This is a genomic window from Pseudomonas sp. LBUM920 (assembly GCF_003852315.1).
GTDB lineage: Bacteria > Pseudomonadota > Gammaproteobacteria > Pseudomonadales > Pseudomonadaceae > Aquipseudomonas.
The window spans coordinates 1,071,155-1,128,825 of sequence record NZ_CP027762.1 but is presented as its reverse complement, the minus strand read 5'-3'; the positions used below and the strand labels follow the sequence as shown (position 1 = coordinate 1,128,825).

The 57,671-nt window shown below is 61.5% G+C and carries 50 protein-coding genes, 1 other RNA gene and 1 pseudogene (2 of these 52 running past the window's edge); 20 read left to right on the top strand and 32 right to left on the bottom strand.

Annotated features, from left to right (window positions below; all coding sequences use genetic code 11):
• Window positions 1-405 carry the 3' portion of a multidrug transporter gene (locus tag C4J83_RS05075; protein WP_106579538.1) on the top strand. It extends 60 nt beyond the left edge of the window, so the window shows 405 of its 465 coding nt (coding positions 61-465); its start codon lies off the left edge, out of view; its stop codon occupies window positions 403-405.
• A 14-nt stretch (window positions 406-419) separates the two neighbouring features.
• Window positions 420-1,232: an SDR family oxidoreductase gene (locus C4J83_RS05070; RefSeq protein WP_124416476.1), complete on the top strand. Its 813-nt coding sequence runs from the start codon at window positions 420-422 to the stop codon at window positions 1,230-1,232.
• Here C4J83_RS05070 and C4J83_RS05065 read toward each other — a convergent pair.
• Complete coding sequence (locus tag C4J83_RS05065) at window positions 1,229-2,086, bottom strand: LysR family transcriptional regulator (protein WP_124416475.1); 858 nt, start codon at window positions 2,084-2,086, stop codon at window positions 1,229-1,231. The genes C4J83_RS05070 and C4J83_RS05065 overlap by 4 nt on opposite strands.
• Before the next feature lie 111 nt (window positions 2,087-2,197).
• Here C4J83_RS05065 and C4J83_RS05060 point away from each other — a divergent pair, with 111 nt between their 5' ends.
• Both C4J83_RS05060 and C4J83_RS05055 read left to right on the top strand, forming a co-directional pair.
• Window positions 2,198-3,385 carry an MFS transporter gene (locus C4J83_RS05060; protein ID WP_124416474.1) on the top strand — a complete coding sequence of 396 codons (1,188 nt, stop codon included), beginning with the start codon at window positions 2,198-2,200 and terminating at the stop codon, window positions 3,383-3,385.
• Window positions 3,378-3,779 (top strand): nuclear transport factor 2 family protein, encoded by a 402-nt coding sequence (locus C4J83_RS05055; protein ID WP_119738417.1) that lies wholly within the window; start codon window positions 3,378-3,380, stop codon window positions 3,777-3,779. The genes C4J83_RS05060 and C4J83_RS05055 overlap by 8 nt, the downstream gene beginning before the upstream one ends.
• Before the next feature lie 119 nt (window positions 3,780-3,898).
• On the opposite strand, the gene C4J83_RS05045 is transcribed toward C4J83_RS05055, so the two are convergent.
• The 4 genes from C4J83_RS05045 to C4J83_RS05030 are packed head-to-tail and all read right to left on the bottom strand — an operon-like array spanning window position 3,899 to window position 8,659.
• Window positions 3,899-4,759: an efflux RND transporter periplasmic adaptor subunit gene (locus C4J83_RS05045; RefSeq protein ID WP_124416473.1), complete on the bottom strand. Its 861-nt coding sequence runs from the start codon at window positions 4,757-4,759 to the stop codon at window positions 3,899-3,901.
• A 10-nt stretch (window positions 4,760-4,769) separates the two neighbouring features.
• Window positions 4,770-4,970: a DUF1656 domain-containing protein gene (locus C4J83_RS05040; RefSeq protein ID WP_119738415.1), complete on the bottom strand. Its 201-nt coding sequence runs from the start codon at window positions 4,968-4,970 to the stop codon at window positions 4,770-4,772.
• Window positions 4,960-7,137 (bottom strand): FUSC family protein, encoded by a 2,178-nt coding sequence (locus tag C4J83_RS05035; RefSeq protein ID WP_124416472.1) that lies wholly within the window; start codon window positions 7,135-7,137, stop codon window positions 4,960-4,962. Before C4J83_RS05035 ends, C4J83_RS05040 begins: the two co-directional genes overlap by 11 nt.
• Window positions 7,138-7,147: 10 nt before the next feature.
• On the bottom strand, window positions 7,148-8,659 hold the full coding sequence (locus tag C4J83_RS05030) for an efflux transporter outer membrane subunit (RefSeq protein ID WP_124416471.1): 1,512 nt from the start codon (window positions 8,657-8,659) through the stop codon (window positions 7,148-7,150).
• Window positions 8,660-8,841: 182 nt separating this feature from the next.
• Between C4J83_RS05030 and C4J83_RS05025 the strand changes: the two genes are divergently transcribed.
• The 5 genes from C4J83_RS05025 (at window position 8,842) to C4J83_RS05000 (ending at window position 14,229) form a co-directional block, all read left to right on the top strand.
• Window positions 8,842-9,810 (top strand): LysR family transcriptional regulator, encoded by a 969-nt coding sequence (locus C4J83_RS05025; protein WP_010213008.1) that lies wholly within the window; start codon window positions 8,842-8,844, stop codon window positions 9,808-9,810.
• 1,072 nt (window positions 9,811-10,882) lie between these two features.
• Entirely contained in the window at window positions 10,883-11,857 is a 975-nt protein-coding gene (locus C4J83_RS05015) for a 2-hydroxyacid dehydrogenase (RefSeq protein WP_124416470.1), read from the top strand.
• A 131-nt stretch (window positions 11,858-11,988) separates the two neighbouring features.
• Window positions 11,989-12,891, top strand: coding sequence for a chemotaxis protein CheV (locus tag C4J83_RS05010; protein WP_106579548.1), 903 nt, complete (start codon window positions 11,989-11,991; stop codon window positions 12,889-12,891).
• A gap of 3 nt (window positions 12,892-12,894) precedes the next feature.
• Window positions 12,895-13,377, top strand: a complete 483-nt coding sequence (locus C4J83_RS05005; protein WP_124416469.1) for a GNAT family N-acetyltransferase — start codon at window positions 12,895-12,897, stop codon at window positions 13,375-13,377.
• Window positions 13,378-13,485: 108 nt separating this feature from the next.
• Window positions 13,486-14,229 carry a YkgJ family cysteine cluster protein gene (locus C4J83_RS05000; RefSeq protein WP_124416468.1) on the top strand — a complete coding sequence of 248 codons (744 nt, stop codon included), beginning with the start codon at window positions 13,486-13,488 and terminating at the stop codon, window positions 14,227-14,229.
• Between the two features lie 19 nt (window positions 14,230-14,248).
• Here the strand turns inward: C4J83_RS05000 and C4J83_RS04995 are convergent, their stop codons facing one another.
• From C4J83_RS04995 to C4J83_RS04980, 5 genes and pseudogenes are all read right to left on the bottom strand, one after another.
• The gene (locus tag C4J83_RS04995; RefSeq protein ID WP_256660646.1) at window positions 14,249-15,412 is read right to left on the bottom strand and encodes a transporter substrate-binding domain-containing protein; all 1,164 of its coding nucleotides are present in this window, start codon (window positions 15,410-15,412) and stop codon (window positions 14,249-14,251) included.
• 159 nt (window positions 15,413-15,571) lie between these two features.
• Window positions 15,572-16,630, bottom strand: a complete 1,059-nt coding sequence (locus C4J83_RS04990) for a methyl-accepting chemotaxis protein (RefSeq protein WP_372239321.1) — start codon at window positions 16,628-16,630, stop codon at window positions 15,572-15,574.
• Between the two features lie 234 nt (window positions 16,631-16,864).
• Window positions 16,865-17,059 (bottom strand): annotated as a pseudogene (locus tag C4J83_RS31030) (PAS domain-containing protein); the annotation flags it as partial.
• Between the two features lie 194 nt (window positions 17,060-17,253).
• A complete protein-coding gene (locus tag C4J83_RS04985) occupies window positions 17,254-18,045 on the bottom strand; it encodes a transporter substrate-binding domain-containing protein (RefSeq protein WP_124416466.1) in 792 nt (263 codons plus the stop codon).
• Between the two features lie 165 nt (window positions 18,046-18,210).
• Window positions 18,211-18,444 (bottom strand): hypothetical protein, encoded by a 234-nt coding sequence (locus C4J83_RS04980; protein ID WP_106579552.1) that lies wholly within the window; start codon window positions 18,442-18,444, stop codon window positions 18,211-18,213.
• 218 nt (window positions 18,445-18,662) lie between these two features.
• Between C4J83_RS04980 and C4J83_RS04975 the strand changes: the two genes are divergently transcribed.
• From C4J83_RS04975 to C4J83_RS04940, 7 genes are all read left to right on the top strand, one after another.
• Window positions 18,663-19,829: an efflux RND transporter periplasmic adaptor subunit gene (locus C4J83_RS04975; protein WP_106579553.1), complete on the top strand. Its 1,167-nt coding sequence runs from the start codon at window positions 18,663-18,665 to the stop codon at window positions 19,827-19,829.
• Window positions 19,826-22,921 (top strand): multidrug efflux RND transporter permease subunit, encoded by a 3,096-nt coding sequence (locus C4J83_RS04970; RefSeq protein WP_119735568.1) that lies wholly within the window; start codon window positions 19,826-19,828, stop codon window positions 22,919-22,921. Before C4J83_RS04975 ends, C4J83_RS04970 begins: the two co-directional genes overlap by 4 nt.
• 10 nt (window positions 22,922-22,931) lie before the next feature.
• Window positions 22,932-23,609, top strand: a complete 678-nt coding sequence (locus C4J83_RS04965; protein ID WP_053254480.1) for a heavy metal response regulator transcription factor — start codon at window positions 22,932-22,934, stop codon at window positions 23,607-23,609.
• Window positions 23,599-24,963, top strand: a complete 1,365-nt coding sequence (locus tag C4J83_RS04960; protein ID WP_119735567.1) for a heavy metal sensor histidine kinase — start codon at window positions 23,599-23,601, stop codon at window positions 24,961-24,963. Before C4J83_RS04965 ends, C4J83_RS04960 begins: the two co-directional genes overlap by 11 nt.
• A gap of 1,235 nt (window positions 24,964-26,198) precedes the next feature.
• Window positions 26,199-27,521: an OprD family porin gene (locus C4J83_RS04950; RefSeq protein WP_124416465.1), complete on the top strand. Its 1,323-nt coding sequence runs from the start codon at window positions 26,199-26,201 to the stop codon at window positions 27,519-27,521.
• 86 nt (window positions 27,522-27,607) lie between these two features.
• Window positions 27,608-29,101, top strand: a complete 1,494-nt coding sequence (locus C4J83_RS04945; RefSeq protein WP_124416464.1) for a GGDEF domain-containing protein — start codon at window positions 27,608-27,610, stop codon at window positions 29,099-29,101.
• Between the two features lie 60 nt (window positions 29,102-29,161).
• Window positions 29,162-30,655 carry a sensor domain-containing diguanylate cyclase gene (locus tag C4J83_RS04940; protein ID WP_106579559.1) on the top strand — a complete coding sequence of 498 codons (1,494 nt, stop codon included), beginning with the start codon at window positions 29,162-29,164 and terminating at the stop codon, window positions 30,653-30,655.
• Window positions 30,656-30,794: 139 nt separating this feature from the next.
• Here C4J83_RS04940 and C4J83_RS04935 read toward each other — a convergent pair whose 3' ends face one another.
• The 19 genes from C4J83_RS04935 to rsmI form a co-directional block, all read right to left on the bottom strand.
• Entirely contained in the window at window positions 30,795-31,793 is a 999-nt protein-coding gene (locus tag C4J83_RS04935; protein ID WP_124416463.1) for a hypothetical protein, read from the bottom strand.
• Window positions 31,794-32,053: 260 nt separating this feature from the next.
• A complete protein-coding gene (gene lpxC / locus C4J83_RS04930) occupies window positions 32,054-32,965 on the bottom strand; it encodes a UDP-3-O-acyl-N-acetylglucosamine deacetylase (RefSeq protein ID WP_003216227.1) in 912 nt (303 codons plus the stop codon).
• A gap of 112 nt (window positions 32,966-33,077) precedes the next feature.
• The gene (ftsZ, locus tag C4J83_RS04925) at window positions 33,078-34,283 is read right to left on the bottom strand and encodes a cell division protein FtsZ (RefSeq protein ID WP_124416462.1); all 1,206 of its coding nucleotides are present in this window, start codon (window positions 34,281-34,283) and stop codon (window positions 33,078-33,080) included.
• A 66-nt stretch (window positions 34,284-34,349) separates the two neighbouring features.
• A complete protein-coding gene (gene ftsA, locus C4J83_RS04920) occupies window positions 34,350-35,615 on the bottom strand; it encodes a cell division protein FtsA (protein ID WP_017138181.1) in 1,266 nt (421 codons plus the stop codon).
• A 15-nt stretch (window positions 35,616-35,630) separates the two neighbouring features.
• Window positions 35,631-36,500, bottom strand: coding sequence for a cell division protein FtsQ/DivIB (locus tag C4J83_RS04915; protein WP_124416461.1), 870 nt, complete (start codon window positions 36,498-36,500; stop codon window positions 35,631-35,633).
• A gap of 4 nt (window positions 36,501-36,504) precedes the next feature.
• Window positions 36,505-37,461, bottom strand: a complete 957-nt coding sequence (locus C4J83_RS04910) for a D-alanine--D-alanine ligase (RefSeq protein WP_119735335.1) — start codon at window positions 37,459-37,461, stop codon at window positions 36,505-36,507.
• Window positions 37,458-38,903: a UDP-N-acetylmuramate--L-alanine ligase gene (gene murC, locus C4J83_RS04905; RefSeq protein ID WP_106579563.1), complete on the bottom strand. Its 1,446-nt coding sequence runs from the start codon at window positions 38,901-38,903 to the stop codon at window positions 37,458-37,460. Before murC ends, C4J83_RS04910 begins: the two co-directional genes overlap by 4 nt.
• Window positions 38,896-39,966, bottom strand: coding sequence for an undecaprenyldiphospho-muramoylpentapeptide beta-N-acetylglucosaminyltransferase (gene murG, locus C4J83_RS04900; RefSeq protein ID WP_124416460.1), 1,071 nt, complete (start codon window positions 39,964-39,966; stop codon window positions 38,896-38,898). Before murG ends, murC begins: the two co-directional genes overlap by 8 nt.
• Window positions 39,956-41,173 carry a putative lipid II flippase FtsW gene (ftsW, locus tag C4J83_RS04895; RefSeq protein ID WP_106579565.1) on the bottom strand — a complete coding sequence of 406 codons (1,218 nt, stop codon included), beginning with the start codon at window positions 41,171-41,173 and terminating at the stop codon, window positions 39,956-39,958. Before ftsW ends, murG begins: the two co-directional genes overlap by 11 nt.
• Window positions 41,170-42,516 (bottom strand): UDP-N-acetylmuramoyl-L-alanine--D-glutamate ligase, encoded by a 1,347-nt coding sequence (gene murD, locus C4J83_RS04890; RefSeq protein WP_124416459.1) that lies wholly within the window; start codon window positions 42,514-42,516, stop codon window positions 41,170-41,172. Before murD ends, ftsW begins: the two co-directional genes overlap by 4 nt.
• Window positions 42,517-42,522: 6 nt before the next feature.
• Complete coding sequence (gene mraY / locus C4J83_RS04885; protein ID WP_003171875.1) at window positions 42,523-43,605, bottom strand: phospho-N-acetylmuramoyl-pentapeptide-transferase; 1,083 nt, start codon at window positions 43,603-43,605, stop codon at window positions 42,523-42,525.
• Window positions 43,605-44,975, bottom strand: coding sequence for a UDP-N-acetylmuramoyl-tripeptide--D-alanyl-D-alanine ligase (locus C4J83_RS04880; protein WP_124416458.1), 1,371 nt, complete (start codon window positions 44,973-44,975; stop codon window positions 43,605-43,607). Before C4J83_RS04880 ends, mraY begins: the two co-directional genes overlap by 1 nt.
• Entirely contained in the window at window positions 44,968-46,431 is a 1,464-nt protein-coding gene (locus C4J83_RS04875) for a UDP-N-acetylmuramoyl-L-alanyl-D-glutamate--2,6-diaminopimelate ligase (RefSeq protein WP_124416457.1), read from the bottom strand. Before C4J83_RS04875 ends, C4J83_RS04880 begins: the two co-directional genes overlap by 8 nt.
• Window positions 46,431-48,173, bottom strand: coding sequence for a peptidoglycan D,D-transpeptidase FtsI family protein (locus C4J83_RS04870; protein WP_164487968.1), 1,743 nt, complete (start codon window positions 48,171-48,173; stop codon window positions 46,431-46,433). The genes C4J83_RS04875 and C4J83_RS04870 overlap by 1 nt, the downstream gene beginning before the upstream one ends.
• The gene (gene ftsL / locus C4J83_RS04865; protein WP_016974244.1) at window positions 48,173-48,466 is read right to left on the bottom strand and encodes a cell division protein FtsL; all 294 of its coding nucleotides are present in this window, start codon (window positions 48,464-48,466) and stop codon (window positions 48,173-48,175) included. Before ftsL ends, C4J83_RS04870 begins: the two co-directional genes overlap by 1 nt.
• The gene (gene rsmH, locus C4J83_RS04860) at window positions 48,463-49,410 is read right to left on the bottom strand and encodes a 16S rRNA (cytosine(1402)-N(4))-methyltransferase RsmH (RefSeq protein WP_012722289.1); all 948 of its coding nucleotides are present in this window, start codon (window positions 49,408-49,410) and stop codon (window positions 48,463-48,465) included. Before rsmH ends, ftsL begins: the two co-directional genes overlap by 4 nt.
• Window positions 49,407-49,862, bottom strand: coding sequence for a division/cell wall cluster transcriptional repressor MraZ (mraZ, locus tag C4J83_RS04855; RefSeq protein WP_003171868.1), 456 nt, complete (start codon window positions 49,860-49,862; stop codon window positions 49,407-49,409). The genes rsmH and mraZ overlap by 4 nt, the downstream gene beginning before the upstream one ends.
• A gap of 355 nt (window positions 49,863-50,217) precedes the next feature.
• An RNA gene (gene rnpB / locus C4J83_RS04850) (RNase P RNA component class A) lies at window positions 50,218-50,571 on the bottom strand.
• A gap of 96 nt (window positions 50,572-50,667) precedes the next feature.
• Window positions 50,668-51,573, bottom strand: coding sequence for a 16S rRNA (cytidine(1402)-2'-O)-methyltransferase (gene rsmI, locus C4J83_RS04845; protein ID WP_164487909.1), 906 nt, complete (start codon window positions 51,571-51,573; stop codon window positions 50,668-50,670).
• Window positions 51,574-51,738: 165 nt separating this feature from the next.
• Between rsmI and C4J83_RS04840 the strand changes: the two genes are divergently transcribed.
• From C4J83_RS04840 to C4J83_RS04825, 4 genes are all read left to right on the top strand, one after another.
• Complete coding sequence (locus tag C4J83_RS04840; protein WP_124416456.1) at window positions 51,739-53,550, top strand: penicillin-binding protein activator; 1,812 nt, start codon at window positions 51,739-51,741, stop codon at window positions 53,548-53,550.
• Window positions 53,550-53,921, top strand: coding sequence for a YraN family protein (locus C4J83_RS04835; RefSeq protein WP_124416455.1), 372 nt, complete (start codon window positions 53,550-53,552; stop codon window positions 53,919-53,921). The genes C4J83_RS04840 and C4J83_RS04835 overlap by 1 nt, the downstream gene beginning before the upstream one ends.
• Window positions 53,922-54,013: 92 nt before the next feature.
• Window positions 54,014-54,607: a phosphoheptose isomerase gene (locus C4J83_RS04830; protein ID WP_003216190.1), complete on the top strand. Its 594-nt coding sequence runs from the start codon at window positions 54,014-54,016 to the stop codon at window positions 54,605-54,607.
• Window positions 54,604-55,185 (top strand): BON domain-containing protein, encoded by a 582-nt coding sequence (locus C4J83_RS04825; protein WP_106579572.1) that lies wholly within the window; start codon window positions 54,604-54,606, stop codon window positions 55,183-55,185. Before C4J83_RS04830 ends, C4J83_RS04825 begins: the two co-directional genes overlap by 4 nt.
• A gap of 68 nt (window positions 55,186-55,253) precedes the next feature.
• Here the strand turns inward: C4J83_RS04825 and C4J83_RS04820 are convergent, their stop codons facing one another.
• The 3 genes from C4J83_RS04820 to C4J83_RS04810 form a co-directional block, all read right to left on the bottom strand.
• Window positions 55,254-56,036 (bottom strand): YiaD family glycine zipper/OmpA-like lipoprotein, encoded by a 783-nt coding sequence (locus tag C4J83_RS04820; protein WP_106579573.1) that lies wholly within the window; start codon window positions 56,034-56,036, stop codon window positions 55,254-55,256.
• A gap of 222 nt (window positions 56,037-56,258) precedes the next feature.
• Window positions 56,259-56,900 carry an MBL fold metallo-hydrolase gene (locus C4J83_RS04815; protein ID WP_106579585.1) on the bottom strand — a complete coding sequence of 214 codons (642 nt, stop codon included), beginning with the start codon at window positions 56,898-56,900 and terminating at the stop codon, window positions 56,259-56,261.
• A gap of 55 nt (window positions 56,901-56,955) precedes the next feature.
• Window positions 56,956-57,671, bottom strand: partial view of a winged helix-turn-helix domain-containing protein gene (locus tag C4J83_RS04810; protein WP_119735344.1) — the end only. The gene runs 2,014 nt beyond the window's last position; the window shows 716 of its 2,730 coding nt (coding positions 2,015-2,730); its start codon lies beyond the right edge, outside the window; the stop codon is at window positions 56,956-56,958.

Here is a 57,671-nt window from a genome sequence, read left to right as displayed (position 1 = left end):
AAGGCGTTGCCGGTGTCGCTGGCGGCCGCCGTCGGCCTGGGCTGTGTGGCGATTTGGGTGGTGTGGCTGGACAGCCGCGAAGCCTCGCAACTGTCGCGCCTGGAACTGCGCATCAGCTATGCGCCGCAGGAATGCCCGCCAGACCGGCCGCTCAAACTGGTCCTGAGCAACGGCAACGACGTACCGCTGACCGAACTGCGCTGGCGCGTTGCAGCCTATGCACCGGGCGACTCCGTCAACCTGGCCGACAATGTCTACGCCGCCCCACGCTATCGCGGCCCCGGCGAGTTGCAGGCCGGCGCCACCTGGGACGACTGCCTGCCCACACCACCGCTGCGCCCCGGCTACCGCCCACAAACCCTGGAATTTCGCGCCGAGCACCTGCAAGGCAGTTTCTCGGACTGACAAAGGATTGATTCATGCCCACTGTACTGATCACCGGCTGCTCCAGCGGCATCGGCCGCGCCCTGGCCAATGCCTTCAAAACCGCAGGCTATGAAGTGTGGGCCAGCGCCCGCCAGCCTGATGATGTCAGCGCCCTGGCTGCCGCCGGTTTCAAGGCCGTGCAACTGGACGTCAACGACGCTGTGGCGCTCAAGGCGCTCGCCGAACAGATCGGCGGGCTGGACGTGCTGATCAACAACGCCGGTTATGGCGCCATGGGCCCGCTGCTCGACGGCGGCACCGAGGCCATGCAACGCCAGTTCGAAACCAATGTGTTTTCCATCGTCGGCGTGACCCAGGCGCTGTTTCCTGCGCTGCGTCGCGCCAAAGGCCTGGTGGTGAACATCGGCAGTGTCTCCGGCGTCTTGGTGACACCGTTTGCCGGTGCCTACTGCGCCTCGAAAGCGGCAGTGCACGCGCTGAGCGACGCACTGCGCATGGAGCTGGCGCCCTTTGGTGTGCGCGTGATGGAAGTGCAGCCGGGCGCTATCGACACGCACTTTGCGAAAAACGCCGGCGCCCAGGCCGAGCTGTTGATCAACGAAAAATCGCCATGGTGGCCGTTGCGCGAAGGCATTCGTGCGCGCTCCCAGGCCTCGCAGAACAACCCGACCTCAGCCGAGCAATTCGCGGCGCACGTGTTAAAGGCGGTGCAACAGCCAACGCCGCCACGCCTGCTGCGCGCGGGCAATGGCTGCCGGGCGCTGCCACTGATGGCGGCCTTGGTGCCCAAGGCCCTGTTGGAAAAAGTGTTGAAGAAGCGCTTCGGCCTGTCGGGCTCGCTCTAGCCTTTCATGAAATCGATAAACGCCCGCACCTTGAGCGGCAAATGCCGGGTGTCCGGGTACATCGCGTAGATCCCCTGTGGCGCAAAGCGATGGTCCGCCAACAAGCGCACCAAGCGCCCCGCCGCCAGGTCATCCTGCACCAACCATTGCGGCAGCACCGCCACGCCGTGGCCGCGCACGGCAAACGCCTGAAGCACGGCCGCACTGTCGGCCACCAGCGCAGTCGGCCCGGCGCGGTATTGATGCTCGCTGCCGGCCGGGTCGGTCAGGCTCAGTTCGGTCAAACGGCCATGGCCCAGCTTGGGCACCTGTTCCAACGCATCCAGCGTTTGCACCTCGGCAAACTCGGGCGCCGCCACTGCAAACACCTCAAAGGTCGACAACTGCACCGCACGGTGGTTGGAGTCGAGCAGGCGACCCAGTCGAATCGCCACATCAAAGCGTTCGGAGATCAAATCGGCGTGGGTCGAGGAAGTGGATAAGTGAATGTTCAGGTCCGGGTGCAAGCGGCGAAAGGCTTCCACCGCCGGAGCAACCACTGCCAGCGCGTATTCCACCGTGGTGGTGATGCGCAACGTGCCTTTGAGCTGGGCATGCTCGGAGCGCGCCTCCTCCACCGCCAGGCGCGCTTCTTCAAGCATGCGTGTGCAGCGCAGGTAAAAGCGCTCGCCGGCATCGGTCAGCGCCAGTTGGCGGGTGTTGCGGGTCAGCAGGGTCACGCCCAGCTCCGCCTCCAGGCGCTTGAGGTTGAAGCTGACCACGGCGCGGGTCTGGCCCAGCAAATCGGCCGCTGCGGTAAGCGAACCGGCCTCTACTACAGCCTTGAAGGTGTCAAATCGGTCCAGGCTGACCATCGGCCACGCCCTCCTTTGTCAAAATATTTTTGACAAACTAACAGGCAAACCGGCGTAGCCCAAACCCTGCCGGCGGCCTACCCTGCGCGCTTCATTCGCAGGATCGCGTCCATGACCTACCGCTCGAAAGTCGCCTGGATCTTTTTATTCGGCTTTGCCCTGGACCTGGTGAACATGTTTGTCGCCACGGTCGCCTACCCGGACATCGCCCGCGAACTGCACGCCTCGGTCACGCAATTGGCCTGGATCAGCAACGCCTACATGCTTGGGTTGACCGTGATCATTCCCCTGAGCGTGTGGCTGGCGGCACTGATGGGCGAGCGAACGCTGATCGCGGCGAGCCTGCTGTTATTCGCGGGGGCTTCACTGATGGTCGGCCAGGCGAGTTCAATCCAAACCCTGATTGGCTGGCGGGCGCTGCAAGGCTTGGGCGGCGGACTGCTGATTCCCGTGGGCCAGGCCATGGCCTACCGGCACTTTCCAGCGGCAGAACGCAGCCAGTTGACGGCGTGGGTGATGTCGGTGGCGCTGCTGGTGCCGGCGCTGTCGCCGGCCCTGGGCGGGTTGATTGTCGACAGCCTGTCGTGGCGCTGGATCTTCTATGCCAACCTGCCGCTGGCGTTGATCACTTTGCTGCTGGCACTGCTGTGGATAAAACCTGACGCGCCTGCCACGGTGCGCCCAGCCCTGGACGTGGGCAGCATCTTCAAGCAGATCCGTAGCCCGATGCTGCGCGTGGCGATGTTGGTCTATCTGTTCATCCCCGGCGTCTTTATCGGTACCAGCCTGATCGCCATCCTCTACCTGCGCGGCCTCGGCTATGACGCCACGCAGACCGGCGCGCTGATGCTGCCGTGGGCACTGGCGTCGGCGCTGGCGATTTTCCTGAGCAAAACACTGTTTAACCGCTGCGGCCCCAAACCCTTGCTGCTGGCGGGCATGGCGTTGCAATGCATCGGCATCCTGTTGCTCAACCAACCCGCCTGGGTGATTGCGGCCTATGCCTTGATGGGCCTGGGTGGCAGCTTGTGCAGCAGCACCGCGCAGACGCTGGCGTTTCTCGACATACCCGCACAACGCATGGGCCATGCCAGCGCCCTTTGGAATATCAATCGGCAAGTGAGCTTTTGCCTCGGCGCGGCGGCGCTCAGTGCGCTGTTGTCGGCCTTGGATTCCTTCGCCATAACCTTCACGATAGCGGCAGCCCTGACACTGCTGCCCCTTTTTGCAGTGCTGCGCCTGGACGCTTCCAGAGTACGGACACTGCTTCACCCAGCCAACGAGCCCAGCCATGATTGATTACAGCGATTTTTTTGAAGAAGTGATCCAGACCCATGTCGAGATCGAGCAATGGTTTGCCGGCGTTGCGCCTGAAGGCACACTGCAAACGTTGCTGGCGCGCTTCTCACCCGACTTCAGCATGATCGCGCCCGCCACCGGTACGCGGGTAAATGCGGCCGGGGTGAAGGCACTGTTTACCCGCCTTGGCGGTATGCGCCCGGGCTTGAAAATCACCTTGAGCGAAATGACCGGGATCGACCGCCATGCACGCGGCGCCACGGTGACCTACCGCGAACACCAGATCGATGACAGCGGCACGCAGACTGATCGACGCGCCACCGTGGTGTTCGAGAAGCAGGCCAGTGGCGCCTTGCTGTGGCGCCATCTGCACGAAACCTTTATCAAGGCTTAACAGGGTCAAAACTGTAGGAGCGGGCTTGCTCGCGAAGGCGGCGGATCAGTCAACACTTGCTTCAACTGACACTCCGTCTTCGCGAGCAAGCCCGCTCCCACATAAGCCTGCTCCCGCCGTTAGTGTTGCGTTGGGTTGACGATGACGGTGCAAGTAATGCCCGCCGCCAACAGCACGCCTTCGGGCACTTCATCAATGCGAATGCGCACCGGCACGCGCTGGGCCAGGCGCACCCAGTTGAAGGTCGGGTTCACATCGGCGATCAGTTCGCGGCTCTCGGGGTTGTCGCGGTCGTAGATGCCGCGCGAGATGCTTTCCACGTGGCCCTTGAGCGTCTCGCCACTCATCAATTGCATATCGGCCTCATCACCAACTTTGACGTGGGGCAGCTTGGTTTCTTCAAAGAAGCCATACACCCAGAACGAATTCATATCGACCACGGCCATTTTTGCTTCGCCAATACGCGCGTAGTCGCCCCGGTGCACGTTGAGGTTGGTGACGTAGCCGTCCACCGCCGCCACCACTTGAGTGCGTTTCAAATTCAGCTCAGCCGCCTCTAACTGCGCCAGCGCGTGTTGGTAATCGGCCAACGCCGAGTCGGCGATGTTGCTCGCGTCGTCGCGGTTTTCCTTGGAGATCACCAGGGCGTCGAGGTCGGCGCGGCGGTGCGCGTTGACCTTGCGCATCTCCCACGTGGCCTTGCGCGAGGCGACCAGCGACTGCGCCTGCTTGACCGCGATGCGGTAATGCTCGGGGTCGATCTGCATCAGCAGGTCGCCCTTCTTCACCAACTGGTTGTCACGCACCGGCACCTCCACCACTTCACCGGTGACGTCGGCCGCCACGTTGATGATGTCGGCGCGCACACGACCGTCGCGGGTCCACGGGGTCTCCATGTAGTGCACCCACAGCGTGCGGCCAATCCAGATCGCCAAAGCCAGTACCAGCAAGGTCGCGAGCAGGCTGAAAAACTTTTTCATCGGGGCATTCTCAACGGTAGACGGTCAGCGCCAGGGCGCCGAACAAGCAGACGAACAGGCTCAGGCGCAGCAACGCCGGGTGCCAGAAAAAACGGTACAGGTCGAACCCGGCCAGGAAGCGGTCCAAGGCCCAGGCCAGCCCTGCGGCGATAAAAAACATCAGGGTCATGGTCGGCATGTAGACGCCGTGGAATGCGATTTCACGAGGCATTCGGGGATCCTTTGAGGGCGGCCAGGGGCGATTGCGGGTCCAGCAACGACGTGCGGATAAAGTGCAGGTAGCTTTTCACCCGGCGCAACGCCGAGGTGTCGAAGTGCGGGGCGAAGGGTTCATCGGTGGCCTGCACGCGGCTGATCGCATGGTCGACGGCAATCAACCCGCGCTCCAGGTTGCTGGCGCTCGGTTGCAGGAACAGCCGCACCAGCGAGCGGCCCATCACGCGGATCGCCTGGCGCCAGGGTTGCGACTCGGCATACGCCGGGTGCACCGGCAATATCGCCTGCTCCTTGCGCAACTCGATGATCGCGTGGCCGACTTCCAGCACCACGAACATCCAGCGCAGCAAGTCGCGTTGCACGTGCGGCTGGCCGACGGCGAGGCCGTAGGCCTGGTGCAGCAGGTCGCGGGTGCGGCTTTCAAAGCTCGACGCCAGGCCCTTGAGCTTGCCGCTGATGGCGTACACCACCTGCTCGCGCAGATCCTGTTCCAGGCGGCGCCATAACCAGCGGCTGTTCGGCGGCAGGATAATCGCGCCAGCTGCCGCGCACACCAGCATGCCAATGACCATGGCGATGTAGTCATTGATAAAGCTGTAAGGGTTGTAGACCGTCAGGTTGTCCGGCACCGAGCCGGTGCTGAAAAAGATCAGCAAGCCCACGCCGACGCCGGCGTATTGCGGGCGTGAGGCGAGGAACGAGCCGAAGATAATCACCGGCGCAAGCATCATGCACAGCAGCGGGAAGCCGTCGATCCACGGGAACACAAAGAACATTTCGACGAAGCCCACCAACGCGCCGATCAAGGTGCCGCAAGCCATCTGGAAGGCCATGCGTTTCGGGTTGGGCGTGGCGGCGGACAGGCCGACGGTGGCGGCGGCGATCAGGGTCATGGTCGCGCCGCTGGGCCAGGCGGTGGCCACCCAGTAACTGCCCAGCACGATCAGGATAAAGGACGCGCGAATCCCTGAAGCGGCGCAGGCCAGCCAGTTGGTTTTCGGCGTGTAGGCTTCGCTCCATCGCTCGCGCTCATGGCTGTGATCGGCCAGTGATGCGTGGGTCTGCGCGTAGTTGTGCAGGTCATCGACAAAGCGGTAAAGCAACTCGTAGGCGGTATGAAAATCCAGCTGCTCGGCTTCGCTCGGATTGCCCTGCTGAAAATTCGCACGCAGGCTGCGCACCTTGGCGGGCAGTCCATCCTTATAGGCGCTTAATTGATTGACCAGGCGCGCCGCGTCGGGGCTGGTGAGCGCACGGCCGGAGAAACCGTCAAGGACTTCGGCCAGGTCTTGCAGGCCGGGCTTGATGGCCGCGGCAACGTGATCGGCTGCATCCGTGCGCAGCCGCTCAAGCAACTGGTGCAAGGCGTTGAAGCGCGTGGTGATGCTCATGAATTCGCTGTTGAGGCGACTCAACCGGCCATTGCGCCGCCGCATGTGCGGGTCTTCAAATACGGTAACGCTGCGCAGCCCTTCCAGGCCCACGGCCTCGGCGATAAAGCGCACATTGCTGGCCTCGAACCCTTCACGCTGGCTGCGCCCACGCAGGCCGTCGGTGACAAACAGCGCGAACACGCCGAAGCGCTGGTACAAGGCGTTGCGCATCGCGGCGCTGCTGGTTTGCGGCAGGATCGCGGCGCTGACCAACGTCGAGCACAGTATTCCCAAAGAGATTTCCAGCACCCGCCACACCGCCGCCATAAAGGCCCCGTCCGGGTGCGCCAGCGCGGGCAAACCCACCATCGCCGCGGTGTAACCCGCCAGCACAAACCCATAGGCGCGAAAGTTGCGATTACGCGTCGCACCTGCCGTGCAAATGCCCACCCAGATCGCCAACGCGCCGAGGAATAATTCGGTGTTCTGCGCAAACAAAGCGATCAACAAGACCATCACCGCCGACCCCGTCAGGGTGCCCAGGAAGCGGTAAAAACTCTTGGCGAAGACCTGGCCGCTCTGCGGTTGCATCACGATAAACACAGTGATCATCGCGGTGCGCGGTTGCGGCAGTTCCAGGCGCATCGCCAGCCACAGCGTGAGGAACGCGGCGATCGGCACCTTGAAGATATAGACCCAGGTCACGCCATCGCTGCGTGCCCAGTCGAAAAAACCACGGCGCCACTCCAGGGAGTGCAACCAGCGCAGCGGTGCAGGCAAGGGCGTCATCAAATCCTACTCAGTGATCAAATACGGCAAGCGCCGCCGGGGTCTTGCTCGGGAGGGTCTTAGTGTCTGGCGGCACATCGTTGCCGGCGCCGAGCCCGCCGCCCAGGGCGGTGACCAGTTCGGCGTGGGCACTCAGGCGTGCGGCCTGCACCTGTTGCTCGATTTGCTGCTGGTGAAACAGCAAGGTCTGGACGTTCAGCACGTTGAGGTAATCGGTGAGGCCGCGCTGGTAGGCGATCATCGCGATGTCGTAGGTTTTCTGCGCAGAGGCCACGGACTGCGCGGCGAAGGACGCCTGCTTGTCCATCGATTCGCGGCGGATCAATTGGTCGCTGATGCCCTTGAGCGCGTTGACCAGCGTCTGGTTGTACTTGGCCACGGCCAGGTCATAACCGGCGCTGGCTTCGCCCAGTTGCCCACGCAAACGACCGCCGTCGAAGATCGGCAAGGTGATCGCCGGGCCGACGTTGTAGTTGAGTTTCTCGCCACTGAGAAACCCCAGCATGGCGCCGCCGGTCGCCATGTAGCCGAGGCTGCCGACCAAGTCGACGTTGGGATAGAACCCGGCATGCGCCACATCGATGCCACGCGCTTGCGCGGCGACTTGCCAGCGGCTGGCAACCACGTCCGGGCGCTGACCGAGCAATTGCGCCGGCAAGCTCGACGGCAATTTCAGCGGCGCGGCGAGGGACAAACTCGGGCGTTGCAGGTGCGCGCCCTCGCCCGGACCTTTGCCCGCCAAGGCAGCCAACTGGTTACGGCTCAGGGCGATTTCCTCGTCCAGCGCGTCGAGCTGGCGATGGGTCTCCGGCAACGGCGTTTCGGCCTGGCTGACGTCGAAGTGCGTGCCGATCCCGGCGTTCAGGCGTTTATTGGCCAGGTCGAGAATCTGCTGTTGCTGGGCCAGGGTGGCGGCGACGATGTCGCGGTTGGCGTAATGCAACGACAACTGGATGTAGGCGCGCACCACGTTGTTCTGCAATTCGAGCTGGGCCTGGCGCGCTTCGGCGGCGCTCATATGCGCCAGGTCGACGGCGCGTTCGCTGGCGTTGCTTTCGCGGCCCCACAGGTCAAGGGCATAGCTCAGGCCCAGGGACGAATTGTTGTCCCAGGTGGTTGTTCCGCTCAACTCGCCGGGGCCGTAGAACTGATCCTTCGGCCAGTTGTGGCGTTTGAGGGTGGTGTCGCTGTTGATCTGCAACGACTCAGCCGACTCGGCAATGCCGGCCATGGCCCGCGCCTCACGCACCCGCGCGGCGGCCATGGCCAGGCTCGGGCTGTTTTGCGTGGCACGTTGCACCCACTGATTGAGTTGCGGATCGCCATAGGCTTGCCACCATTGCGTGGTGGGCCAGTGGGCGTCGTGGGCGGCACTCTGGATGGCTTGGTCGGCGGCCAGGTTATTGACGTCGAGGGCCTGGCCTTGGGGGGCGATTCCTCCGGTTCCGATGCAGCCGCTGATTGCTAACGATAAGGCCCAAACACTGAGAGTCTTCAGCTCTCTGATGATGTGACGCGGCACGGCAAGCGTATTCCTGAGGTGGTGTTGCGCAAGAGGTGGCGCAATTCTAGGGGGCGGCATGGGGAACGATAAGCTGGCATTCCTGTGAATCTTTGTTACCGTTCAGGCGATAATCCGTTGGTAGGGATCACTGGACGGCGTAACTTTCTGTCACAATTTGCTATCTCCCCTGAGAACACTCCATGGACACTTTGCAAAACATGCGCGCTTTCAGTTGCGTGGCCGAAGCCGGCAGCTTCACCGCCGCCGCCGTGCAACTGGACACCACCACGGCCAACGTCTCGCGCGCGGTCTCCAACCTGGAAGCCCATCTGCAAACCCGCTTGCTCAACCGCACCACCCGCCGCATCGCGCTGACCGAAGCCGGTAAACGCTATTTGCTGCGTTGCGAGCAGATCCTGGCCTACGTGGAAGAAGCCGAAGCCGAAGCCAGCGACGCGCACGCGCGGCCGGCCGGGCAGTTGAAAGTGCACACCATGACCGGTATCGGCCAGCATTTCGTGATTGACGCCATTGCCCGCTACCGCCGTACGCATCCCGACGTGACCTTCGACCTGACCCTGGCCAACCGCGTGCCGGACTTGCTCGATGAGGGCTACGACGTGTCGATCGTGCTGGCCAGTGAATTGCCGGACTCGGGGTTTGTGTCCCAGCGACTGGGCATTACCTACAGCATCGCGTGTGCGTCGCCGGATTACGTCAAGGCCAAGGGCTGTGCGCAACGGCCGCAGGATTTGCTCAACCATGCGTGCCTGCGGTTGGTGAGCCCGGTGATCCAGCTGGATAAATGGACCTTCAACGGGCCGGAAGGCCAGGAAAGTGTGGCGATCAATACGTCGCCGTTTCTGGTTAATTCGGCGGACGCGATGAAAACGGCGATTACCAGTGGCATGGGCGTGGGGTTGTTGCCGGTGTATGCGGCTATCGAGGGGTTGCGTAACGGCACGCTGGTGCGGGTGATGCCTAACTACCGTTCGCAAGAGCTGAACTTGTATGCGATCTACCCGTCGCGCCAGTACCTGGATGCGAAGATCAAGACGTGGGTTGAATATCTGCGCGGGTCGTTGCCCGAGATTTTGGCGGCGCATCAGGCGGAGTTGGTGGCGTATGAGTTGAGTGGGAGTCTTAGCGGGGCGCGGTTGGCTAACTGACCGGTTTGGGGTTGGGCTTTGGGGGCATATCCGGTATTTGCGTGATGGCCTCTTTGGGTTCCGCCCTTACGGCGGGTCACTTTGGAAAAGCCCCAAAGTAACCAAAGGGCTCTTGCCCCACCACTCGGCACCTCGCTCGGGCTCGGTGTGCCCTCACTCCGGCTTGAATCCGTGGGCCGCCGTGACGGGCCATCCATGGCCCAACACGGCTAACCCGGCGTCCTGCCGGGTTACCCACGGATTCAAACCTGCGTTCGGCCAGCGTGGTTTAACGGGGCGCCTAAGATCAAGATCAAGATCTACAGCGGACGCGAGGCGGCCTGACAGCCGACCTGATCTTGAAGGCTGAACTCAATCGAATGTGGGAGCTGGCTTGCCTGCGATGGCATCTACTGGTTGTGCCTGATAGACCGAGGTGTCTGCATCGCAGGCAAGCCAGCTCCCACAGAAAAGCAAAAGCACTGCGGTGCTGGCAGCTGAACTCGGTCAACTTGTGGGAGCGGGCTTGCTCGCGAAGGCGGTGGGTCAGTCAGCTCATGTGTAGCTGAAACACCGCCTTCGCGAGCAAGCCCGCTCCCACATTTAGAACTCTGTGCATCAGATAGAAGTGTGTTGCTGTGCTGTTGCTGTGCTTCTGCCCTGCTTTTGCTTCAACCACTCAGGTCGGCTACCAGGCCGCCGTGCTCTGCTCTTGATCTGCTTTTGATCTTGATCTGACAGGCCCCATCAACCACGCTGGCCGAACGCAGGCTTGAATCCGTGGGTAACCCGGCAGGACGCCGGGTTAGCCGTGTTGGGCCATGGATGGCCCGTCGCGGCGGCCCACGGATTCAAGCCGGAGTGAGGGCATGCCGAGCCTAGGCGAGGCACCGAGTGGTGGGGCAAAGACCTTTTGGTTACTTTTGGGGCGTTTGCCAAAAGTGACCCGCTGTAAGAGCGGAACCCTAAGTGGCCGTGACCGCAGCAACGGATATGTACTCAACCGCTCAACCAAACAGCAAAAGGCTCCCCCCAATCCCCCAAGAATGTTAGCGTGCTTAGCATTCTTCCGTAGTCGATGAGCCCGCCTGCAATGAAAAAGACCGTCCTCGCCTTCAGCCGTGTCACCCCGGAAATGATCGAACGCCTGCAACAGGATTTCGACGTCATCGCCCCCAACCCCAAGCTGGGCGACATCAACGCTCAATTCAACGAAGCCCTGCCCCACGCCCACGGTTTGATCGGCGTAGGCCGCAAGCTCGGCCGTGCACAGCTCGAAGGCGCAAGCAACCTGGAGGTGGTCTCCAGCGTGTCAGTAGGCTACGACAACTACGACGTGCCCTACTTCAATGAACGCGGAATCATGCTCACCAACACCCCCGACGTACTCACCGAAAGCACCGCCGACCTGGCCTTCGCCCTGCTGATGAGCAGTGCACGCCGCGTGGCCGAACTGGACGCCTGGACCAAGGCCGGCCAGTGGAAAGCCAGCGTCGGCGCGCCACTGTTCGGTTGCGATGTACACGGCAAAACCCTCGGCATCGTCGGCATGGGCAACATCGGCGCCGCCGTGGCCCGGCGTGGACGCCTGGGCTTCAATATGCCGATCCTGTACAGCGGCAACAGCCGCAAGACCGCGCTGGAACAGGAATTGGGCGCCCAGTTCCGCAGCCTCGACCAATTGCTGGCCGAGTCGGACTTCGTCTGCCTGGTGGTGCCATTGAGCGACAAGACCCGCCACCTGATCAGCACCCGCGAGTTGGGCCTGATGAAATCCAGCGCGATCCTGATCAATATTTCCCGTGGCCCGGTGGTGGACGAGCCGGCGCTGATCGACGCCCTGCAAACCCAGAAGATTCGCGGTGCCGGCCTGGACGTGTATGAACAGGAGCCGCTGGCCGAGTCACCGCTGTTCCAGCTGAGCAACGCCGTAACCCTGCCGCACATCGGCTCGGCCACCCACGAAACCCGTGAAGCCATGGCCAACCGCGCCCTGGACAACCTGCGCAGCGCCTTGCTGGGCCAGCGCCCGCAGGACTTGGTGAACCCACAGGTCTGGAAGGGCTGACACCTCCCCTCGGTGGGAGCGGGCTTGCTCGCTCCCACACACGCCAGCCCTGCATAAATCCGGTTAAAGCCTGGCGCGCCCAAGTCGATAACCCTCTATAGATCGTCATTCCTGATCCTCAGAAGGTTTTTATGTCCACCACCAAAGCCCGCGCAGATTCACTCTCGCTTCTGCTCTTTACCTTGCGCAGCGGCAAGCTGATGGCGATCAACCTGCTGAAAGTCAGCGAAATCATCCCCTGCCCGCCGCTGACCAAGCTGCCGGAGTCTCACCCTCACGTCAAAGGCATCGCCACGCTGCGCGGTGCCTCGCTGTCGGTGATCGACCTGAGCCGCGCGCTGGGCGAAATGCCCCTGGAAGACCCGAACGGCGGCTGCCTGATCGTCACTGACGTCAGCCGCTCCAAGCAGGGCTTGCATGTGCAGGCGGTGAGCAAGATCGTGCATTGCCTGACCACCGACATTCGTCCGCCGCCGTATGGCTCCGGTGGCAACCGCTCGTTTATCACCGGGGTCACCCAGGTCGAAGGCGGGCTGGTGCAGGTGCTGGATATCGAAAAGGTCATCCACGGCATTGCCCCGGCACCGGTTGAAGCGGCGCCCACCGACCTGACCATGGAGGAGGCCGAAGTACTCGGCAACGCGCGGATTCTGGTGGTGGACGACAGCCAGGTCGCCCTGCAGCAATCGGTGCACACCCTGCGCAATCTCGGCTTGACCTGCCACACCGCACGCAGCGCCAAGGAAGCCATTGACGTGCTGCTGGAACTGCAAGGCACGGTCGAGCAGATCAACGTGGTGGTCTCGGACATCGAAATGTCCGAAATGGACGGCTACGCCCTCACCCGTACGCTGCGCGAAACCCCGGATTTCCAGGAGCTGTACGTGCTGCTGCACACTTCTTTGGACAGCGCGATGAACAGTGAAAAGGCTCGCCTGGCCGGTGCCGACGCGGTGCTGACCAAGTTCTCTTCGCCCGAACTGACCAAGTGCCTGGTGGTTGCCGCCCAGACTGTGGCGCAAAAAGGCTTGTAACCGGTGACGCAATACTTCCACCTGTTGCGCCGCGACCTGACCGGCAGCCTGCCCGCTCCGCAGTGGCCGGCCGATATTCGGCTGGGTCATTACCGTGATGAACTGGCCCCGGCGATTCATGCGGTGCTGCGCATGACCCAGGAGCAGGGCGGCGGCCGTGTCGCCAGCCTGGCGCAATGGCGCCAGCAGTTTGTCACCGATGCCGAATTCGATCCGACGCTGTGCCTGGTGGTCAGCAACGCCGAGGGCATCCTCGGTGTAGCCCAGTGCTGGACCAGCGCGTTTATCAAGAACCTCTCCGTGCATCCCTGCGCCCAGGGCCAGGGGCTGGGCCGCGCGTTGTTGCTGCACAGCTTTGAGGTGTTCAAGCAACGCGGCGAACCCTACGTCGACCTCAAGGTGCGCGAAAGCAACCTGCGCGCCCGACAACTGTATGAAAGCGCGGGCATGGTTTTTGTGCTGCGCGACCGGATGCCCGAGGACTGACAGGCACTGGCGCATAACTTGCTTCGCAACAGGCAGAACAGTGCATAGAGGCAAAAACCCGTCACTGTTCAAGAGTGCCCTCTGACCTTGCCTGGTGACAGATCCTCCATGAACACTCACTTTTCCTGCGTGGGTTGCGGCAAATGCTGCACCGACCATCATGTGCCCCTGACCCTCGAAGAAGCGCGGCAGTGGGCGGCTGACGGCGGTAACGTCATCGTTCTGGTGGAGGGTTTTCTCGCCGATGGCCTGGGCTTGCCCCTGCAACAGCGCGAACACGCCGAGCGTCGTTCGGTGGTGGTGCCCAGCGGCAATACCGAGGCGTTTGTGGCGATCACCTTTGCCGCTTACAACGCCGGGCGCTGCCGGAATCTTGACGAAGACAACCGCTGCAACATCTATGAGCGCCGCCCGCTGGTGTGTCGAATCTATCCGATGGAGATCAATCCGCATATCCCGCTCAACCCTGGCGCCAAGGACTGCCCGCCGCAATCCTGGGAACAGGGGCCGGCGCTGATCGTCGGCGGCGAATTGATGGACCTGGAATTGGCGCAGTTGATCCAGCGCTCGCGCCAGGCCGACCGCGATGACGTGCAGACCAAAGAGGCCGTGTGCGCCCTGCTGGGCATTTGCACCACCGCGCTCAAGGGCGATGGGTTTACCGCCTACCTGCCGGACATGAACGCCTTTGCCCAGGCGATGGAGTTGGCGATCGCTCAGCCCGCCGTCGCCAACGAGTGGGTGTTTCATGTGTCCGGGCTGGATATTGCCGAACAGCTGCTGGATGCCGGCGCCAGGATCGCCACCCAGGTGCCGGCCAACTACGCGTTTATTTCCTTGCGGGCGTCATAGGCCCGCCACCTGCGAGGGTTTACAGGCTGGCGATACACTCGATTTCGATCCGCGCATTCAACAGCAGTTTGCCGGCGGCAAAGGTGGTTCGGGCAGGAAGCCGGCCTGCGGGGAAATAACGGGCATACACCTCGTTCATTGCCGGGAAATCTTTGACATCGGCAAGAATCACCGTGCATTTGGCTACCCTGTCCATCGCCAAGCCCTTTGTCTTGAGCGTGCCCCGCAAGTTTTCCAGGGCTTGGGCGGTTTCTGCGCGAATGCCTCCGCGCACCAACTTGCCATTTTCATCCAGGCCCAACACGCCCGCGAGATACAGGGTGTGCCCAACCTGCACCACCTCCGAGTAAGGAAACCCACCCTGCGCCGGTGTGTAAATCATCCGGGCCGATGCGGATTCAGCCGCAGCCGGTGCCAGATAAGGCTGGGTAATGGCCGCGTATTTGCCACTGTCCTTCAAACGCTGCAGGGCCTTGTTCAGCGCCGCGGTCAATTGCGGGTCGGTTTTGCGCACCGCAATGGCCGGGCCGCTGCCCAACAACTCGTCATTGATAACCGGCCCTGCGAAGGCAAACGCTTTGCCTTGAGGGGTGTTCAGCAACGCCTGGGTGATTTCAACCGTGTCTTGCAAGGTCGCGTCCAACTCACCGGCCTTCAAAGCCTTGATCAGCTCGGCATTGAGGTTGAATTGACGTACCTGCACCCCTTTGGGCGCCCACCGTGCCAACGCAAACGCGGCTCGACTGGTGCCCGTCAGTACGCCCACGCGTTTGCCCCTGAGCGAATCGGGCGTGGGTAAAAGACTGGAACCTGTGGGCGCGACCAATCGGCTTTCAAGGGCATAGAGCGGATGGGTGAAGTCGACTGTTTCGCGCCGTGGCGGCGTCGCGGTCATCGGCATGATGGCGTCAAAACGCCCGGCCTGGAGCGCCGCAAGGTTGGTTGCATAAGGCTGATCGACCCACACGCAGCGCGCATTGAGCTCAGCACACAAGGCGTTGCCCAGCTCGATATCCAACCCGACGAGTTCGCCTTGCTCGTTGCGATATTCAAATGGCGGTACATCCGCCTCGACGCCGAAGCGGATTTCGCTCCACGGGTTTACCGGAGGGGGAGCCACCGCGCATCCGCTCCCGGCCAACATCATCAGCGCCAGCGCCAATATTCTTCTTGTCGTAGTCATAGACCTGTCCTGTTCAAAAGTGGTGTGAGACGTCCGTGCTCTATCACTCACGGCCCGAACGCACCCGACGTTCTAACAAGCACTGACTGGTCTTTAACTACGACACGCCTGTTTGTTTCATAGGAGAATTCCCAAATTCAGCCTAGACGCTTTTTAGCCTCAGCGCCGTCGGCTCCAGAACTCCTGCGCAAGCAGACGTAGATCCTCCGCCAGCGCCGCCACGTCACCTGAACTGCACTGGCTCTGCTGCCCGGCGCTGACGGTGGCTTCGCCGGCATTGCGGATGCCGACGATAGTGCGATTGATGTCCTCGCTCACCGCGCTCTGCTCCTCTACCGCCGCGGCAATCTGTTGACTCATCGCGGTGATCTGGGTGACACGCTGGCTGATGCCATCCAGCGCCGCCGCCGCCCGCTGTGCCTGCTCGACACTTGCCTCAACATGCTCGCTGCTGTGTGACATGGCTTGCACGGCATCGCGGGCTCCGCCTTGCAGGGTGCTGATCATGCGCTGGATTTCATTGGTCGATTGCTGGGTGCGCTGAGCCAGGCCGCGCACTTCGTCGGCGACCACGGCAAAACCACGGCCCTGCTCGCCAGCCCGCGCGGCCTCGATGGCCGCATTGAGGGCCAGCAGGTTGGTCTGCTCGGCAATGGTCCGGATGACTTCCAGCACGCCGCTGATTTCACCGCTGTGGCTTTCCAACTGCTGAATCACTTCGGTGGCGCGCGCCAACTCCTGAGATAAACGCAACACCGCATCACGGCTTTCGTCGACGCGCTGATGGCCTTCACGGGTTTCGCTGCCGGCCTGGTCCGCGGCCCGGGAAGCCTGCAGCGCATGGTCGGCAACCTCGGTCACGCTGGCGGCCATCTGATGGATCGCCGCCGCCACCTGATCAGTCTGGGCCTGTTGGCCAAGGCTGCTGGCGTGACTGTTGTGCAGGTGCTTGACCAGGTGCGCAGCATGCCCCGCCAACCGCTGGGACGCATCGCCGATGCGCCCGACCACCGCGCCCACTTGGGCTTCGAGCATTTGCAGGGCGAATTCGATCTGCCCGCACTCATCCCTGCGCCCGGTATAGATCGCCTGGCTCAACGGGTTGTCGGCGATCAATCGCGCGCGTTGATTGAGTTGCGCCAGGGGACGCAGGATCGCTTTGATCCCGATCGCCCCGATCAGACACCCAACCGCCGGCGCCAGCAGTTGCCAGGCCAGCGAATAAGAAGCCAGGCCCCGACTCAACGCCCACGTTACCGCGCAGCTGCCGACCACCCAGGCCGACAACTTGAAGCCCATGCCGAGCGTCGGCAGCCTCTGGCGTTTCCCCGCGCGCAGCTGCGCATAAGCGTGTTCTGCCGCCGCCACCGTGCGCGGGTCCGGCTTGGTGCGCACTGACTGATACTCCACCGTCGCCCCTTCGCGGGTGACCGGCGTGGCATAGGCGCTGACCCAATAGTGGTCGCCGTTCTTGCAGCGGTTTTTCACCATGCCCATCCAGGACCGGCCACTTTTGAGGGTCCGCCACATGTGCGCAAACGCCGCAGGCGGCATATCGGGGTGGCGCAACAGGTTATGTGGCGAGCCAAGTAATTCGTCACGGCTATAGCCGCAGACATCGATGAAATCCTGGTTGGCGTAGGTCATCGCGCTGGTCAGGTCGGTGGTTGAGAGGATATTGGCGTCGGGGGCAAAGTCCACATTCCGACCGGTGACCGGCAGATTGATCTTCATGGATAAGCGCGCTCGTAATTATTGGAGGAGTCGGCAGGGCGTCGACTCTAAGCGCACTCAGGGGGCGAACACTGATCCAGCTCATGTTCCGCGCAATTAATTAGCCATCACTGGTCGGAAGGCGGCTCGTTCAGATTGTAGGGCTGCACGATGCGTTGGTATTCACCGCTCTGGCGCAGTTGTTCAAGCGCGCGGTTGAGGTCCTGGCGCAAGGCGGTGTCCGGTTTGCGCACCGCGATGGCCGCGCCATCACCCAGCAGTTCAGCCGACACAACAGGACCCAGGAAGTCGAAATCCTGACCCTGCGCGGTGTCGAGCAGTGCCTTGCGGATTTCCACCGTGCCTTGCAGCGTCGCATCGATATGGCCGGCCACCAGGCTGCGCGTCAATTCGTCATTGAGCCAGAAACTCTTGATGATGACGCCCGCTGGCGCCCACTTGATTCGAGCAAAGGCTTCGCGGTTGCTCCCCAGCAGCACGCCAACCCGCTTGCCCCTGAGCGACTGCAGCGTCGGCATCAGGCCTGAGGTCTTGCGCCCTACCAGCCGAGTGGTGAACGGGTACAGCGTATCCGTGAAATTGACCCATTGGCGCCGCCTGGAGGTGGGCGCCATGCCCATGATCGCATCGAACCGCCGGCCCTCAAGCGCAGGAAAACTCTCCATCAGGACCTGATCAACCCAGGTACAACGCACACTGAGTTGCTGGCACAACGCGTTTCCCAGGTCGATATTGAGCCCCACCAGTTGATCGTGCTGGTTGCGGCTTTGGAACGGCGGGAATTGCGCGGCGACCGCGAAACGGATCTCGCGCCGTGGTTCGTCAGCTGTTGCAGGCGTGCAGAAAACAGCGGCCAGCAGGGATAAGGCAGGCGCAACACAGACACGTATCGAAACCACAAGGTACGTCCTTTTCCGGAAAGTCCAGCGTCACCACGCCCCGGCGCAATCCACCCGGGGCGAAGCAAATGCTGTGCAAGCTTTCAAGAAACGGTCGTGCACCTGCAATCAGAAACATCAGCGAGTGATGTAAGGCAATGCCGACAAATAGGTGACCGATTACTCTCAGCGTTTACCCATCGAACGGCGAGTGCCCGGCGGTGCCATACCTGGCGACTTGGTATGGCCGTTTTTGGCGCCATTTTTGTACCAAGGCTGGGCAGCATTCTTGGCCCCGGCCAGTTCACCCGGCTTGAACGGAAACTTGAACGCCGGGATCTCGGCTTTTTCAACGCTTTCAGCGCTGGCCGGATCGACGAGGTCGGCCGCTTCAACAGGGGATTGTGTCGGGGAAGTCATGGAAGCTCCGGGCATGCAAAAAATGAGGCGGCGGCCGGCTTGCGGGCCGCGCTGGCGCGCAGTATACCTGCGCGCCCCAGATCTTTAACCACCGCCTGTACGAATGGTCTGACTTTACTGACAGCGCTGTCAGTTAGCAGTCACCGTGCTGACCGGGTTGGCGGGTTATAAAGAAAGCATCTTCATTCTCCCACCCCTTTGCCCCGGCGCCTCACCCCATGCACATTCAACGAAAAACCGCCCTGACCGTGGGTGTCCTCGTGGTAGTGGCGATTGCAGCCTGGGCCGTGACCCGGCCCGCCAAGACCAAACTGGCGGCACCGAGCGCAATTCCGGTGCGGGTGGTGAGCGTCGTGCAACAGGACATTCCCCGTTTTGTCAGCGGCATCGGCTCGGTGCTGTCGTTGCACAGCGTGGTGATCCGCCCGCAAATCGACGGCATCCTCACCCAATTGCTGGTCAAGGAAGGCCAATTGGTCAAAACCGGCGACTTGCTGGCGACCATCGATGACCGCTCGATCCGCGCGAGCCTCGACCAGGCCAAGGCGCAGCTGGGGGAAAGCCAGGCGCAACTGCAAGTCGCGCTGGTCAACCTCAAGCGCTACAAGGAATTGAGCATCGACGACGGCGTGTCGAAGCAGACCTACGACCAGCAACAAGCCTTGGTCAACCAGCTCAAAGCCACGGCGCAAGGCAACCAGGCCGCCATCGACTCCGCTCAAGTACAGCTTTCCTACACCCAGATTCGCTCTCCGGTTACAGGTCGCGTCGGCATTCGCACGGTGGATGAAGGCAACTTCCTGCGCATGAGTGATACCCAGGGCTTGTTCTCCGTGACGCAGATCGACCCCATTGCGGTGGAGTTCTCACTGCCGCAACAAATGCTGCCGACCCTGCAAGGCCTGATCGCATCGCCGACTCAAGCCAGCGTCGACGCCTACATGGGCGCCGACACCGACGGCCAGACTGGCGACTTGCTCGGTGAAGGCCACTTGAGCCTGATCGACAACCAGATCAGCTCCACCACCGGCACCTTGCGCGCCAAGGCCGAGTTCAAGAATGCATCGCAGCGCCTGTGGCCGGGGCAACTGGTGACCATCAAGATCCAGACCGCCCTCGACAAGAATGCCCTGGTGGTGCCGCCGACCGTGGTGCAGCGCGGCCTGGATTCGCATTTCGTGTACCGGGTCAACGGTGACAAGGTCGAAATTGTGCCCGTGCAAATCGCTTACCAGGACAGTGACGTGAACATCATCAAGGGCGTGCAGGCTGGGGATGTATTGGTCAGCGACGGCCAGTCGCGGCTCAAGGCCGGCGCCCAGGTCGAAGTGCTCAAGGAGCCGCCACAAACCATCCAGACGGTAGACGCCAAGGTGCAGCCATGAGCGGCAGCCGCTCGCCGTCCGCCTGGTGCGTCGACCACCCGGTCGCCACCCTGCTGCTGACCTTCGCCTTGGTGCTGCTGGGGTTGATCGCCTTCCCGCGCTTGGCCGTCGCCCCACTGCCGGAAGCGGAATTTCCGACGATCCAGGTCACTGCGCAGTTACCCGGCGCCAGCCCGGACACCATGGCATCGTCGGTGGCCACCCCGCTGGAGGTGCAATTCAGCGCCATCCCCGGCATGACGCAAATGACCTCCAGCAGCGCCTTGGGCTCCAGCCTGCTGACGCTGCAATTCACCCTGAACAAAAGCATCGATACCGCCGCGCAGGAAGTGCAAGCGGCGATCAACACCGCCTCCGGCAAACTGCCCAGCGACATGCCAAGCCTGCCGACCTGGAAAAAGGTCAACCCGGCGGACAGCCCGGTGCTGATCCTCAGCGTCAGTTCCGACAGCATGCCCAGCACCGAGCTGAGCGACTACGTGGAAACCCTGCTGGCTCGTCAGATCAGCCAGATCGACGGCGTCGGCCAGATCAACATCACCGGCCAACAGCGCCCGGCGATTCGCGTACAGGCTTCGCCCGACAAACTCGCAGCGATTGGTCTGACCCTCGCCGACGTGCGTCTGGCCATTCAGCAATCGAGTTTGAACCTGGCCAAGGGCGCGATTTACGGGGAGAACAGCGTGTCGACCCTGTCGACCAACGACCAGCTGTTTCACCCGGATGAATACGGCCAGTTGATTGTTTCCTACAAGAACGGCGCACCGGTTCAACTGCGTGATATCGCCAAAGTCATCAACGGTTCGGAAAACGCCTACGTACAGGCCTGGTCGGGCGACACGCCAGGCGTGAACCTGGTGATTTCGCGCCAGCCCGGCGCCAACATTGTCGAAACCGTGGACCGCATTCAAGCCGAGCTGCCACGCCTGGAAGGCATGTTGCCGGCCTCGGTGCAGGTCAGCGTCTTGACCGACCGCACCAAGACGATTCGCGCCTCGTTGCATGAAGTGGAAGTGACGTTGCTGATTGCGATCTTGCTGGTGGTGGCGGTGATGGCGCTGTTCCTGCGTCAGTTGTCGGCGACGATGATTGTGTCCAGCGTGCTCGGCGTGTCGCTGATCGCCAGTTTTGCGCTGATGTATGTACTGGGTTTCAGCCTGAACAACCTCACGCTGGTGGCGATCGTCATTGCCGTGGGCTTTGTGGTGGACGACGCCATCGTGGTGGTCGAGAACATTCACCGCCATCTGGAGGCGGGCCTCGATAAACGCGAAGCGGCGATCAAGGGTTCCGGCGAGATTGGCTTTACCGTGGTGTCCATCAGCTTCTCGCTGGTGGCGGCGTTTATTCCGCTGCTGTTCATGGGCGGCGTGGTCGGACGGCTGTTCAAGGAGTTTGCGCTGACGGCCACCTCGACCATCCTGATTTCGGTGGTGGTGTCACTGACGCTGGCGCCGACGCTGGCCGCGCTGTTCATGCGCGCGCCAACCCATCACGCCCACGACAAACCCGGCTTCAGCGAACGCCTGCTGGCCGGCTACGCGCGCAACCTGCGCCGCGCGCTGGCTCATCAACGCACGATGGCGGCGATCTTCATGGTGACCCTGGCCCTGGCCGTGGTCGGCTACATCTTTATCCCCAAGGGGTTCTTCCCGGTGCAGGACACCGGTTTCGTGCTCGGCACCAGCGAGGCCGCGGCCGACGTGTCGTACCCGGACATGGTCGCCAAGCACAAAGCCCTGGCCGAGATCGTCAAGGCCGACCCGGCGGTGGAAGCGTTTTCCCACTCGGTGGGCGTGACCGGCAGCAACCAGACCATCGCCAACGGCCGCTTCTGGATCGCCTTGAAAGACCGCGGTGACCGCGATGTATCCGCCAGCCAGTTCATCGACCGCATCCGCCCGAAACTGGCCAAGGTGCCGGGCATCGTGCTGTACCTGCGCGCCGGCCAGGACATCAACTTAAGCTCCGGCCCGAGCCGCGCCCAGTACCAATACGTGCTCAAGAGCAACGACGGCCCGACGCTGAATACCTGGACCCAGCGCCTGACTGAAAAACTGCGCGCCAACCCGGCCTTTCGCGACCTCTCCAACGACCTGCAACTGGGCGGCAGCATCACCCACATCAGCATCGACCGCCAGGCCGCCGCGCGCTTCGGCCTGACCGCCACCGATGTCGACCAGGCGCTGTATGACGCCTTCGGTCAGCGCCAGATCAACGAGTTCCAGACCGAAATCAACCAGTACCAGGTGGTGCTGGAACTCGACACCCAGCAACGTGGCAAGGCCGAGAGCCTGAACTACTTCTACCTGCGCTCGCCGCTGACCAACGAAATGGTGCCACTGTCGGCGCTGGCCAAGGTCGACCCGCCCACCGTGGGGCCCTTGTCGATCAGCCATGACGGCATGTTCCCGGCCGCCAACCTGTCGTTCAACCTCGCGCCTGGCGTGGCGTTGGGCGATGCAGTGATCATGCTTAACCAGGCCAAGAATGAAATCGGCATGCCGTCCACCATGATCGGCACATTCCAGGGCGCGGCCCAGGCGTTCCAGAGTTCGCTGGCCAGCCAGCCCTGGCTGATCCTCGCGGCGCTGGTGGCGGTCTACATTATTCTGGGTGTGCTGTACGAGAGTTTCGTGCACCCGCTGACGATCATCTCGACGTTGCCTTCGGCAGGCTTGGGCGCGCTGATCATGCTGTGGCTGCTGGGCCAGGACTTTTCGATCATGGCCCTGATCGGCCTGGTGTTGCTGATCGGCATCGTCAAGAAAAACGGCATCCTGATGATCGACTTTGCCCTGGACGCCCAGCGCGTGCGCGGGCTGGCGCCCGAGGAGGCGATTTATGAAGCCTGTGTCACGCGGTTCCGGCCGATCATCATGACCACCCTCGCCGCCCTGCTCGGCGCGGTGCCGCTGATGCTCGGCTCCGGCCCGGGCGCGGAGTTGCGCCAACCGCTGGGGATTGCGGTAGTCGGCGGCTTGCTGGTGAGCCAGGCGCTGACGCTGTTCACCACGCCGGTCATATACTTGTACCTTGAGAAGTTTTTCCACAGGCCCAAACCAGCGCTGGCGCTGGCGACCACACACTAAAGGCGGGGTCATGCGCGTCCTGATTATTGAAGATGAAGAAAAAACCGCGGACTACTTGCACCGCGGCCTGACGGAACAGGGCTACACCGTCGATGTGGCGCGTGAAGGCGTCGAGGGCTTGCACCTGGCGCTGGAAAACGATTACGCGGTGATCGTGCTCGACGTGATGCTGCCCGGCCTCGACGGCTTCGGCGTGTTGCGCGCGCTGCGAGCGCGCAAGCAAACGCCGGTGATCATGCTCACCGCCCGTGAGCGCGTGGAAGACCGCATTCGCGGCTTGCGCGAAGGCGCCGACGATTATTTGGGCAAACCGTTTTCGTTCCTCGAACTGGTGGCGCGCCTGCAAGCGCTGACCCGTCGCAGCGGCGGGCATGAGCCGGTACAGGTCACCGTCGCTGACCTGTGGATCGATTTGATCAGCCGCAAGGCCAGCCGCAACGGCCTGCGCCTGGACTTGACCGCCAAGGAGTTCTCGCTGCTCAGCGTGTTGGCACGGCGCCAGGGTGAAATCCTCTCGAAAACGGCGATTGCCGAGATGGTCTGGGACATCAACTTTGACAGCGACGCCAACGTCGTCGAAGTCGCAATCAAGCGCCTGCGCGCCAAGCTCGACGGGCCGTTCGAGCACAAATTGCTGCACACCATTCGTGGCATGGGGTATGTGCTGGAGAACCGCAGTGTCGGCTAACTCCATCGCCCTGCGCCTGAGCGGTATGTTCACGCTGGTGGCGCTGCTGATCTTCGTGTTGATCGGCGGCGCGCTGTACCAGCAAGTGGACCGCGGCCTTGGGTTGTTGCCGGGCGCCGAGCTGGATGCGCGCTACAGCGTGCTTGAATCCTCGGTGAACCGCTTTGGCACACCGGACCACTGGGCGAAAATCACCGCCAAACTGAAATTGCTCGGCGAGGAAGACAAGCGCATCCGCTTCTGGGTGGTGAGCAGCGATCCGAACTATGAATACGGCAACCCGGATGCACAGATCCGCGCGTTCGCCGCAGGGCCGACCGGTAAGCGCGACTTGCGCCTGCCGGGGCGCGAGTACCCGTTCAAGGTGTTGGTGAGCCAATTCGCGGCGAAAGAACAGCGCCCGCCGCTGCGCTTTATGATCGCCATCGACACGGAAAACTTCCGCGCGACTCAGCATCAGTTGCTGGTGGCGCTGATCGGCCTGGCGTTTGTCGGCGTGGTGCTGGCGGCGCTGTTGGGGTTCTGGGTGTCACGCATCGGCCTCAAGCCGTTGGGCAAGCTCTCGGATGAAGCGCAGAAGCTTGCGCCGCCCAAGCTCTCGGGGCGCTTGCAACTGTCGCCGTTGCCGCCGGAGTTGAGCCAGTTCGTCAACTCGTTCAACTCCACGCTGGATCGGGTGGAACAGGCTTATTCACGCCTGGAATCGTTTAATGCCGATGTGGCCCATGAGCTGCGTTCGCCGCTGACCAACCTGATCGGCCAGACGCAGGTGGCGCTGACGCGCGGGCGTTCGGCTGAGCATTATTTCGAGGTGCTGCAATCCAATCTTGAAGAGTTGGAGCGGTTGCGCTCAATCATCAATGACATGCTGTTCCTGGCCAGTGCAGACCAGGGCAGCAAGGCCACCAAGCTGATCGAAAGCTCGCTGGCGGATGAGGTGGCGACCACGCTCGACTACCTGGATTTCATCCTCGAAGACGCCCAGGTTCAAGTGCGGGTGCGTGGCGATGCGTTGGTGCAGATCGAGAAAGCTCACTTGCGTCGTGCGTTGATTAATCTGCTCAGTAATGCGGTGCAGCACACCGCGGCGGGGCAGGTTATCGAGGTGAATATTGAGGTGCAGGAGCATCAGGTGGCGATTGGGGTGACCAACCCTGGGGATGAGATTGCCAGGGAGCATTTGCCACGGCTGTTCGAGCGGTTTTATCGGGTGGATGCGTCGCGCAGCAACAGCGGGGCGAATCATGGGCTGGGGTTGGCGATTGTGAAGGCGATCGCTTTGATGCACGGCGGGGATGTGTTTGTGCGCAGTGAGGGTGGGGGGAATACGTTTGGCATTACCCTGCCGGTGTAGGGGATGGTGTGTTGGGGGGTATATCCGTTATTTAGGTGATGGCGGGTATGGGTTCCGCCCTTACGGCGGGTCACTTTGGAAAAGCCCCAAAGTAACCAAAGGGCTCTTGCCCCACCACTCGGCACCTCGCTTGGGCTCGGTGTGCCCTCACTCCGGCTTGAATCCGTGGGCCGCCGTGACGGGCCATCCATGGCCCAACACGGCTAACCCGGCGTCCTGCCGGGTTACCCACGGATTCAAGCCTGCGTTCGGCCAGCGTGGTTTAACGGGGCGCCTAAGATCAAGATCAAGATCTACAGCACGGCGGCCTAGTAGCCGACCTGAGTGGTTAGATCAAAAGCGAAGGCGAGGCGGCCTGACAGCCGACCTGTTCTTGAATGCTGAACTCAATCAAAGGTGGGAGCTGGCTTGCCTGCGATGGCATCTACTGGTTATGCCTGATACACCGAGGTGCCTGCATCGCAGGCAAGCCAGCTCCCACAGAAAAGCAAAGCAGTGCGGTGCTGGCGGCTGCACTCGGTCAAACTGTGGGAGCGGGCTTGCTCGCTCCCACATTTGGATCGCAGTGCATCAGATAGAAGTGTGTTGCTGTGCTTTTGATCCGCTTTTGCTTCAACCACTCAGGTCGGCTACCAGGCCGCCGTGCTCTGCTTTTGATCTTGCTTTTGATCTGACAGGCCCCGTCAACCACGCTGGCCGAACGCAGGCTTGAATCCGTGGGTAACCCGGCAGGACGCCGGGTTAGCCGCGTTGGGCCATGGATGGCCCGTCGCGGCGGCCCACGGATTCAAGCCGGAGTGAGGACACACCGAGCCCAAGCGAGGTGCCGAGTGGTGGGGCAAAGACCTTTTGGTTACTTTTGGGGCGTTTGCCAAAAGTGACCCGCTGTAAGAGCGGAACCCTAAGTGGCCGTGACTGCAGCAACGGATATGTACTCAACCCCCCCGACAACCAAACCACCAACCCCACCCCACGACTGTTGCGATTTGGGCAACAGTCATTATCTTGTTACACTCTGTACCCCACCGCTCACCTGCGTTAATTTGACGCACCCTTGAGCGCGACGGCAAACACAGCTTCCCGCTCACCCAAATTTCCCTCGACTTATTTCCAGGGCTCTACACTGGGAATCTGTTCAAAGCCGCTGACTTCAGCGGCTTTTTTTTGCAGTAAAAAAAGGCCAGGCACACCCCCACGACATTGGCCGCTCACGATTGACCAAAGGAGCTCCACCGGTGAAGAACTCGCTGACGTTCACCCCGCTATTCCTAGCGATTGCAACAACGATCGCCCCCCTGGCCCAAGCGGCAGACACCACCCCCGCCGACGGTTTCGTCGACGGCGCAAGCCTCAAGATCAACACCCGCAACTACTACATGAACCGCGACCGTCGCGACATCCACACCGATGACAGCAAGGAATGGGGCCAAGGCTTCATCGGCACCTTCGAATCCGGCTACACCCAAGGCACGGTCGGCTTCGGCCTGGACCTCAACGCCATGCTCGGCCTCAAGCTCGACGGCGGTGGCGGCACCGACGGCTCCAGCATCCTGCCGTATGGCAGCGGCAACGGCAAAGCGCCCGGCTCGTTCTCCACCGCAGGCGGCACCTTGAAAATGCGCGCCTTCGACACCGAGCTGAAAGCCGGCGACCTGTTCCTCAACAACCCGGTAATCGCCGGCGGCATGACGCGCATGCTGCCGCAGGATTTCCGCGGCGTTAGCCTGACCAACCACAGCTTCGACGGCTGGATGCTTGAAGGCGGCCAAGCCAGTTTCACCAAGCTCTACAACCAGAGCGGCCATCGACGCATCGGCACCAGCTACGGCGCGCTGCCGGACCACGCCGACAGCCAGCACCTGAACTGGGCCGGTGTGTCGTTCAGCGCCATCCCGGGCGTTACCAGCAACCTGTACGCTTCCGAACTCAAGGACGTGTGGCACCAGTACTACTACGACCTGGATTACACCTATGCGCTGAACGACCTGGTCAGCCTCAACCCCGGCCTGCACTACTACCACACCCAGGACACCGGCCGGTCGCTGCTGGGCAGCATCGACAACAACACTTACAGCCTGCATTTCACCGTGGGCGTGGGCAACCACAGCCTCACCGCCGCCTACCAGCGGGTTAACGGCAACACGCCGTTCGACTACATCAGCCAGGGCGACAGCATCTACCTGGACAACTCCCAGCAATACTCGGACTTCAACGGCCCCAACGAGCGCTCGTGGAAACTCAAGTACGCCTACGACTTCGCAGGCCTGGGCATGCCGGGGCTGACGTCCGCCGTGTCCTACATCAGCGGCAAGACCGACCTGACCAAGGTCGACCCCAACAGCCGTGGCTACAGTGCCTGGTACAGCGCCGACGGCAAGGACGCCAAACACTGGGAGCGCGACATCGACTTGAAGTACGTGGTGCAAGGCGGCAAAGCCAAGGACCTGGCCGTGCGCCTGCAGTGGGCGACCAACCGCGGCGGCGAGGGCTACTCGGCGGTGGATCGGGATGTGGATGAATACCGGGTGATCGTGGATTACCCGATCAACGTGTTCTAACCCGCAGATCTTTCTTTTTAACCCGTGATCTAATTTTCATCGCGTAGAACTAAACTGCCAGCATCTTCCCTGCTGAAGCCTGCGCGATGAGTCAACTCCGCCCTCCTTCCTTACCTGCACGCCCGGAGCTTCTGCTGATTCTGGGCAGCGGCCTGACCGTCACCCTGATTGTGATTATCGTCGCGGCGCTGCTGACCCGCGAACACGCCAGCACCGTCCAGGCCGCCCAGCGCGCGACCACCAATATCACCCAACTGATCAATGCCGACGTGCTGCGTAACGTCGAGCTCTATGACCTGGCGCTGCAGGGCCTGATTACGGCCACCACCCGCAAGGACCTGACGCAGGCGTCGCCGGACATTCGGCACATGGTGCAGTTTGATCAATCCACCGCCGCGCCCTTCAAAGGCGAAGTGCTGTTGCTCGATGCCGACGGTGCAGTGATTGCCGACTCCTCGACGCTGTGGCCAACGCCACGCAATTTCGCTAACCGTGATTACTTCCAGGCGCATCGACAGAATGCCCAGGCCGGGCTGTTTATCAGCCGCCCATTCAGGATTCGCTGCAACTGCGATCAAGTCTGGCGCATCGCATTCAGTCGTCGCGTCACGGGGCCGGACGGCGAGTTTGCCGGTGTCGCGGTGGCAACGATGCGCCTGGCGTATTTCGATCAATTGTTCAACCGCCTCACCATCGGCAATGGCAGTTCGGTGAACCTGCTGAACAATCAGGGGATTCTTCTCGCCCAGCAGCCGTTGCTGGAGCGCGACATGATCGACAAGGACCTCAGCGATCGGCCCAACTTCAAACGCATACTGCGCGAAGGCGAAGGCAGCTTTCGGGCGATCTCGGCCATCACTGGCACCGAACGTTTGTACACCTTCACCAATGTCGGTGAATTACCGCTGATTGTGGTGGTGGCGCTGGCCAGCGAAGACGTGTTCGCCCCGTGGAAACGCGCCGCGCTGCTCACCAGCGGCGCCACCGGCGTGCTCTGCATTGGCCTGTTATGGCTGACCTGGATGCTGCGCCGCGAACTGCGCCGGCGCTATCGCGCCGAGCAAGTGCTGTCGGAGCTGGCCGCCACCGATGCCCTGACCGGCCTGGCCAACCGTCGCACCCTGGACCAGCGCCTGCGCCTGGAGTGGGACCGCGCGCAGCGCTCCACCGAGCCGCTGACGCTGTTGATGATCGACGTGGACCACTTCAAGGCTTTCAACGACCGCCACGGCCACCACGGCGGTGATGAGGCACTGCGCACGGTCGCCCAGGTGATCGGCAACAACATCCGTCGTCCCGCTGACCTGGCCGCGCGGTATGGCGGGGAAGAGTTTGCGGTGGTGCTGCCGGACACCGACGCCAGGGGCGCCTGGGTGATCGCCGAGCATATCCGCAGCGGAGTCGAGCACCTGCCGCGCGTCGCCGGCGCTGAACAGCTGATCACCGTGAGTATCGGCATGAGTACCTGGGATAAACGCAGTCGCCTGTCACTCGAGACGCTGCTGTTGCACGCGGATCAGGCACTGTATGAGGCCAAGCACAGTGGGCGAAATCGCATTGTGGAGGCCACCGGGCTCTGACCTGCTTCAACGCCATACACGGACTACGCTAATGGCATCCTCGACGCAGAAGTACGCCCGATGAGCCCAAGCCTTTCTCGCCCTACACGTCGCCCGGAACGCCTGCTGATCCTTGGCAGTGTCCTCACAGCCCTGCTGATCGTGGCGATCGTGGCGGTGCTGCTGATTCGCGAACACGCCAATACCCTGCAGACCGCCACGCGCACCGCGAACAACATTACCCAACTGATTGACGCCGATGTACTGCGCAACGTCGAACTCTACGACATGGCCCTCAAGGGCCTGATCGCCGCCGCCGAGCGCAACGACCTGCACAGCGTCTCTGCCGATATCCGCCATCTGGTGCTGTTCGACCGCTCCGCCGCCGCGCCCTACAAGGGCGACATCCTGCTGCTGGACGCCAATGGCGAGGTGATCGCCGACTCGTCCTTGCTCACGCCCAAGTCCGGCAACTTCGCTGATCGCGACTATTTCCAGGTGCAGCGCAAAGACCCCGAAATCGGGCTGTACATCAGCCGTCCGTTCATGGCGCGCTGCGTGTGTGACGACCAATGGCGCATTGCATTCAGCCGCCGCGTTTCCGGGCCGGACGGGCGCTTCCAGGGGGTGGCGGTGGCCTCCATGCGCTTGTCTTACTTTCACCAGCTGTTCAGCAGCCTGAATATCGGCAGCAACAGCACCATCAACCTGATCAACCAGCAGGGCATCCTGCTGGCGCAGCATCCCATGCTCGAACTGGACATGATCGACCAGGACCTGAGCCAGCGACCGAACGTAGCGCGCATGCTCAAGGAGCGCGACGGCAGCTTTCGCGGCGTCTCCAGTGTTGACCACCGAGAGCGGCTCTACAGCTTTTCCACGGTCGGCAATTTGCCGCTGATCGTCGCAGTGGCACTGTCCAGCGATGAAGTTTTCGCCCAATGGAAACGCGCAGCCTTGCTGATCAGCCTGGCGACGGGTGTGCTGTGCATCGGTCTGCTGTGGCTCAGCTGGATGCTCAGCAATGAGCTGCGCCGCCGTCACCGCGCCGAGCAAGTGCTGTCAGAACTGGCAGCCACCGATGCGCTGACCGGCCTGGCAAACCGTCGCACCCTCGATCAGCGCCTGCGCCTGGAATGGGACCGCGCGCAGCGCTCGACCGAACCGCTGACGCTGCTGATGATCGACGTGGACCACTTCAAGGCCTTCAACGACCGCCATGGTCACCACGGTGGTGACGAGGCTCTGCGCACGGTGGCCAGGGTCATCGATGACAACATCCGCCGCCCGGCTGACCTGGCGGCGCGTTATGGCGGGGAGGAATTTGCGGTGGTGCTGCCGCACACCGACGCCAAGGGCGCCTGGGTGATCGCCGAGCATATCCGCAGCAGCGTCGAGCACTTGCCACGGTTTGCCGGCGCCGAACGGCCGATTACGGTGAGTATCGGCATGAGTACCTGGGACAAACGCAGCCGTGTGTCGCTGGAGGCATTGTTACTGAGTGCGGACCAGGCGCTGTATGAGGCCAAACACAGCGGGCGCAATCGCATCGTGGATGCCGCAGCCCTTCCCTGAAAAGCCTGCCACCTGGGCCACTCAGTCAGTGCGGTTGGAGCAAGGACGCTCGCCGCACCGCCAGCCCGGGTTTGATCCCGATGCTGACGGCGCCTGCTGCTGATGACAGTGAATCAGTACGTGCTTCACAGGGCAGCTTTTACAGCGTGTAGCTGCCACCTCCTGACACCGAGACTCTTGGGTCAGCACCGACTTGCGCTGTCACACTCAATGGAAACTGCGGGGGCAACAGAGACACGCTTAAACCGAAAGAGCCATCGACGAAAACGCCCGAGATAGCGGAAAACTCGTGTTTTGGCGCGGACTTGCTGGTCAGGTCAGTGCTGAAGGTAACTTTGTGTTGAAGGGTAAATGACGGTGACACGCCTCCTCCGCCATTGGCGCCAACCTGCCCTGCTCGAACATTTGCGTTAACACTTGTGCGGGGAGAAAAAGTATAACTATTGGTGATAGATAATGTGTTGTCGAAATTTTGCGTGATCGTCGGTTTACCGGTGGGGGACAGTGTGAACTGAAGACCCGGCCCGCCGACATTTATATGTTGCCCGGTTATATGCGTCACACTTTGGCTCACACCACCGCCCACACTAACGCCAGAACTGGCAAGGCTGCCCTCCAGACCGCCATTCACACTCAATAATTGCTGGCTGACAATTGAAGGCTTCAGATTAGCGTTAAAGTTTAATTCACCACTGGGTTGGACAGTGGCGCTGAATTCAGGTGCGCCAAACGTAAATCGCTGTGAAAGGCTGCCGCCCACATTGAAACCCACGCCCGTGCCTAAAATATTTGGAATGCCGGCCCTCAAACTGCCGCCGACTTCCAGCTGCATCTTTGGTGCGAAGCTGACGGTGAGGCCGCCGCTGTCGTTGGGACGTAAGCTGATGACGGGATCAAAGCGCGCCGTTGCGCTCACACCCGCGCTCGGGCCGCCAGGAATCGGCGTGAGCCTGGCGGCGATGGTGGCATAGGTTCGCGGAAAAAAAGACACCGTGGGGATCGGCTGAAACTTCGCTACACCGCCGAACACATTCGCCGTATAGGGCGCGGCAAAAGAGCGCTCGGGTGGATTATTGTTGACGTTTTGTTGCTGAGGGTCAGGGCTACGGTATACAGCGGCTGGAGCGATAGCGTTCATGATCGATATTCCTTCAACAGTAATAGGTATGTATTCACTTATCTCGCGTTAGTTTAAAACTCGTTTAGCTGTTGGGTCTTTATTCAACGGCCTCACGAAGACTGTGTGGTACACGAAAAAGTATCAGTTCCTACAAAAACACCGTCGAAAGTTGCAGCACGTTTCACAACAATGTCATTACCGCGCAACTTGCTATTTTTTAAGCATAAAAAAAGGCCACCCGAGGGTGGCCTTTCAAAACTAAAGAAGAGAGTTGTTACTTACACCGCCGCAACGGGACGCATGTAAGAGATCGGTGCGGTGCTGGCATCTTCGAAGGTCACGACTTCCCAAGCATCTGTCTGTGCAATCAACTTGCGCAGCAGCTGGTTGTTAAGGGCGTGGCCCGACTTGAAGCCTTTGAACTCGCCTATCAGGCTATTGCCCAGCAGGTAGAGGTCACCGATTGCATCGAGGATCTTGTGCTTCACGAATTCGTCTTCATAGCGAAGGCCGTCTTCGTTCAGTACACCATCCGCGTCGACCACGATGGCGTTTTCAACGCTGCCGCCGAGTGCGAGGTTGTGCTTGCGCAGGTACTCGATGTCACTCATGAAACCAAAGGTACGGGCGCGGCTGACTTCTTTTACGAACGAAGTGCTGGAAAAATCCACGCTTGCACTTTGTGTGCGGTCACGGAATACCGGGTGATCGAAATCGATCTCAAAGCTCACTTTAAAGCCTTCGAACGGGACGAAGGTGGCGCGCTTGTCGCCGTCTTCTACTGTCACTTCCCGCAGAATGCGAATGAACTTCTTGGCTGCGTCCTGTTCTTCCAGGCCGGCAGATTGAATCAAGAATACGAAGGGTCCAGCGCTGCCATCCATGATAGGGACTTCGGACGCGGAGAGCTCGACGTAGGCGTTATCGATGCCCAGGCCAGCCATGGCCGAGAGCAAGTGCTCCACCGTGTCCACTTTGACGTCACCGTTGACCAGAGTGGTCGACATAGTGGTTTCGCCAACGTTTTCCGCGCGAGCAGGAATCTGCACCACAGGGTCCAGGTCGGCACGAACAAACACGATGCCGGTGTCGACAGGTGCGGGCTTGAGGGTCAGGTATACCTTCTCCCCGGAGTGCAGACCTACACCTGTGGCACGGATAATATTCTTCAGGGTGCGTTGTTTAATCATGGCTTGGACCGCTTCAGCGCAAATTGCGAACTGGTATCAACAAAGGCTGGCGATAATAACAGACCAGACCTTTGCTGAACACCAATCACCTTCATAGCCCTGATACATTCCATTAATCGGCCTGACGACGCAGGAATGCCGGGATGTCCAGGTAGTCCAGATCATCTTGCGGATTCGGGCTACGGGACGCCGCAGCACCGGCCTGAGCCTGGTTGCGCATCACGGTCGGACGGTCCAGATCACGGTAGTTCACCGACGGCAGTTCCTGGCGCGCAGGCGCTGAAGCGGCAGCTTGCTGGCTGGCGTGACTGTTGTGGCCGGTGTGAACGGTATTGTCGATGACCTTTACAGGCTTCTCGATTTTTGCGCCCAGGCCGGTAGCAACCACGGTCACGTGCAGTTCATCACGCATGTCCGGATCGATAACGGTACCGACTTTGACCATCGCGTGCTCGGAAGCGAAGGCTTCGATGATGCTACCCACGTCGGAGTACTCACCCAGGGACAGGTCAGGACCGGCGGTGATGTTCACCAGGATGCCGCGTGCGCCTTGCAGGTTCACGTCTTCAAGCAATGGGTTGCGGATCGCCGCTTCAGTGGCTTCACGTGCACGGTTCGGACCGCTGGCGCAGCCAGTGCCCATCATCGCCATGCCCATTTCGCTCATCACGGTACGTACGTCGGCAAAGTCGACGTTGATCATGCCTGGGCGCTTGATGATGTCGGAGATACCGCGAACGGCACCGGCCAGTACATCGTCAGCCTTGGCAAATGCGGACAGCAGGCTTGCGTCCTTGCCCAGGATGGTCAGCAGTTTCTCGTTGGGAATGGTGATCAACGAGTCAACGCTTTCAGACAGCAGACGGATACCTTCGTCGGCGATCTGCATGCGCTTGCGACCTTCGAACGGGAACGGACGCGTTACGACAGCAACGGTCAGGATGCCCATTTCCTTGGCCACTTCGGCAATGATCGGGGCCGCACCGGTACCGGTACCGCCGCCCATGCCGGTGGTGATGAACACCATGTTGGTGCCTTGCAGCACTTCAGCAATACGCTCGCGGTCTTCCAGCGCGGCTTGACGGCCGACTTCCGGGTTGGCGCCAGCGCCGAGGCCCTTGGTCACGGCTGTGCCCAATTGCAGGATGGTCCGCGCGCCGATGCTTTTCAGCGCCTGGGCATCAGTGTTGGCGCAGATGAATTCAACGCCTTCAATGTTGCTCTTGACCATGTGGTTGACAGCGTTGCCGCCGCCACCGCCGACACCGATTACTTTGATAACCGGGCTTGCGGGGATGTTGTCTACGAGTTCGAACATGTTCCCTCTCCTTTCGTTTTCTCTAGTTTTTTCGCCTACTGCTTATTACGGTGTTGCGGTAAATCTTTAGAAATTGCCTTTCACCCAAGCCTGCAAGCGCTCGAACAACGGCGCTTTGGCTTCGTCGTCGCCACCGCGGTAGCTGTCACGAATGCTCGGGCCCGACAGGGAAATGCCGTCGGTCTGCTTTTGCAGTCCGTACAACAGCAAGCCCACACCGGTGGAATAAATCGGGTTGCGCACTACGTCGCCCAGGCCTTTGACGCCATGGGGCACGCCCAGACGGACAGGCATGTGGAAGATTTCCTCGGCCAGTTCGACCGCGCCTTCCATCTTCGAGGTGCCACCGGTCAGCACAATGCCGGCCGGGATCAAATCTTCGTAACCGCTGCGGCGCAGCTCAGCCTGGATCAGGGTGAACAGCTCGTCGTAGCGCGGCTCAACCACTTCGGCCAGGGCCTGGCGCGACAGCTCACGCGGTGGGCGGTCGCCGACACTTGGCACCTTGATGGTTTCACCGGCACCGGCCAGTTTGGCCAGGGCGCAGGCGTAGCGAATCTTGATTTCTTCGGCGTACTGGGTCGGTGTACGCAGCGCCATGGCGATGTCGTTGGTGACCTGGTCGCCGGCAATCGGGATCACGGCGGTGTGACGGATCGCACCCTCGGTGAAGATCGCGATGTCGGTGGTGCCGCCGCCGATGTCCACCAGGCACACGCCCAGCTCTTTTTCGTCGTCGGTCAGTACCGAATAAGCCGAAGCAAGCTGCTCGAGAATGATGTCGTCGATTTCCAGACCGCAGCGGCGCACGCATTTTTCAATGTTCTGTGCAGCATTGACGGCGCAGGTCACTACGTGAACCTTGGCTTCCAGACGTACGCCCGACATGCCCAGCGGCTCGCGAACGCCTTCCTGGTTGTCGATCACGTAGTCCTGCGGCAGGGTGTGCAGCACGCGCTGGTCAGCCGGGATCGCCACGGCCTGGGCCGCGTCGAGTACACGCTCAAGGTCCGCCGAGCTGACTTCACGGTCGCGGATTGCCACGATGCCGTGGGAATTCAGGCTGCGGATATGGTTGCCGGCCACGCCGACGAACGCCGAGTGAATCCGGCAGCCGGCCATCAGCTGCGCTTCTTCGATCGCGCGCTGGATCGATTGCACGGTGGACTCAATGTTCACCACCACGCCCTTCTTCAGGCCCCGGGACGGATGCGTGCCGATACCGACGATTTCGATAACACCGTCTTCCCCGACCTCGCCGACCAGCGCCACCACCTTGGAGGTGCCGATATCGAGACCGACGATCATTTTGCCGCTTTGCACGTTTGCCATGGGTCCTGCCTCTTCTTAATTCTTCGCGACAGCGGGTTTGGCTGTCGTCGGCGCAGCTGGTTCACGCCAGCCGACGGCCAGGCCGTTGGCGTAACGCAGGTCGACGCTCGCAATGTTCGTAATCTGTTCTTTCAAGGTCTTGTCATAGATGGCAATAAAGCGGCGCATCTTTTCCACCAAGCGGTCGCGTCCCAGCAACAACTCGATGCCCGGGCCGGAACTGCCTGCCCCGGTGGTCAAAAACCAGCTGCCCCGCTCACGCAATTCCAGGCGTGCGATGGAGAAGCCCAGTGGCCGCAGCATCTGGCTCAAGGCCTGATACTGCTGCATCACTTGCTGCTGCGCCCGCTGCGGCCCGAACAGCTGCGGCAGGTGCTCATAGTTGGCCAGCTCACGCGGGGTGAACGCCTGGCCCTGGTTGTTCAACAGCGCTTCATCGCCCCAACGGGCCACGGGCAGTTGTTCTTCCAGGCGGATCGTCACCTGGTCCGGCCACACGCGGCGGACTTCGGCATGGGCGATCCATGGCATCTGCTCCAGCTCCGAGCGCATACCGGCCAGGTCGATGGTAAAGAAGCTCGCCGCCAGGTACGGGCCGATGCGCTGCTGTACCGCTTGCTGGCTGATGTAGCTCAAGTCGCCCTGCACACTGATCTTGGTGATCGGCCGATCGGCATACGGCAACAGGCGCTGCGCACCTTCGTAAGTGCCAAAGCCCAACGCCACCAGCAGCACCGGCCAGAACAGCACCTTGAGGAAACCAAAGTTGGCTTTCGGCAGGCGCGCCGACATCGGCTCTTTAGCCACCATCCGGCTGGCACCCCGTGGCACCGGCTTGCGGCCGGGTGCTGGTGGGGGCTGATGACGAAGCGATGCGCCGTTCATGTGTTTAGCCTCTTGGCTCAATGCTGTCAGCGAGGATCGCCAGCACCAACTGCTGGAAATCCAGACCGGCTGCACGGGCTGCCATAGGTACCAGGCTGTGATCGGTCATACCCGGCGCAGTGTTGACTTCAAGGAACCAGAAATTCCCTTGGTCATCCTGCATCACGTCTGCCCGCGCCCAACCGGCGATACCCAGCGCCTCACAGGCTTTCGCCGTGAGGTCCATCAATTCTTGTTCCTTGGTTGCGTCAAGGCCGCACGGGATCCGGTACTGAGTATCGGAAGCCAGGTACTTGGCGTCGTAATCGTAAAAGGTGTGGGGCGTGCCCAATGCGATAGGCGGCAATACCTGGCCACGCAGGGTGGCGATGGTGTACTCGGGACCGGAAATCCACTGTTCCACCAACACTTGCGAATCGTAGGTACTTGCCGCTTTCCATGCGTCGATCAATTCGGCGGCCGAGTTCACTTTGGCCATGCCGATACTGGAGCCTTCATGGGCTGGTTTGACGATCAAAGGCAGGCCCAGTTCCTTAGCTGCAGAAATACAATCGTCTTCGCTGCACAGCACGCTGTGGCGTGGGGTTGGAATACCCAGGCTGTGCCACACCTGCTTGGTGCGCAACTTGTCCATCGCCAGTGCCGAGGCAAGAATGCCGCTGCCGGTGTAAGGGATGCCGGCGCACTCAAGCAAGCCTTGCATGCTGCCGTCTTCACCGCCACGGCCGTGCAGGATGATAAAGGCCCGGTCGATCTTTTCGGCCTGCAGGCGGGCAAGGAAGTCATCGCCCACGTCGATACCGAACGCATTCACGCCGGCGCTTTGCAGTGCCTCAAGCACGGCATTGCCGGACTTGAGCGAGACCTCACGTTCAGCGCTCTTGCCGCCGAACAGCACGGCTACGCGGCCGAAGTCGGCAGGCGTGATCGTGGAAAACAGGGCGTCGTAGTTCGTGGTCATTTCGACTTCCCCTGCGCCACGGCGAACAATGGGCTCGCAAGCAATTTAGGCGCAAGGCCACCGATGTCGCCGGCACCCTGGCACAGCAGGATGTCGCCGGCGCGCAGCAGTGGCTTGACGATCGGCGCCAGGTCCACACCGCGCTCGATGTAGATCGGGTCCAACTGGCCACGCTGGCGGATGCTGTTGCACAGCTTGCGGCTGTCGGCGCCCGGGATCGGCTCTTCACCGGCCGGGTAGACTTCCATCAGCAGCAGCACGTTGGCATCGGCCAATACATTGACAAAATCGTCGTACAGATCGCGGGTACGGCTGTAGCGGTGCGGCTGGTAAACCATCACCAGGCGGCGCTCCGGCCAGCCACCGCGCACGGCTTTGATCACGGCGGCCACTTCGGTCGGGTGGTGACCGTAGTCGTCGACCAGCATCACGTCGCCGCCGTCTACCGGCAGTTGGCCGTAGACCTGGAAGCGACGGCCAACACCGGCAAAACGCGACAGGCCTTCAACGATGGCTTCATCGCTGACGCCCTCGTCGGAGGCGATGCAGATGGTCGCCAGGGAGTTGAGCACGTTGTGGTTGCCCGGCATGTTCACCGACACATCCAGCGGCTCGCGGTCAGGGCGCAGCACGGTGAAGAAGGTTTGCATGCCTTCCTGGCGCACGTTGATTGCGCGCACGTCAGCGTCTTCGCTGAAGCCGTAGGTCACGGTCGGACGCTTGACCTGCGGCAGGATTTCACGCACCACCGGATCGTCCAGGCATACAACAGCCAGACCGTAGAACGGCAGGTTGTGCAGGAACTCGACGAAGGTTTTCTTCAACTTGTTGAAGTCACCGTCGTAGGTTGCCATGTGGTCTTCGTCGATGTTGGTAACCACCGCGACCAGCGGCTGCAGGTGCAGGAAGCTCGCGTCACTTTCATCGGCTTCGGCGATCAGGTAGCGGCTGGTGCCGAGCTGGGCATTGGTGCCAGCTGCATTCAGACGGCCACCGATCACGAACGTCGGGTCCAGGCCACCGGCCGCGAACACCGAAGCGATCAGGCTGGTGGTGGTGGTTTTGCCGTGCGTACCGGCAACGGCAATACCGTGGCGATAGCGCATCAGCTCGGCGAGCATTTCGGCGCGCGGCACTACCGGAATACGGCGCTCAAGGGCGGTGGCCACTTCCGGGTTGGAGGTGTTCACGGCACTGGAAACCACCAGCACATCAGCCTCGGCGGCGTTTTCAGCGCGGTGGCCGATAAAGATCTGCGCACCGAACGACTTCAGGCGATCCGTGACCGGCGACTCTTTCAAGTCAGAGCCAGACACCTGGTAGCCCAGGTTCAGCAGCACTTCGGCAATCCCGCACATGCCCACGCCGCCGATGCCGACAAAGTGGATGCGACGGATGCGGCGCATCTCGGGTTGTGGCATGGCTTTCTGATTCTCAACCATGGGCCACCTCCAGGCAGATGTCGACCACGGTGCGGGTTGCGTCAGGTTTGGCCAGGCGGCTTGCGGTGCTCGCCATGCTGTTGAGTCGTTCCGGTTGCATCAAAACCTCGGTCAGGCGTGCGGCCAAATCGGCGGCGCCAGTCGTTCTTTGCGGCAGCAGGAAGGCAGCGCCCTCCCCGGCCAAATATTCGGCGTTGCGGGTCTGGTGATCGTCAATCGCGTGGGGCAAAGGCACCAGCAAGGACGGCAGACCGGCGGCGGCCAGTTCACTGACGGTCAGCGCACCAGCGCGACAGACCACCAGGTCGGCCCAGCCATAGGCGTGGGCCATGTCTTTGATGAAGGGCTGCACATTCGCCTCGACACCGGCCTCGCGATAGCGGGCAGCGGTGATTTCATCGTGATTCTTGCCGGCCTGATGGAAGATCTCAGGGCGCAACTCCACGGGGAGTTGGGCCAGCGCTTCGGGCAGCAATTTGTTCAGCGGCTCGGCACCCAGGCTTCCGCCGAGGATCAGCAGATGCGCCTTGCGCCCGGCCAGCGCCTCACGGGCAATGGCCATGAACAGTTCGGTGCGCACCGGGTTGCCGGTGGTGCGCAACTTGTCCGAGGTCGCAAAGGTGTTCGGGAACGCTTCACACACACGCGAGGCCAACGGCACCAGCAGGCGGTTCGCGGTACCGGCGACGGCGTTCTGCTCGTGCACGATCACCGGCACGCCAGCCAGCTTGGCGGCAACACCGCCAGGGCCAGTCACATAACCGCCAAACCCCAGCACGCATACCGGCTTTACTGCACGCATGACTTTGCGCGCCTGCCACACCGCCTTGAGCAACACGAACGGCGCCTTGAGCAGGGACAACTTGCCCTTGCCACGCAAGCCTGTGACGTTGATCAAATGCAGCGGCAAGCCGGCATTGGGCACCAATTCATTTTCGATGCCGCGCGGCGTGCCGAGCCAATGCACGGTGTAGCCGCGGTTCTGGAATTCACGCGCGCACGCCAGGGCCGGGAACACGTGGCCCCCGGTGCCGCCCGCCATGATCAGCACGTTAGCGCCCATGGTTCGGCTCCTCGGCAAAATCGCTTTCGCTGAATTCCATCTCTTCGCTGCCCAGGTGGGTTCGACTCTCCCACTCGATGCGCAGCAATAACCCCAGGCACGCGCAGCAAATCACCAACGAACTGCCGCCGTAACTGAGGAACGGCAAGGTCAGGCCCTTGGTCGGTAACAAGCCGACGTTCACGCCGATGTTGATCAGGAACTGGCCGATCCACAGGAACGACAAGCCGTACGCCACATAGGCGGCGAAATACTGTTTGGCCTTCTCGGCCCACAAGCCGATGTACATGCCGCGTACACACACGAACACGAACAGCGCGACGGTGCACAGCGAACCGACCACGCCGAGCTCTTCGGCGAGTACCGAGAACACGAAGTCGGTGTGCGCTTCGGGCAGGTAGAACTGCTTCTGCACGCTGTTGCCCAGGCCCACACCCAGCCACTCGCCGCGACCAAAGGCGATCAGCGCCTGGGTCAGCTGGTAGCCGGAACCGAACTGATCGGACCACGGGTCGGTAAAGGTAATCAGACGGGCCATCCGATAGGGCTGCGCCTGCACCAGCACCGTCACGGCGGCCACGGCCAGCACCACCATCAAGGTGAAACGGAACAGGCCGACGCCACCGAGGAACAGCATCGCGGCGGCCGCGCCCATCATCACGACGGTGGCACCGAAGTCGGGCTCCATCAGCAACAGACCGGCCATTGGCAGCAGCACGATGAATGGCTTGAAGAAGCCCATCCAGCTTTCGCGCACTTCCTTCTGACGGCGTACCAGGTAACCGGCCAGGTAGATCACCACGAACACCTTGGCGATTTCCGACGGCTGCACGTTGAACGCACCGAAGCCGATCCAGCGCATCGAGCCGTTCACCTCGCGGCCGATGCCGGGCAGGATCACCATGATCAACAGGCCGAACGCACCGATCAGCATCATCCAGCCCAGGCGCTGCCAGGTGGCGATCGGGATCATCATGGTGACGATGCACGCGCCAAGGCCGATCACCAGGTACACCAAGTGGCGGATCATCATGTACAGGGTGTTGCCCGACTGCACGGCGGCCACTTCGGAGGACGCCGAGGTGATCATCACCAGGCCCAGGCCCAGCAGCGCCAGGCAACCGGCGAGCATCGGGAAATCAAGGTCGACGCCACGGCCGGTAATGATCGGGGACGGGTACGGTTTGATGATATTTCTGAAATTCATGCCAAGGCCTCCACGGCGCGAGCGAACAGCTGGCCGCGCTCTTCGTAGTTCTTGAACATGTCGAAACTGGCGCACGCTGGCGACAGCAGCACGGCATCACCCGGCTGGGCCAGGGCTTTGCACTGAGCGATGGCGTCGTCCAGGGACGTCGCGCGTACTTGCGGCACGGCGTCACCGAGGGCAGCGGCGATCAACTCAGCATCACGGCCCATCAGCACCACGGCGCGACAATGGGCAGCCACCGGGCCTTTAAGGTCCTTGAAGTCGGCGCCTTTGCCATCGCCACCGGCGATCAGCACCAGCTTGCCTTCGATATCGGCGCCAAGGCCTTCGATGGCAGCCAGGGCAGCACCGACGTTGGTGGCCTTGGAATCGTTGTAATAGCTGACGCCGTTGAGGTCGCGCACCCACTGGCAACGGTGCTCAAGCCCGGCAAATGTGCGCAGGCTTGCGAGCATGGCGTCGAACGGCAGGCCAACAGCGTGACCGAGTGCCAGCGCCGCCAGGGCATTGGACTGGTTATGCGCGCCACGAATTTTCAGCTCGCGCACCGGCATCAGGTTCTGGAATTCGAAGGCCAGGTATTTCTCGCCGTTCTCTTCGCGGATGCCGAACGCTTTGAAGTCCGGTTTGCCGAGGCCGAAGGTCCAGCACGGCAGGCCCTCGCCCATCAGCGGACGGCTCAGGGCGTCCTGGCGGTTGACCACCACTTGCCGGGCACCGCGGAAGATCCGGTGCTTGGCCAGGTGATAGGCCGGCAGGCCGCTGTAGCGGTCCATGTGGTCTTCACTCACATTCAACACGGTGGCGACTTCGGCGCCCAGGTCGTGAGTGGTTTCGAGCTGGAAGCTCGACAGTTCCATCACGTACAGCTCGACGTCGTCGCTGAGCAGGTCCAACGCCGGCGTGCCGAGGTTACCGCCCACGGCCACGCGCTTGCCGGCCGCAACCGCCATCTCGCCGACCAGGGTGGTCACGGTGCTTTTCGCGTTGGAACCACTGATGGCCACAATCGGCGCTTTCGCGTTGCGCGCGAACAGGTCGATATCGCCGGAGAGCTTCACGCCACGTGCGGCAGCGGCTTGCAAAGCCGGTGTCGCCAGGGCCAGGCCGGGGCTCACGTAGAGCTCATCGGCGCGGCACAGAAACTCGACATCCAACTCGCCACAACGCACTTCCACGTGCGGGTAGTCACGGCGCAGCGTGACCAGCTCCGGTGGATTTTCCCGCGTATCGGCGACGGCAAACGACGTGCCCCGGTTCGCCAGGAAGCGAACCAGGGACATGCCGCTTTTGCCGAGGCCGACAACGATGCGGAAGTGGTCTGAAGCGATCAGGGACACTCGTTTCTACCTCAGTTTCAGGGTGGCAAGGCCGACCAGTACCAGAATCACGGTGATGATCCAGAAACGGACAATCACGCGTGGCTCGGGCCAGCCCTTGAGTTCAAAGTGGTGGTGAATCGGCGCCATGCGGAACACGCGGCGCCCGGTCAATTTGAAGGAAGCCACCTGGATGACCACCGACAGGGTTTCCATCACGAACACACCGCCCATGATGAACAACACGATTTCCTGGCGAACAATCACCGCGATGGTGCCCAAGGCTGCGCCCAGCGCCAGCGCGCCGACGTCGCCCATGAAGACTTGTGCCGGGTAGGTGTTGAACCACAAGAAACCCAGGCCGGCGCCGATCAGCGCGCCGCAGAACACAATCAGTTCGCCCGCGCCCGGTACGTACGGGATCAGCAGGTATTCAGCGAATTTCACGTTACCCGACAGGTAGCAGAAGATGCCGAGCGCACCGCCGACCATCACCGTCGGCATGATCGCCAGGCCGTCGAGGCCGTCGGTCAGGTTGACCGCGTTGCTGGAGCCGACGATCACGAAGTAGGTCAGCACCACGAAGCCGATGCCCAGTGGAATGCTGGCGTCCTTGAGCATCGGAATGATCAGGGTGGTTTCAACTGCGCTTGGCGCGGTGGTGTAAAGGAAGATCGCGGCGGCAAGGCCGAATACCGACTGCCAGAAATACTTCCAGCGGCTTGGCAGCCCCTTGGAGTTTTTCTCGATCACTTTGCGGTAGTCATCGACCCAGCCGATGGCGCCGAACAACAAGGTCACCAACAGCACCACCCACACGTAGCGGTTATGCAGGTCGGCCCAGAGCAAGGTGCTGATGCCGATGGACGAGAGGATCAGCGCGCCGCCCATGGTCGGGGTGCCGGATTTGGACAGGTGCGACTGCGGGCCGTCATTGCGAACCGATTGACCAATTTGCAGGTTCTGCAGGGTGCGGATCATCCACGGCCCCAGGAACAGCGACAGAGACAGCGCGGTCAGCACACCCAGAATCCCGCGCAGGGTCAGGTACTGAAAGACCGCGAAGCCTTTGTGGAACTGTTGCAGATACTCAGCCAGCAGCAGCAGCATTAATGTTTCTCCGTACTTGAGCCACACAAGGCCGCGACGACGTTTTCCATCACCGCGCTGCGCGATCCCTTGATCAAAATGGTTGTGTGTTTGTCTTGTTCAGCCACGCCCAGCGCCTGGATCAGCTCGGCCTGGGTTGCGAAATGCCGCGCGCCGAGGCCGAAGGCATCGACGGCGTGTGCCATGTTCGGGCCGACGGCATAGAGCGCGTCGACTTTTCCGCTGGCGTAGGCGCCGACTTCGCGGTGGCCTTGCTCTGCCCAGTCGCCCAATTCGCCGATATCACCCAGCACCAGAACCTTGCGCCCGGCAAAGCCCTTCAGCAGGTCAACAGCGGCATTAATGGAGGACGGGTTGGCGTTGTAGGTGTCGTCGATTACGCGCATGCCGTTGGTTGCCAGTTGCGCAACGGTGCGGCCCTTGACCGGCTGCACTGCGCCCAGGCCGGTAGCAATACCAAACAGCGACACACCCAGGGCATGCGCGGCGGCGGCGGCGGCCAAGGCGTTGGCAACGTTGTGGTTGCCGAGCAGATTCAATTGAACATGCTCGTCGCCTTGCGGGGTGTGCAAGGTGAAGGACGGGCACCCTCGGGCGTCAACGGTGATGTGGGAGGCGTAAAAATCAGCGGCGGCATTGGCCACGGCAAACGTCAGCACCTTGCGACCGGCGGCACGTACACGCCAGGTGTCGAAGGCCTTGTCGTCGAGGTTCAATACTGCGGTGCCGGATGCATCGAGGCCTTCAAGGATTTCGCCCTTGGCTTCGACGATTTTCTCTGGGCCACCGAACTCGCCAACGTGGGCGGTGCCGGCATTGTTGATGATCGCCACGTGAGGCTTGGTCAGCGCCACGGTGTAGGCGATTTCGCCGATGCGCGACGCGCCCAGCTCGATCACTGCCGCCGTGTGTTCCGGGGCCAGCTCGAGCAGGGTCAGCGGCGCGCCGAGATCATTGTTCAAGTTGCCACGGGTGGCGAGCACCGGCCCGCGCGTACGCAGGACACCGGCGAGCAGTTCCTTGACCGTGGTTTTGCCGCTGGAGCCGGTGATGGCTGCAACCGGTTTATCGAAGGCGGCGCGGTTCAATGCACCCAACTGGCCCAAGGCCAAACGGGTATCTGCAACCCGCAATTGCGGCAGGGTGGAATCGGTCACTTCACGCTGCACCAATGCACCCACGGCACCTTTGGCGGCGACATCGTTCAGGTAGTCGTGACCATCAAAACGCGGGCCGGCCAAGGCGACAAACAATTGCCCGGGCTTGATGTTACGGCTGTCGATACTGACGCCGTCGAAGCTGCAATCGCTCGACACTACGGGGGCCGACAGGGCCTGGGTCAGTTCGCTGAACGTCATCGCTTTAAGCATGGGCGACCTCCCAGGCGGTCAAGGCATGATCGGCCTCGACCAGATCGGAGAAGGCATGGCGCTCGCCGTTGATTTCCTGATAGTCCTCGTGACCTTTGCCGGCCAGCACCACCACGTCGTCAGCACTGGCGCTGGCGATCAACTGGGCAATAGCGGCACCGCGACCGGCCACGAAAGTTGCCTTGGACGCGTCTTTAAAGCCGACACGGATATCGTCGAAAATCTGGCTTGGGTCTTCGCTGCGCGGGTTGTCGTCGGTGACGAGCACGCCATCGGCGAGACGCTCGACGATCTCGGCCATCAACGGACGTTTGCCGCGGTCACGATCGCCGCCGCAGCCGAACAGGCACAGCAACTTGCCCTTGGCGTGTGGGCGCAGGGCTTCGAGGATTTTTTCCAAAGCGTCCGGGGTGTGGGCGTAATCGACCACTACCAGCGGCTGCGAACCCCCGCCCAAACGCTGCATGCGACCGGCCGGGCCTTCGAGCTTGGGCAACACACGCAGGATTTCATCCAGTGCGTAATCCAGGCCAAGCAACGCACCGATGGCAGCCAGCACATTGCTCAGGTTGAAACGGCCGAGCAAGGTGCTGCGCAAGTGGTGCTCGCCCTGCGGCGTGACCAACGTGGCGAGCACGCCTTCGTCATTGAATTGGGCTTCGCGGCAATACAGGTACGCGCTGGAGTCTTCCAGGCTGTAGGTGATCAGGCGCGATTCGCTGTCCTCGGCTGCCAACTGGCGGCCAAAAGCGTCATCGAGATTCACCACACGGCATTTCAGGTCATTCCAGGCGAACAGCTTGGCCTTGGCGGCGGCGTACGCCTCCATGGTGCCGTGGTAGTCGAGGTGATCGCGGGACAGGTTGGTCATCACCGCCACATCGAACGCCAGAGCGGTAACACGGCCCTGGTCCAGACCGTGTGAAGAGACTTCCATGGCAACCGCCTTGGCACCGGCCTTTTTCAGGTCGGCCAGGGTCGCTTGCACGGCAATCGGGTTTGGCGTGGTGTGCAGGCCGCTTTGCAGCGCGCCATAAAAGCCGGTACCGAGCGTGCCGACAATGCCGCAGTGCTGCCCCAGCAGGTCAAGCGCCTGGGCGACCAATTGGGTCACGCTGGTCTTGCCGTTGGTGCCGGTCACGCCGATCAGGTTCAGTTGACGGCTTGGGTCGCCATAAAAGCGCCCGGCGATGTCCGAGAGCTGCGCAGCCAGGCCTTTGACCGGAATCAACGGTACGTCGGTGATTGGCAGCACGGTAGCGCCTTCCACTTCGTACGCCACGGCTGCCGCGCCACGTTGCAGGGCATCGGCGATGTGCGCACGGCCATCGAACTTGCCGCCAGGCACGGCCAGGAACAGGTCACCGGCGCGTACGTTACGGCTGTCCAGGCTCAACTCGCGAATCAGCAGATCGCGTCCGGCGTGGGCAAAAATCTTGTTCAAGCTAAGAGACATCAGCCGCGCCCTCCATTGGCTTTGGCAGCAGCGGCCGGTGGTCCGGCGTTCGCTTGTTGAGTCGGCGGCAGGTTGTCCGGCGTAATGTTCATCAGGCGCAGGGTGCCGGACATCACTTTGCTGAACACCGGCGCCGATACCAGGCCACCGAAGTAGCCGGCCTTGCTTGGCTCATCGATCACAACAACGATGGCGTAACGCGGATCGCTCATCGGGCCGAAGCCGGCGAACAGCGAGCGGTACGAGTTCTCGGCGTAGCCTTTGGTACCGACCGACGTTTTACGTGCGGTACCGGACTTGCCTGCCACGTGATACGCCGGCACCTGGGCACGGAACACGCCGCGCGGCGCTTCGATCACTTGTTGCAGCATGCCTTGCATGGTCTTGGCGACGTTTTCCGGGATCACCTGGGTGGCTTTCGGGGCTTCGTCGACGTGGATCAGGCTCAGTGGAACCATGCGGCCATTGTTGGCCAATACAGAGAAAGCGTGAGCCAGCTGGATCGCGGTCACCGACAGGCCGTAGCCATAGGAAAGCGTGGCCGTCTCGGCCTTTTTCCAGTCGCGATAGTTCGGCAGGTTGCCCACGCGCTCGCCTGGGAAGTCCAGCCCGGTGGGTTGGCCCAGGCCGATTTTCTGCGCCAGGTGATAGATGGTTTCGCCGCCGATATCGAAGGCGACTTTACTCATGCCGACGTTACTGGAGTTGATCAGAATACCTGTCAAATCCAGCACCGGACCTTCAGTGCGGGACACGTCACGAATGGTGTATTTGCCCAGCTGCAAGGTGCCTGGGTAAACCTCGACTTTGTCGCTCGGTTTCCAGCGCCCGGTTTCCAGGGCCGCACTCATGGAGATGGCTTTCATGGTCGAACCCGGCTCGAACACGTCGATCATTGCGCGGTTACGCATCATCGCCGGTTGCAGGTTGCGACGGTTGTTCGGGTTGTAGGTCGGCTGGTTGACCATGGCGAGGATCTCGCCGGTCTTCACGTCCATGATCACCAGGCTGCCGGCCTTGGCGCCGTTCTCGATGATCGCGTTACGCAGCTCGCGGTTGGCCAGGTATTGCAGGCGCAGGTCAATCGACAACGCCAAGGGCTTACCGGCCTTGGCGTTTTTGGTGACCTGGACATCCTTGATCAGTCTGCCGCGTCGATCCTTGATGACCTGCCGTTTGCCGGGAACCCCAGCCAGCCATTCGTCGTAGGCCAGTTCCACGCCTTCACGGCCGTGGTCATCGATGTCGGTGAAGCCAACCATGTGCGCGGTGGTTTCGCCGGCCGGGTAGAAACGACGAAACTCCTCGATGCCATAGACACCGGGGACTTTAAGGTCGAGCACCTGCTGGCCCTGTTCAGGGGTCAGCCCGCGAACCAGGTAGATGAATTCTTTATTGGCCTGGGCTTCCAGGCGCTCGGACAAGGCTTTTGGGTCCTGGCCCAGGGCGGCGGCCAGTTCCGGCCACTTGTCCTTGGCGACCTGCAATTCCTTGGCGTTGGCCCACAGCGTGGTTACCGGAGTACTGACGGCCAGAGGCTCGCCATTACGGTCGGTGATCAGACCGCGGTGTGCAGGAATCGGGATATGCCGCAGGCTCCGGGCGTCGCCCTGGCCGATCAGGAAGTCACGGTCAACCACTTGCAGGTCGATAATCCGCCAGGCAATCGCGCCCACCATCAACGCCAGCAAACCCAGCATCAGGCGGAAGCGCCAAGGGTAGAGTGCGCCTTCAAGTTTCATCATGGCGCCACCATCCGAACTTCGGCCGCGCCCGGAATGTGCATTTTCAACTGCTCGGTCGCCAGCACTTCGATGCGGCTATGGGCGGTCCAGGTGCTTTGCTCGAGGATCAACCGGCCCCACTCCGCCTGCGCTTTATCACGCACGCTCAATTCCCCGTACAGGGTATTGAGCAATTGACGGTTGTAGTGGGCGCTGTAGGACACCGCAATCGCGGACACCAGCACGCCGATAAACAGCAGCAACATAAAGAAGCTGCCGCCCGGAAGGGGCTTGGCGAAAAGCTTGCTCACCGCAACTTCTCCGCAACGCGCATGACGGCGCTACGGGAACGAGGGTTGGCCTTGAGTTCGGCTTCGGAAGCGAACTGCGCTTTGCCATGGATTTTGATTTTCGGCACAAAGGCTTCGAAACGCACCGGCAAGTTCCGCGGCAGGTTATCGGACTCGCCCTTGACCAGACGACGCATGAACAGTTTGACGATGCGGTCTTCCAGGGAGTGGAAGCTGATCACCACCAGGCGACCGCCCACTTCCAAGGCTTCCAGCGCGGCTTCGAGACCGGCTTCCAGATCGCCCAATTCGTTGTTGACGTGAATGCGCAGGCCCTGGAACGCACGGGTCGCCGGGTTCTTGCCCTTTTCCCAGGCAGGGTTGGCGACTTTGAGCACTTCGGCCAGGTCAGCGGTGCGTTCGAACGGCTGAATTTCACGGCGTTCGACCACAGCGCGGGCCATGCGCCCGGCGAAGCGTTCTTCACCGTATTCCTTGAACACGCGGGCAATTTCTTCCACCGGCGCGGTGGCGATGAACTGCGCGGCACTGACACCACGGGTGGGGTCCATGCGCATGTCGAGCGGGCCGTCGTTCATGAAACTGAAGCCGCGCTCCGGGTCATCGAGCTGCGGCGAAGACACGCCCAGATCGAGCAAAACCCCGGCCACCTTGCCTGCCATGCCGCGCTCGGCGACTTCCGCACCCAGCTCGGCAAAGCTACGCTGCACAACGACAAAGCGGCCGTCTTCGGCCGCTAGCGCTTGCCCGGTGGCAATCGCTTGAGGGTCTTTGTCGAACCCGAGGAGCTTACCGTCGGACCCGAGCTGGCTGAGTATCAACCGACTGTGCCCGCCCCGGCCGAAAGTGCCATCCAGATAGCAGCCATCCGCGCGTACGGCGAGAGCCTCAACGGCTTCGTCAAGCAGTACGGTGATGTGGTTAAAGCCGCTATCAATAGTCACAGGATCAAATCACGCAGTTCATCAGGCATCGCGCCCGGTTGTTGAATAGCAGCCAGGTCCGCTGCAGAAACAGCATCCCAGGCATCTTCGTCCCACAATTGGAACTTGTTCAGTTGGCCCACCAGCATTGCGCGCTTATCCAGCTTGGCGTACTCGCGCAAGCGCGGCGGCACCAGAAAACGCCCACTGCCATCGAGTTCGAGGTCGACGGCATTACCAATCAGCAAACGCTGCAGGCGGCGGTTTTCTTCACGCAATGAAGGCAGAGCGCGCAACTTGGTTTCGATCAACTCCCACTCATCGAGCGGGTAAACACACAAACAAGGGTCAACGGCATCAATCGTGATGATTAACTGGCCTGAACTTCGCGAAATGAGCTCGTCACGATACCGGCTCGGCATGGCGAGACGGCCTTTTGCATCGAGACTGATAGCGTTAGCTCCGCGAAACACAGATGCGTTTCTCCAAATTTTAGCGTTTTACGTTCAAAAAACCCACTTTGTGCCACTTTCCGCCACTTGCGCACACTATAGGAATGCGCCCACCACACCGTCAAGGCGCGGATTCAAGGAAAAGCCTTACAGAACGGAGATTTAGGAGTGTAAAAGGAGGAGAAACGCGAGTTCGGCGATGTTTTTGACTCAACAACCGCAAATAGCTCATGGAGCTATGGCTTAAAGTTAAAGTAATTTATTAAGAGTAAGATTTTTTTGGTATTACGAAGATGCATCTGCCAATGATTTGGCAGGGAGGGATTCTTGCGTTACTACCGGGTTTCTGCACGAGATTCGGACAGAAGGAAAAAAGGTGGAGAGTCGATCTGTAAGCCGGGTTCTGTCTTGAACAGTCATTCGTCTACGATGGCCATCACTGGACATCTTTAGCAACCTACCCGGTCCCAGCGCGGGCCACGCCTTGGGACCCTATTTGGTCTTGCTCCAAGTGGGGTTTACCTAGCCACGAACTGTTGCCAGTCGTGCGGTGCGCTCTTACCGCACCTTTTCACCCTTACCGGCACCGAAGTGCTTAGGCGGTTATTTTCTGTGGCACTTTCCGTAGGCTCACGCCTCCCAGGCATTACCTGGCACTTCGCCCTATGGAGCCCGGACTTTCCTCCCCCCCCTAATTTTCATAGAAGGCAGCGACTGTCCAATCGACTCTCCGCCGCGCAGGTTAACGGCACGGCGGGCTGAGGACAAGTATTAAAAGCGCAGCAATGCCATCACGTTCGGACGGAATGCCGGTTCGCCCCCGGAACTATTCGGCTTTCTGTTTATCCAGCGCGACCTGATACAGCACATTCTTGCGCACGCCGGTAATTTCAGCGGCCAGCGCTGCAGCACGCTTGAGGGGCATTTCCTTGAGCAGCAAATCGAGAATGCGCATGGCCTCGCTGCCCACAGCATCCTCATCCTCCGGCGCCGCCCAACCGGCCACCAGCACCACACACTCGCCACGCTGTTGATTGCTGTCGCCTTCGACGAAGGCACGCAACGCTTCCAACGGCAGGCCCTTGAGGGTTTCGAACGTCTTGGTCAGCTCACGCGCCAGCAGCGCAAGGCGCTCGCCGCCAAACACCAGTTCCATGTCTTGCAGGCATTCAAGGATGCGGTGCGGGGCTTCATAGAAGATCAACGTACGCGGTTCTTCCTTAAGTGCCTGAAGCCGCGCGCGGCGCCCAACGGTCTTGGCCGGCAGGAAGCCCTCAAAGATAAAACGATCCGACGGCAACCCGGCAGCCGATAATGCAGCAATCAGCGCGCACGCTCCCGGAACAGGCACTACATTGATACCAGCGGCTCGCGCCTGGCGGACCAAGTGGTAGCCGGGATCGGAAATCAGCGGCGTACCGGCATCGGAGATCAGCGCCACATCGTCGCCGGCCAGCAGGCGCGTGATAAAACGGCTGCCTTCTTCGCGTTCGTTATGTTCGTGGCAGGCGGCCAAGGGCGTGCTGATACCAAAATGCTGCATCAACCGCTGGGAATGCCGTGTGTCTTCCGCCGCGATCAATTTTACGTCGCGCAACACTTTCAGCGCCCGGGCACTGATGTCGTCCAGGTTGCCAATGGGCGTCGCCACGACAAAAAGCGAGCCTGCAGTGGAATTCAAAGGACCTGGAGCAGTCAAAACGCACACCTCGATGGTTGGGAAAAGTCGCATTGTAGCGCGTAGGCGCCTCGATAATATGCCCTCAAGGTCGGCCGTCGATGGCTGTTGGCAGCATTTGCACGACCTAAATCGACGGTTTCACGCCAGTAACATCGCGCCTGGGCCAGTGCTTGGGTACAATTCCACGCTAATTTGATCGGTATCAGGAACACTTACATGATCGCTTGCCTGCGGCTGCTCTCCGCCCTCTGCCTCGCTGCCTTATTGGCTGCCTGCGCCAGCTCGCCCTCGTCCAGCCTTGGCGACCTCCCCCGGACCCCGGATGCCAGTATCGAGCAACTGCTCGAACAGGCTACCTCCGCCAACACGCCAGAAAAGGCCGCGATGCTGCGCCTGAGTGCGGCTGACCTGGCCTACCACCAGAACAACCCTGGGCGTTCGTCGCAGATTCTCGCGCAGGTGCCCCTGGATGTCCTGAAGCCGGCCGCGCAAGTGTTTGCCAGCACCCTGGCCGCCGAACTGGCCATGGCGCGCAATCAGCCCAAGGCTGCATTGGCAGCCCTGAACCATCCCAGCCTGCAGAGCCTGAAGGAGCTGCCGACCGATCAGCAGATCCGCACCGGCACCGTGCATGCCCGCGCCTATGAGGCCGATGGGCAGACCCTGGCCGCCGCGCGAGAGCGTGTCGCCATGGCTGCGCTGCTGACGGGCGACGCTGCCAACAGCAACCACGAAGCTATCTGGGCGCTGATTGCCGCGCTGCCGGCTGACCAGTTGCAAGCCAGCGGTAACCCGACGCTTGATGGCTGGATCAGCCTGGCCAAAGCCGTCAAAGGCGCCGGCACCCTGGAGCAACAACAAGCCGCGATCGACACTTGGCGCGCGCAGAACCCTGAGCACCCGGCCGCAGTGCAACTGCCGACGCCGCTGACCAAGCTCAAGGAACTGGCCAGCCAGCCGCTGAACAAGATCGCCCTGCTACTGCCGCAGGACGGTCCGCTGGCTGCGGTCGGCAAGGCGCTGCGCGAAGGCTTCATGGCGGCTCACTACCAGGCTGAACAAGCCGGGCAGAAACCGCCGGTCATCGAGTTCTATGACAGCTCGCGCCTGACCTCCCTCGACGACTTCTATGCCAAGGCCCAGGCCGCCGGCGTACAACTGGTCGTCGGCCCGCTGGAAAAACCGCTGGTCAAACAACTCGCAGCTCGCCCGCAACTGCCGATCGCGACGCTGGCGCTGAACTACAGCGAATTGAATGAAAACCCGCCACAGCTGTTCCAGTTCGGCCTGGCCGCTGAAGACGAAGCCCGCGAAGTCTCGCGCCGTGCCCGCGCCGACGGCTTGCACCGCGCCGCCGCCATGGTGCCGCGTGGCGAATGGGGTGAGCGTGTCTACAAAGCCTTCCGCCAGGATTGGGAAGCCAATGGCGGCACCGTCGTCGGCGTCGAGTACGTTGACCAGCCGGTCGCCCTCGCCCAGCAGATTGCCGACCTGTTCCAGCTGCGCAAAAGCGAAGGTCGCGCCAAGAGCCTGCAAAGCGCCGTTGGCACTGACGTAGCGGCGCAACCGTCGCGCCGCCAGGACATCGAGTTCATCTTCCTGGCGGTGACGCCGCAATTGGCCCAGCAGATCAAGCCGACCCTGAACTTCCAGTACGCCGGCGACGTGCCTGTGTATGCGACGTCCCATGTGTTCAGCGCCAGCGGCGACAAGAACCAGTACCTGGACATGACCAACGTCATGTTCTGCGAAACCCCTTGGCTGCTCAACACCACCGACCCGCTGCGCAACCAGGTTGCCGCGCAATGGCCACAAGCCAATGGCAGCCTGGGCCGCCTGTACGCGATGGGCGCCGACGCCTACCGCCTGGCACCGCGCCTGGGTCAACTCAAGGCGCTGCCGGATACGCGCGTCGACGGCCTCTCGGGCAGCCTGGGCATCAGCGCCAACCAGCGTGTCGACCGCCAGATGCCGTGGGCGAAATTCGTTGGTGGTGACATCCAGCGCCTGCCGGACACCTCGCGCTGATGCCCGAGCGGTCCAGCGCACAAAGCGGCAAGGATGCCGAACTTCAAGCCCTCCAGTATCTGCAACGACAGGGTCTGCGCCTTCTGGCGCAGAACTGGTTGTGTAAACGCGGTGAGCTTGATCTGGTCATGCTTGACGGCGATACAGTAGTATTCGTCGAAGTCCGCTACAGAAAACACGCACAATGGGGTGGCGCGCTCGCCAGTATCGACGGGCGCAAGCGTCAGAAGCTGATACTCGCCGCGCAGTTTTTCCTGCAAAAAGAGCATCGCTGGGCTGACTCCCCCTGCCGTTTCGATGTGGTTGCCATAGAAAGCACACCGTCTGGCCCCGCTGATCTGAATTGGCTTAAAGATGCCTTCGACAGCTGATTCACCGGACATCTTCACCACACACTTTTGCTCTTTGCTTTGCGGGCTGCACATTCCTGTGCCAAACAGCCGCGCTACTTAAGGTCACACAGATGGACATGCAATCCCGAATTCGCCAGCTTTTCCAAGCCAGCATCGACACCAAGCAACAGGCGATGGACGTACTTGCACCGCACATCGAGCAAGCCAGTCAGGTCATGGTCAATGCCTTGCTCAACGAGGGCAAAATGCTTTCGTGCGGCAACGGCGGTTCGGCCGGTGATGCCCAGCACTTTTCCTCCGAGCTGCTCAACCGCTTCGAGCGCGAGCGCCCGAGCCTGCCGGCCATTGCCTTGACCACCGACACGTCGACGATCACCTCGATCGCCAACGACTACAGCTACAACGAAATCTTCTCCAAACAGATTCGCGCCCTGGGCCAACCCGGCGACGTGCTGCTGGCGATCTCCACCAGCGGCAACTCGGCGAACATTATTCAAGCGATCCAGGCCGCACATGATCGCGAAATGATTGTCGTAGCATTGACCGGTCGTGACGGCGGCGGCATGGCCTCGCTGCTGTTGCCGGAGGACGTTGAAATCCGCGTCCCGGCCAATGTCACTGCACGCATTCAAGAAGTCCACCTGCTGGCGATCCACTGCCTGTGCGATCTGATCGACAGCCAACTGTTCGGGAGTGAAGAATGACCGTTAACCGCCTCAGCCTTTTGGCCATTACGCTGTGCCTTGCCATCAGCGGCTGCAGCACGGCAATCACCGCGACACGTGACACACCGATTCAGGATGACCGGGGCACACGTACTTTCGGCAGCACAATCGACGACTCGCTCATCGAAACCAAGGTCAAGGTCAACGTCGCCAAGGCCGCTACAGACTTGGGCAATGGTGCCTCGCGCATTGTGGTTACCAGCTTCAACGGCGTGGTACTGCTGGCCGGCCAGACGCCGCGTGCGGAGCTCAAGGCCCAGGCAGAACAAGCCGCCTCGTCGGTCCAGCGGGTCAAGAAGGTCCACAATGAACTGCAGGTCATGGACCCTATTACCCTGCTGGCCATCAGTAACGATGCGTTGCTGACCACCAAAATCAAGGCGCAGATGCTTACCGACAGCGCCGTGCCGGGCTCGCGCATCAAAGTCGTCACCGATAACGGCATCGTTTACCTGATGGGCCTGCTGACCCAGGCGGAAGCCACGCGCGCGTCCAACCTGGTTCAGGGTGTGTCCGGCGTACAGAAGATCGTAAAAGTGTTCGAATACATCGACTGATGTCATTCGCAGCCACAAAAAAGGGCGCCGTGCACTGACTGCACGGCGCCCTTTTTAGTGGCCCGCGTTTATTGGTACTGCTGGTACGGGTTGCCCTGGAACTGGTTGTTCTGCTGTGGCGCTTGTTGCTGTTGTTGCTGCTGACCTGGTTGGCCGTATTGCTGACCTGGGATCGGGCCGAGGTTGACCTCTACGCGACGGTTTTGCGCACGGCCATTCACGTCGGCGTTGCTGGCAATCGGATTATCCGGGCCGGCACCGCGCGCACTCAGGTTGGTCGGGCTCACGCCCTGCGACGTCAGGTAGTTGGCCACGCTCTGTGCACGACGCTGGGACAGGTCCATGTTCAACTGGCGGCTGCCGGTGCTGTCGGTGTAGCCGACAATCTGGATGGTGTTCTGGTTGAACTGCTTCAGCGAGTTCGCCAGGTTGTTCAGTGGCGTATAGAAGCTGCTGGCAATCGCGTCCGAGTTGGTGGCAAAGGTAATGTTACCCGGCATGATCAACTTGATCTGGTCGCCCTGGCGCTGCACTTCAACACCGGTGTTGGCCATGCTTTCACGCAGTTTCTTTTCCTGCTGGTCGGCGTAGTAGCCGTAACCGGCGGCGCCGATACCGGCGATAGCACCACCGATCAGTGCACCCTTGCCACGGTTGTTATGGTCGATGGCTGCACCGGCCAATGCGCCAGCCAGCGCACCCAGGCCGCCGTACTTGGCGGTTTTGCTGATACCGCCTTGCGAACCATCATTTGCCTGCCCCTGGCTGCCGTCATAAGGATTGGGCGAGGCGCAGCCGGACAACAGGGCTACGGCGGTGGCAACAACAAGAAGACGACGCGGAGTAAACATGAAGGGAGCTCCTACTTTTGCATTCTGTGGTGCAAAGGACATTGGCAATGGACCTGTGCCGGGTTTTGAACGCGACAAACGGTAAAAATTCCGTGGCCATCGCCCCTGCTGTGACAAAGGCTGGCCAGCATCACCGCTAAGGAAACCGTAGCAGACCCAGGCTGAACGCGAGCTGCGACGACGATTCTTTGTATAGAACAGCCTCACACCCTTGGTTATTCCCTACGCCCGCACAAACGGATTCTCACGCATCTCATCGCCCAACCGGGTGTCCGGCCCGTGCCCGGTAACCACCGTCGCGCCCTCATCCAGGGTGTACAAACGCTGCTTGATCGAACGCACGATAGTCGCCTGGTCCCCACCCCACAGGTCGGTCCGCCCTACGCCGCGCTTGAACAACGTGTCGCCGGCAATCAACAACTTGGCATCGGCAAACCAGAAGCTCATCGAACCTGGCGTATGCCCTGGCGTGTGCAAGGCCACGCCGCAACCACAGGCCAACGCCTCATCATCTTCCAACCAGCGATCCGGCGACGGCACCGGCGTATAAGGCACGCGAAACATCTGGCACTGCATTTCCAGGTTATCCCACAGGAATTTATCATCCTTGTGCAGATGCAAAGTGGCGCCGGTTTTCTCTTTCAATTGGCCGGAAGCCAGGAAGTGATCGAGGTGCGCATGGGTATGGATGATGCTCACCACCTTGAGGCCCAACGCCTCCAGGCGAGCCAGGATCAGCTCGTGATTGCCGCCGGGGTCGACCACGATGGCTTTTTTGGTGATCGGGTCACCGATGATGGTGCAGTTGCACTGCAACGGGCCGACGGGGAAGGTTTCGCGAATCAGGGCTGGTAGCTGAGACATCAGAGCGAACTCGATCATTTGTAAGTCAGCGATTTTGGCACAAATGCGTTGCTGCCTACCCCAACAACCCCATCTCCTGCGCCCGCGCTACTGCCTGGGTTCGGCGTTCCACGCCCAGCTTGCTGTTGATATGGCTGGCGTGGGTTTTCACCGTGTGCAGGGAGATAAACAACTGGTTGCTGATCTCCTGGTTTGAGCAGCCCTGGGCGATCAGTTGCAGCACTGCCAGCTCGCGGGTGCTGAGGGTTTCGTGCGTGGGCAGGGCCTCGGCGGCGGCAACCACCGGCAGCAGCGCCAACAGGCTTTGGTTCAACAACGCATGCGGGGTCTTGCCGAGTTGCTCGCGCATCCAGTCAGGATAACGTTCCAGCAGACGCTGGAACGGTTGCAGTGCGCCACCAACGCCCGCCTCGAGCGCCTGGGCCACGATCGGCCGCGCCTTGGCTTCCTGGCCGCACTCCAGCAATACATGCGCCTGCTGGGTCAGGGCCATCAGGGCAATCATCTGGCGCCCGCTGTTATGCGCCTGCTGCGCCAGCTCTTCGAGGCGCTGCAGGGCCGCAGCCGGTTGATGGCGGATCGCATCGAGTGCGGCCTGCTGCAGCCCGATGTGTTGCGCCAGGTGCGGATGAAACTCCGGTGCGGCGGCGGCGTGCTCACCGTTATAGGTCTGCCCCAGGCGGGTCAGCCAGGCGTCGGCGAGGTCGGTGCGGCCTTGGGCCAGCCATAATTCGCATTTGATCAGGGTGATCATCGCCAGGTAATAGATCG

Excerpts from the sequence above, each read along its gene's own strand:
- C4J83_RS05040 (WP_119738415.1), bottom strand. The coding sequence starts at position 4,970 with ATGCCTCGTGAAATCGCATTCCACGGCGTCTACATGCCGACCATGACC.
- C4J83_RS04825 (WP_106579572.1), top strand. The coding sequence starts at position 54,604 with ATGACCGTTAACCGCCTCAGCCTTTTGGCCATTACGCTGTGCCTTGCC.
- C4J83_RS04940 (WP_106579559.1), top strand. The coding sequence starts at position 29,162 with ATGAGCCCAAGCCTTTCTCGCCCTACACGTCGCCCGGAACGCCTGCTG.
- C4J83_RS05015 (WP_124416470.1), top strand. The coding sequence starts at position 10,883 with ATGAAAAAGACCGTCCTCGCCTTCAGCCGTGTCACCCCGGAAATGATC.
- C4J83_RS05060 (WP_124416474.1), top strand. The coding sequence starts at position 2,198 with ATGACCTACCGCTCGAAAGTCGCCTGGATCTTTTTATTCGGCTTTGCC.
- lpxC (WP_003216227.1), bottom strand. The coding sequence starts at position 32,965 with ATGATTAAACAACGCACCCTGAAGAATATTATCCGTGCCACAGGTGTA.
- C4J83_RS04880 (WP_124416458.1), bottom strand. The coding sequence starts at position 44,975 with ATGCTTAAAGCGATGACGTTCAGCGAACTGACCCAGGCCCTGTCGGCC.
- C4J83_RS04995 (WP_256660646.1), bottom strand. The coding sequence starts at position 15,412 with ATGACTACGACAAGAAGAATATTGGCGCTGGCGCTGATGATGTTGGCC.
- C4J83_RS04815 (WP_106579585.1), bottom strand. The coding sequence starts at position 56,900 with ATGTCTCAGCTACCAGCCCTGATTCGCGAAACCTTCCCCGTCGGCCCG.
- C4J83_RS04970 (WP_119735568.1), top strand. The coding sequence starts at position 19,826 with ATGAGCGGCAGCCGCTCGCCGTCCGCCTGGTGCGTCGACCACCCGGTC.
- C4J83_RS05025 (WP_010213008.1), top strand. The coding sequence starts at position 8,842 with ATGGACACTTTGCAAAACATGCGCGCTTTCAGTTGCGTGGCCGAAGCC.
- C4J83_RS05010 (WP_106579548.1), top strand. The coding sequence starts at position 11,989 with ATGTCCACCACCAAAGCCCGCGCAGATTCACTCTCGCTTCTGCTCTTT.
- C4J83_RS04910 (WP_119735335.1), bottom strand. The coding sequence starts at position 37,461 with ATGACCACGAACTACGACGCCCTGTTTTCCACGATCACGCCTGCCGAC.
- murC (WP_106579563.1), bottom strand. The coding sequence starts at position 38,903 with ATGGTTGAGAATCAGAAAGCCATGCCACAACCCGAGATGCGCCGCATC.
- C4J83_RS04835 (WP_124416455.1), top strand. The coding sequence starts at position 53,550 with ATGCCCGAGCGGTCCAGCGCACAAAGCGGCAAGGATGCCGAACTTCAA.
- ftsA (WP_017138181.1), bottom strand. The coding sequence starts at position 35,615 with ATGGCAAACGTGCAAAGCGGCAAAATGATCGTCGGTCTCGATATCGGC.
- C4J83_RS05065 (WP_124416475.1), bottom strand. The coding sequence starts at position 2,086 with ATGGTCAGCCTGGACCGATTTGACACCTTCAAGGCTGTAGTAGAGGCC.
- C4J83_RS04945 (WP_124416464.1), top strand. The coding sequence starts at position 27,608 with ATGAGTCAACTCCGCCCTCCTTCCTTACCTGCACGCCCGGAGCTTCTG.
- C4J83_RS04875 (WP_124416457.1), bottom strand. The coding sequence starts at position 46,431 with ATGTCTCTTAGCTTGAACAAGATTTTTGCCCACGCCGGACGCGATCTG.
- ftsZ (WP_124416462.1), bottom strand. The coding sequence starts at position 34,283 with ATGTTCGAACTCGTAGACAACATCCCCGCAAGCCCGGTTATCAAAGTA.
- C4J83_RS04980 (WP_106579552.1), bottom strand. The coding sequence starts at position 18,444 with ATGACTTCCCCGACACAATCCCCTGTTGAAGCGGCCGACCTCGTCGAT.
- C4J83_RS05070 (WP_124416476.1), top strand. The coding sequence starts at position 420 with ATGCCCACTGTACTGATCACCGGCTGCTCCAGCGGCATCGGCCGCGCC.
- C4J83_RS04820 (WP_106579573.1), bottom strand. The coding sequence starts at position 56,036 with ATGTTTACTCCGCGTCGTCTTCTTGTTGTTGCCACCGCCGTAGCCCTG.
- C4J83_RS04830 (WP_003216190.1), top strand. The coding sequence starts at position 54,014 with ATGGACATGCAATCCCGAATTCGCCAGCTTTTCCAAGCCAGCATCGAC.
- C4J83_RS05055 (WP_119738417.1), top strand. The coding sequence starts at position 3,378 with ATGATTGATTACAGCGATTTTTTTGAAGAAGTGATCCAGACCCATGTC.
- ftsW (WP_106579565.1), bottom strand. The coding sequence starts at position 41,173 with ATGAATTTCAGAAATATCATCAAACCGTACCCGTCCCCGATCATTACC.
- C4J83_RS04870 (WP_164487968.1), bottom strand. The coding sequence starts at position 48,173 with ATGAAACTTGAAGGCGCACTCTACCCTTGGCGCTTCCGCCTGATGCTG.
- C4J83_RS05035 (WP_124416472.1), bottom strand. The coding sequence starts at position 7,137 with ATGACGCCCTTGCCTGCACCGCTGCGCTGGTTGCACTCCCTGGAGTGG.
- C4J83_RS04915 (WP_124416461.1), bottom strand. The coding sequence starts at position 36,500 with ATGAACGGCGCATCGCTTCGTCATCAGCCCCCACCAGCACCCGGCCGC.
- C4J83_RS04965 (WP_053254480.1), top strand. The coding sequence starts at position 22,932 with ATGCGCGTCCTGATTATTGAAGATGAAGAAAAAACCGCGGACTACTTG.
- C4J83_RS04935 (WP_124416463.1), bottom strand. The coding sequence starts at position 31,793 with ATGAACGCTATCGCTCCAGCCGCTGTATACCGTAGCCCTGACCCTCAG.
- C4J83_RS04975 (WP_106579553.1), top strand. The coding sequence starts at position 18,663 with ATGCACATTCAACGAAAAACCGCCCTGACCGTGGGTGTCCTCGTGGTA.
- C4J83_RS05000 (WP_124416468.1), top strand. The coding sequence starts at position 13,486 with ATGAACACTCACTTTTCCTGCGTGGGTTGCGGCAAATGCTGCACCGAC.
- C4J83_RS05045 (WP_124416473.1), bottom strand. The coding sequence starts at position 4,759 with ATGAAAAAGTTTTTCAGCCTGCTCGCGACCTTGCTGGTACTGGCTTTG.
- mraY (WP_003171875.1), bottom strand. The coding sequence starts at position 43,605 with ATGCTGCTGCTGCTGGCTGAGTATCTGCAACAGTTCCACAAAGGCTTC.
- murG (WP_124416460.1), bottom strand. The coding sequence starts at position 39,966 with ATGGGCGCTAACGTGCTGATCATGGCGGGCGGCACCGGGGGCCACGTG.
- C4J83_RS04840 (WP_124416456.1), top strand. The coding sequence starts at position 51,739 with ATGATCGCTTGCCTGCGGCTGCTCTCCGCCCTCTGCCTCGCTGCCTTA.
- rsmI (WP_164487909.1), bottom strand. The coding sequence starts at position 51,573 with ATGCGACTTTTCCCAACCATCGAGGTGTGCGTTTTGACTGCTCCAGGT.